This window comes from Ktedonobacteraceae bacterium, assembly GCA_035653615.1.
Classification (GTDB): Bacteria; Chloroflexota; Ktedonobacteria; order Ktedonobacterales; family Ktedonobacteraceae; genus DASRBN01.
Map to the genome: position 1 here is coordinate 1 of DASRBN010000015.1, position 57,671 is coordinate 57,671.

The 57,671-nt window shown below is 54.6% G+C and carries 43 protein-coding genes (1 of these 43 running past the window's edge); 22 read left to right on the forward strand and 21 right to left on the reverse strand.

The genetic code is table 11. The annotated features are described in order from the left end of the window. On the reverse strand, window positions 1-765 hold a 765-nt coding region (locus VFA09_07655), incomplete at its 3' end, for a hypothetical protein (GenBank protein ID HZU67137.1). Then, complete coding sequence (locus VFA09_07660) at window positions 699-3,461, reverse strand: hypothetical protein (protein ID HZU67138.1); 2,763 nt, start codon at window positions 3,459-3,461, stop codon at window positions 699-701. The genes VFA09_07655 and VFA09_07660, both read right to left, overlap by 67 nt. A 418-nt stretch (window positions 3,462-3,879) precedes the next feature. Here VFA09_07660 and VFA09_07665 point away from each other — a divergent pair, with 418 nt between their 5' ends. The 7 genes from VFA09_07665 to VFA09_07695 all read left to right on the forward strand — a co-directional run bounded on the left by VFA09_07665 (window position 3,880) and on the right by VFA09_07695 (window position 13,173). Then, complete coding sequence (locus VFA09_07665; GenBank protein ID HZU67139.1) at window positions 3,880-4,998, forward strand: thiamine pyrophosphate-dependent dehydrogenase E1 component subunit alpha; 1,119 nt, start codon at window positions 3,880-3,882, stop codon at window positions 4,996-4,998. Continuing rightward, window positions 4,995-5,978 carry an alpha-ketoacid dehydrogenase subunit beta gene (locus tag VFA09_07670; protein ID HZU67140.1) on the forward strand — a complete coding sequence of 328 codons (984 nt, stop codon included), beginning with the start codon at window positions 4,995-4,997 and terminating at the stop codon, window positions 5,976-5,978. The genes VFA09_07665 and VFA09_07670 overlap by 4 nt, the downstream gene beginning before the upstream one ends. Before the next feature lie 92 nt (window positions 5,979-6,070). After that, a complete protein-coding gene (locus tag VFA09_07675; GenBank protein ID HZU67141.1) occupies window positions 6,071-7,480 on the forward strand; it encodes a dihydrolipoamide acetyltransferase family protein in 1,410 nt (469 codons plus the stop codon). 119 nt (window positions 7,481-7,599) lie between these two features. Beyond that, window positions 7,600-8,493, forward strand: a complete 894-nt coding sequence (lipA, locus tag VFA09_07680) for a lipoyl synthase (GenBank protein ID HZU67142.1) — start codon at window positions 7,600-7,602, stop codon at window positions 8,491-8,493. Beyond that, window positions 8,477-9,274 (forward strand): alpha/beta fold hydrolase, encoded by a 798-nt coding sequence (locus VFA09_07685; GenBank protein ID HZU67143.1) that lies wholly within the window; start codon window positions 8,477-8,479, stop codon window positions 9,272-9,274. Before lipA ends, VFA09_07685 begins: the two co-directional genes overlap by 17 nt. An 86-nt stretch (window positions 9,275-9,360) precedes the next feature. Then, window positions 9,361-9,771, forward strand: coding sequence for a response regulator (locus tag VFA09_07690; GenBank protein HZU67144.1), 411 nt, complete (start codon window positions 9,361-9,363; stop codon window positions 9,769-9,771). 168 nt (window positions 9,772-9,939) lie between these two features. Further along, window positions 9,940-13,173, forward strand: a complete 3,234-nt coding sequence (locus VFA09_07695) for a S53 family peptidase (GenBank protein ID HZU67145.1) — start codon at window positions 9,940-9,942, stop codon at window positions 13,171-13,173. A gap of 80 nt (window positions 13,174-13,253) precedes the next feature. On the opposite strand, the gene VFA09_07700 is transcribed toward VFA09_07695, so the two are convergent. The 3 genes from VFA09_07700 to VFA09_07710 all read right to left on the reverse strand — a co-directional run bounded on the left by VFA09_07700 (window position 13,254) and on the right by VFA09_07710 (window position 21,909). Next, entirely contained in the window at window positions 13,254-16,229 is a 2,976-nt protein-coding gene (locus VFA09_07700; protein HZU67146.1) for a protein kinase, read from the reverse strand. A gap of 261 nt (window positions 16,230-16,490) precedes the next feature. Then, window positions 16,491-19,073, reverse strand: coding sequence for a protein kinase (locus VFA09_07705; GenBank protein ID HZU67147.1), 2,583 nt, complete (start codon window positions 19,071-19,073; stop codon window positions 16,491-16,493). A gap of 523 nt (window positions 19,074-19,596) precedes the next feature. After that, entirely contained in the window at window positions 19,597-21,909 is a 2,313-nt protein-coding gene (locus tag VFA09_07710; protein HZU67148.1) for a serine/threonine-protein kinase, read from the reverse strand. A gap of 164 nt (window positions 21,910-22,073) precedes the next feature. Here VFA09_07710 and VFA09_07715 point away from each other — a divergent pair, with 164 nt between their 5' ends. Next, entirely contained in the window at window positions 22,074-22,235 is a 162-nt protein-coding gene (locus tag VFA09_07715) for a hypothetical protein (protein ID HZU67149.1), read from the forward strand. A gap of 50 nt (window positions 22,236-22,285) precedes the next feature. Here the strand turns inward: VFA09_07715 and VFA09_07720 are convergent, their stop codons facing one another. Together VFA09_07720 and VFA09_07725 are read right to left on the reverse strand one after the other, a co-directional pair. Next, window positions 22,286-23,830: a hypothetical protein gene (locus tag VFA09_07720; GenBank protein HZU67150.1), complete on the reverse strand. Its 1,545-nt coding sequence runs from the start codon at window positions 23,828-23,830 to the stop codon at window positions 22,286-22,288. Between the two features lie 213 nt (window positions 23,831-24,043). Continuing rightward, the gene (locus tag VFA09_07725) at window positions 24,044-25,828 is read right to left on the reverse strand and encodes a hypothetical protein (protein ID HZU67151.1); all 1,785 of its coding nucleotides are present in this window, start codon (window positions 25,826-25,828) and stop codon (window positions 24,044-24,046) included. Between the two features lie 200 nt (window positions 25,829-26,028). On the opposite strand from VFA09_07725, the gene VFA09_07730 reads away from it, so the two are divergent. From VFA09_07730 to VFA09_07740, 3 genes are all read left to right on the forward strand, one after another. Continuing rightward, window positions 26,029-27,696, forward strand: a complete 1,668-nt coding sequence (locus VFA09_07730; protein ID HZU67152.1) for a DUF1800 domain-containing protein — start codon at window positions 26,029-26,031, stop codon at window positions 27,694-27,696. 15 nt (window positions 27,697-27,711) lie between these two features. After that, window positions 27,712-28,974, forward strand: coding sequence for a DUF1501 domain-containing protein (locus VFA09_07735; protein ID HZU67153.1), 1,263 nt, complete (start codon window positions 27,712-27,714; stop codon window positions 28,972-28,974). 545 nt (window positions 28,975-29,519) lie between these two features. After that, on the forward strand, window positions 29,520-30,065 hold the full coding sequence (locus tag VFA09_07740) for a hypothetical protein (protein HZU67154.1): 546 nt from the start codon (window positions 29,520-29,522) through the stop codon (window positions 30,063-30,065). A 25-nt stretch (window positions 30,066-30,090) separates the two neighbouring features. Here the strand turns inward: VFA09_07740 and VFA09_07745 are convergent, their stop codons facing one another. Next, window positions 30,091-30,636, reverse strand: coding sequence for a hypothetical protein (locus tag VFA09_07745; GenBank protein ID HZU67155.1), 546 nt, complete (start codon window positions 30,634-30,636; stop codon window positions 30,091-30,093). 93 nt (window positions 30,637-30,729) lie between these two features. Here VFA09_07745 and VFA09_07750 point away from each other — a divergent pair, with 93 nt between their 5' ends. Then, a complete protein-coding gene (locus VFA09_07750; protein ID HZU67156.1) occupies window positions 30,730-30,939 on the forward strand; it encodes a hypothetical protein in 210 nt (69 codons plus the stop codon). A 98-nt stretch (window positions 30,940-31,037) separates the two neighbouring features. Here the strand turns inward: VFA09_07750 and VFA09_07755 are convergent, their stop codons facing one another. From VFA09_07755 to VFA09_07765, 3 genes are all read right to left on the reverse strand, one after another. Continuing rightward, window positions 31,038-32,660, reverse strand: coding sequence for a sodium:solute symporter (locus VFA09_07755; GenBank protein HZU67157.1), 1,623 nt, complete (start codon window positions 32,658-32,660; stop codon window positions 31,038-31,040). A gap of 343 nt (window positions 32,661-33,003) precedes the next feature. Continuing rightward, window positions 33,004-34,701, reverse strand: coding sequence for a group II intron reverse transcriptase/maturase (gene ltrA, locus VFA09_07760; protein HZU67158.1), 1,698 nt, complete (start codon window positions 34,699-34,701; stop codon window positions 33,004-33,006). 602 nt (window positions 34,702-35,303) lie between these two features. Next, window positions 35,304-35,462 (reverse strand): DUF3311 domain-containing protein, encoded by a 159-nt coding sequence (locus tag VFA09_07765; GenBank protein HZU67159.1) that lies wholly within the window; start codon window positions 35,460-35,462, stop codon window positions 35,304-35,306. A gap of 464 nt (window positions 35,463-35,926) precedes the next feature. Here VFA09_07765 and VFA09_07770 point away from each other — a divergent pair, with 464 nt between their 5' ends. Further along, window positions 35,927-36,199 (forward strand): hypothetical protein, encoded by a 273-nt coding sequence (locus tag VFA09_07770; protein ID HZU67160.1) that lies wholly within the window; start codon window positions 35,927-35,929, stop codon window positions 36,197-36,199. A 10-nt stretch (window positions 36,200-36,209) separates the two neighbouring features. Here the strand turns inward: VFA09_07770 and VFA09_07775 are convergent, their stop codons facing one another. Both VFA09_07775 and VFA09_07780 read right to left on the reverse strand, forming a co-directional pair. Further along, entirely contained in the window at window positions 36,210-36,836 is a 627-nt protein-coding gene (locus VFA09_07775; GenBank protein ID HZU67161.1) for a YbjN domain-containing protein, read from the reverse strand. Between the two features lie 330 nt (window positions 36,837-37,166). After that, window positions 37,167-38,261, reverse strand: a complete 1,095-nt coding sequence (locus VFA09_07780) for an SIS domain-containing protein (protein HZU67162.1) — start codon at window positions 38,259-38,261, stop codon at window positions 37,167-37,169. 327 nt (window positions 38,262-38,588) lie between these two features. Between VFA09_07780 and VFA09_07785 the strand changes: the two genes are divergently transcribed. From VFA09_07785 to VFA09_07825, 9 genes are all read left to right on the forward strand, one after another. Beyond that, on the forward strand, window positions 38,589-39,647 hold the full coding sequence (locus VFA09_07785) for an aminopeptidase (protein ID HZU67163.1): 1,059 nt from the start codon (window positions 38,589-38,591) through the stop codon (window positions 39,645-39,647). A 116-nt stretch (window positions 39,648-39,763) separates the two neighbouring features. After that, window positions 39,764-41,431 carry a serine/threonine-protein kinase gene (locus tag VFA09_07790; protein ID HZU67164.1) on the forward strand — a complete coding sequence of 556 codons (1,668 nt, stop codon included), beginning with the start codon at window positions 39,764-39,766 and terminating at the stop codon, window positions 41,429-41,431. Window positions 41,432-41,680: 249 nt separating this feature from the next. Next, window positions 41,681-41,938, forward strand: a complete 258-nt coding sequence (locus VFA09_07795; protein ID HZU67165.1) for a ferredoxin family protein — start codon at window positions 41,681-41,683, stop codon at window positions 41,936-41,938. Between the two features lie 194 nt (window positions 41,939-42,132). After that, window positions 42,133-42,762: a hypothetical protein gene (locus VFA09_07800; GenBank protein HZU67166.1), complete on the forward strand. Its 630-nt coding sequence runs from the start codon at window positions 42,133-42,135 to the stop codon at window positions 42,760-42,762. A gap of 80 nt (window positions 42,763-42,842) precedes the next feature. Further along, the gene (locus VFA09_07805; GenBank protein HZU67167.1) at window positions 42,843-43,055 is read left to right on the forward strand and encodes a hypothetical protein; all 213 of its coding nucleotides are present in this window, start codon (window positions 42,843-42,845) and stop codon (window positions 43,053-43,055) included. 109 nt (window positions 43,056-43,164) lie between these two features. Then, window positions 43,165-43,923: a Bax inhibitor-1 family protein gene (locus VFA09_07810; protein ID HZU67168.1), complete on the forward strand. Its 759-nt coding sequence runs from the start codon at window positions 43,165-43,167 to the stop codon at window positions 43,921-43,923. Window positions 43,924-44,110: 187 nt separating this feature from the next. Continuing rightward, window positions 44,111-44,476 carry a thioredoxin gene (gene trxA, locus VFA09_07815; GenBank protein HZU67169.1) on the forward strand — a complete coding sequence of 122 codons (366 nt, stop codon included), beginning with the start codon at window positions 44,111-44,113 and terminating at the stop codon, window positions 44,474-44,476. Window positions 44,477-44,859: 383 nt separating this feature from the next. Further along, window positions 44,860-45,600 (forward strand): GntR family transcriptional regulator, encoded by a 741-nt coding sequence (locus VFA09_07820; protein HZU67170.1) that lies wholly within the window; start codon window positions 44,860-44,862, stop codon window positions 45,598-45,600. A 147-nt stretch (window positions 45,601-45,747) separates the two neighbouring features. Then, on the forward strand, window positions 45,748-47,172 hold the full coding sequence (locus VFA09_07825; GenBank protein HZU67171.1) for a tetratricopeptide repeat protein: 1,425 nt from the start codon (window positions 45,748-45,750) through the stop codon (window positions 47,170-47,172). Window positions 47,173-47,240: 68 nt separating this feature from the next. Here VFA09_07825 and VFA09_07830 read toward each other — a convergent pair whose 3' ends face one another. The 8 genes from VFA09_07830 to VFA09_07865 form a co-directional block, all read right to left on the reverse strand. Then, complete coding sequence (locus VFA09_07830; protein ID HZU67172.1) at window positions 47,241-48,083, reverse strand: HepT-like ribonuclease domain-containing protein; 843 nt, start codon at window positions 48,081-48,083, stop codon at window positions 47,241-47,243. A 177-nt stretch (window positions 48,084-48,260) separates the two neighbouring features. Beyond that, window positions 48,261-48,938 carry a MoaD family protein gene (locus tag VFA09_07835; GenBank protein ID HZU67173.1) on the reverse strand — a complete coding sequence of 226 codons (678 nt, stop codon included), beginning with the start codon at window positions 48,936-48,938 and terminating at the stop codon, window positions 48,261-48,263. A gap of 73 nt (window positions 48,939-49,011) precedes the next feature. Further along, the gene (locus VFA09_07840; GenBank protein ID HZU67174.1) at window positions 49,012-50,571 is read right to left on the reverse strand and encodes a carboxypeptidase M32; all 1,560 of its coding nucleotides are present in this window, start codon (window positions 50,569-50,571) and stop codon (window positions 49,012-49,014) included. A gap of 10 nt (window positions 50,572-50,581) precedes the next feature. Then, window positions 50,582-52,105 carry a leucyl aminopeptidase gene (locus VFA09_07845; protein HZU67175.1) on the reverse strand — a complete coding sequence of 508 codons (1,524 nt, stop codon included), beginning with the start codon at window positions 52,103-52,105 and terminating at the stop codon, window positions 50,582-50,584. 162 nt (window positions 52,106-52,267) lie between these two features. Beyond that, window positions 52,268-52,693 carry a response regulator gene (locus VFA09_07850; GenBank protein HZU67176.1) on the reverse strand — a complete coding sequence of 142 codons (426 nt, stop codon included), beginning with the start codon at window positions 52,691-52,693 and terminating at the stop codon, window positions 52,268-52,270. 113 nt (window positions 52,694-52,806) lie between these two features. After that, the gene (locus VFA09_07855) at window positions 52,807-55,326 is read right to left on the reverse strand and encodes an ATP-binding protein (protein ID HZU67177.1); all 2,520 of its coding nucleotides are present in this window, start codon (window positions 55,324-55,326) and stop codon (window positions 52,807-52,809) included. A gap of 296 nt (window positions 55,327-55,622) precedes the next feature. Continuing rightward, on the reverse strand, window positions 55,623-57,515 hold the full coding sequence (locus VFA09_07860) for a zf-HC2 domain-containing protein (GenBank protein ID HZU67178.1): 1,893 nt from the start codon (window positions 57,513-57,515) through the stop codon (window positions 55,623-55,625). After that, window positions 57,512-57,671, reverse strand: partial view of an RNA polymerase sigma factor gene (locus VFA09_07865; GenBank protein HZU67179.1) — the end only. 377 nt of this gene lie beyond the right edge of the window; 160 of the gene's 537 nt are visible here — the last part of the coding sequence; the start codon falls outside the window, past its right edge; it ends in the stop codon at window positions 57,512-57,514. The genes VFA09_07860 and VFA09_07865 overlap by 4 nt, the downstream gene beginning before the upstream one ends.

Here is a 57,671-nt window from a genome sequence, read left to right on the forward strand (position 1 = left end):
GACATCGGTGAGCGACGTCAGCCATTGACCGAAGCCGCCCGCGCTGCCAGGATCATAGACCGAACCGGCCTGCTGATTGAGGGCGTTGGCCGCGCCAACGATGTGCGTATCATAGGTCGAGGCGTCATAGGTGGCACAGGCACTGTAGGACGAGGAGCCAATCGTACAGCCCAGGTGCGTATCGCCATCGGTGCTGCTGACCAGGTTGCCCGATGTATCATAACTATGCAAGACGGTGATCAGATTACTGCTATCGGCACAGCCGCTCGTTCCCCCAACGGTATGCGTCTGTGCCTGGGTGATGCCAGGCACGTCGGGCGAGGTGTTGTATTGCGAGAGGTTGCCATAGACGAACTGGCTGCAACTGGACGGCGTGCCGCTGCCGTTGCGCACCTGGCTCACGGCAGGCAGGTCGGTCAGGAAGATGCCTCCATCGATATTATCATGCGGATAGGTGGTATCGTGTGCATCGACATAGACGCCGGTGCCCAGGTCCGCGCCGCTGGTGCTGGTATCGCTGATATTGCCATAGTCATAGGGAGTCACGCCCTGGTCATCGCCATCGTAGGTAGAGTTTACCTGGGTATGCACAACGCGCGGATCATGGATGTCCGTGACGCCATCCATCAGGTAGGTATCTTCCTGATCCACGCGCGGGTCGCAGGCCACCACCGGATTGTTCTGATCTAACTGGCTGATCAGGTAGTTATCGCCAGGATTATTGGGGGGCCACCACCACTTTTGGGGAAGCCGGTCGGTTGGCAATCAGGTTCCGACGTCCAGTACAGCTGGCGCAGCATAGAACCATCGCTGCCGTAATCCAGCTCGTGCAATTCATGACCGGCCAGGGCTGTTGCCGTGGAACCGTTGTAATTCATAAAATAGGGCGCGACCTGGCAGGATTGAATATAGCAGGTGATATTACTATAGGCTATTCCCCAACCAGTGGTAGTATTGTAGTAATGATCCTGGTAGGAGCCGTCGGGCTGGATCACCTGTGCAAAGGCATAGCTGGTAAACAGGCCATTGTAATAGTCGGCCTGGTCATTATCGTTTTGATTGCCCCAGGTAAAGCCTTGATTACATTCGTCACAGATGGCTCCCACATAATTGGAGGCCAGGCCTTTGACCAATCCGTAGTGATACGTCCAGGTGGAGGTCTCGCCATTGGAGACCGTCTGCCGCTGGGTCACCATGTAGTGACTCCAGTTTTTGTCGTCCGCCTTGCCACAGCGGTTGGTGGAATTGCGGCCTGCGTTACAGTTGGCCGGATCATCGATGGCCCCGCTATCGACCCCATGCGTGTTATTATGGCCCTCCGTCCAGCTGATCGTCTCGTTCCAGCCGCGTCCATTATCAATATTGGTCAGATACCACGAATAGACGGTGCGTGACCACAAGTAGCAAGCACTGTTGCCATCTCTCGGTGCCCAGCTATCGGGACTGCAATTGGTAGTTGGGGTGGCATAGTACCAGAGATCGAAGTAGTGCAGGTGGTTGACGGCGTAGGTCAGGTTGACGGTCGGCGCATTGAGCGGCGTATCATTGACGCCATTGATCTGAATGCGATTGAGATTCAGATAACCGGCCATGCTCTCTGCTTGCCCTGAGTACGGGTCGGTAATCGTCTGCGGACCCGTCTGCGTATAGTAGAAATGATACTCGCGCAACAGGTTGCCCTGCACCTGCACCTTTAGATCGTTGAGGACAAACGAGTTCATCACCTCCGGCACCGGAATACCACCCACGTCCACCGGGTTATCGCAGCGAAATTGCGTGCTATTCCAGCCGTTACAGTTGGAGTTGAGGAGATGCTGGACGACGGTACTGGCATCAAAGATGAGCTTGACTTGCGGGTGCCAACTACTGCAGGCCGTCTGCTGGTGACAATTGGGATCGTCGTATTCAATATCAGAGAGGACCGCATCCTGAATCCAGTTCGGGTTGGTGATGCGTTGATAGTTAAAGTGAATCTGGTTACCATAGCGATCCACGATCAAATCCAGGTCCCAACGATATTGTTCCCAGACGCCGTTGACTTTAAAGCTCTGGACGGAGCCATCTGCGTTGTTGCAGCCGAACTCCTCCATGATGCCATTGGGGAAATAGGCCCGCCAGCAGGGCCAGCCGCCGCCGTCTACCTCCTCCACTTTCGCGTGATTAGTAGGCGTCGTAAACCAGAGAGGATTGGTGCCCAGCGGGGGCGAGTAGGGCTGGATCGTCGAAGCGCTCAGGTTGGGCGGGATCAATTGCCCGCTGATGCCGCTGGGGTCATTGAATTGCCAGACATTCTCAAGATGATTCGTGCCACCGGGCGTGACATTCTCCTGGCTCCAGGTAATGGAGCCGAGCGAAAGGTTCCAGCCCTGCCCCACCCAGGGAGCAGTAGCCTGCAGGTTATGGCTTTCATCGACGGAGCCGCTGGCATAGTTGAGCGCCAGCGGTGGCACCAGCCCCCCGGGGCCGGGTGGCAGATCAAGCGGATAGTTGTAGGTTAGTCCGCCGGAGTTCAAATCGACCTGCGAGTCCTGCGGTGTGCCCCACAGCGCCTGGGGCGTTTGCGTGCCAAACGTAATCGTATTGGGAGCCACAGCAAAGGGCGAGGGAGAATCATCTTGCTGCGAGACCCTCCCATGCGAGGGTGCTGGCTGCTCTTGAGGCGTTTGTGCTGGAATGGTCAGATCGCTGTTGACGCTCCAGGTGAGTCCGCTATGATCGGAGGTAGCAACCAGGAGCCGGGTAGTCGTGGAAGGTTCCTGGTTGGCGGGAACCGTCGGCGGAGTGCCAGGCAGCAAGGTCGAGGCATCGCCGCCGCGCAGGAACGCATACACCTGTTGCCCTTGCCACACCAGGGCATCCTGACTGGAGAGCAGGTGATAGGAAAATGTGATGGGGTGCAACAGTACCAACTGCGTGAGGGCAGACCCATCGGCGGCCAGCAATTGCATTTGATAGGTGCTAAAAATAATATGATCACTATACGTCCCGCCTGAACCCGGCAGTAGTTGTGTAATCTTGAGGGTAATACTGCCTCCCGCTTGCTGCAACGCAGCCGCATCAATGGTACCGGCAAGCACATCCACCCCCAGGCGCCCATCATTGCTGAGAAAGTGCAGTGCGTTCGGAGTAAGGCTCAGTGAAGCGGGTGTCATCGTGACCGGCCAGGAATGCGGCGGTGAACTATAGCGATAGTGCGAATCAGGCTTGACATAGGTATAGGGAAGCGGAGGCGTGATATGCCGCTGTGGTTTGAGCCATCCCGGTGGTGTGATGGGAGGATTCGGATTACCTTTTCCTGCTGCATACACCGAAGAAGGCGCGAGTGCCGCCAGCGGCGCAAGCACGCCACTCAAGAGCACCAAGCAAAGCAAGAGACCGGTGAAAAACACGCGTTTTTGCGAGGAGAAAAGGAAAGAGCGATGCGAGCAGGAGAAGTCGCGAGGAGAAAAAAGAGGCGACATAGCATATCTCCATTTCCCTTGAGCACGAGGATCAAGATCAGCGGGAGCGAAAAAATAGTACTGAAAGGTATGAAACGTACCCCCTAAGCACAAGTATATAATAGGCAAGAGCTACATGTCAAGGGAAAAAGCAAGCGAAAAAACAGTTGCGCGTCAACGTAGCAACTTTCATCTTTAACATATGATGCAACTCCTGGCACATGAAAAGGTTGCTGGCGTTGCGTGGTCTACATCTCTCCATGTTCGACTTCCTTATAGCCCCCGCTTGCCACCGCCTCACTTGACACCCTTTCTCTCCGCGTGCTAGCATGAACGCAGAACAACTCACTAAGAATCAGTTGCGCGGCCCGTCGATGACACTGTTGTCAAACTATGATCGGGCAGCGTGCAGATAAACATCAGAAAAGGAAGGAACATTATGGGATTGGGGCGGGAAGATCTCCTGCAAGTCTACTATTTTATGCGCCTCACGCGGGCTATGGAAGACCGCACGAGAACATTATTTTTGCAGGGGCGGGTCGTGGGCGGCGTGTATACCGCGCAGGGGCACGAGGCCACGACCGTGGGTGCGGCGATGATGCTGGAGAAAGATGACTTTATTGTGCCCCAGCATCGCGACCTCGGCATGCACCTGGTGCGCGGAACATCTCCCCGCGCCGTAATGTGCCAGTGGCTGGCGCGTGGCAACTCTCCCACGTTAGGACGCGATGGGCAACTGCACATCGGCGATATCCAACATGGCATTGCTCCCAGCATCAGCATGCTGGGCGAATCGCTGCCAGTCGCATGCGGCATCGGCCTTACCATGAAAATGCGCAAGCGTTCGACGATTGTGCTGGCCGGATTCGGAGATGGAGCGGCCAATACTGGCCCATTCCACGAGGCCCTGAATTTTGCGTCGGTGCAGAAACTGCCCATCGTCTTCCTCATCGAAAATAACGGCTATGCCTACTCCACACCCAATAATAAGGAATTTGCCATTGAGAATCTTTCGGATCGCGCGGTGGCCTATGGCATACCGGGCGAGACGGTCGATGGCAACGATGTGCTGGCGGTAATGGAGGCGGTCGGGCGAGCCATAGAACATGTCAGAAGCGGCAAAGGCCCGGCGCTCCTGGAATGCAAAACGTTTCGCGTGCGCGGGCACTCCGAAGCAGATAAGGCCGACTACGTTCCCAAAGAACTCCTCGCCGAATGGCTGAAAAAAGATCCCATCCTGCGTTTCGAACACTATTTGAGCGAGCAGGGTATCTTGACCGCGGAAAACAAGGCCGAAATCGAGCAAACAGTCAAGGCAGTGGTCGGTGATGCTGTACATTTCGCGGAAGAGAGTCCGGCGCCGGATCCTGCGACGGTTGCCGATTATATCTTTGCTCCCGATGGACCAATTGCCATTATCGGCGAGCCTGGAGCCAATGATCCGCGTTATGTCAATGCAATAGATACACGCACAGGCGAACCTTTTACCGCCGTCTCGAATGCCCCGGCGCAGCTGCATGCGCCGGAAACTATACCCGAGGAGGTTGGACGGAGATGAGTGAAGTGACGTACCTGGAAGCTATCAGCCAGGCCATTCGCGAAGAGATGCGGCGCGACGAGGCCGTTTTCCTGCTTGGAGAGGATGTAGGCACCTATGGTGGCGCGTTCAAGGTCAGCGCAGGTTTCCTCGAAGAATTCGGGCCGGAGCGCGTTATTGATACCCCGATGTCGGAGGCCGCTATTATTGGTTCCGCGGTTGGGGCAGCCTTGATGGGTATGCGGCCCATCGCCGAGATGCAGTTCATCGACTTCATCGCCAGTGGCTTCGACCAGATCATCAACATGGCGAGTAAGATGTACTGGCGCTCCGGTATGCCCGTGCCGGTAGTCATTCGTGGTCCCTCCGGCGGTGGCACGAAAGGCGGCCCTTTCCATTCCGCGAGCCCGGAGGCCTGGTTTTTTCATACGCCAGGAATCAAGGTAGTCGTGCCCGCGACGGCCTATGATGCCAAGGGGCTGTTGAAAGCCGCCATTCGCGACAATAATCCCGTGCTGTACCTCGAACATAAATTGCTCTATCGCATGCCAGAATTGCGCGAGGAACTGCCCGCCGAGGACTACGTTGTGCCGATAGGCAAGGCCCTCGTGCGCCGCGAAGGGCAGGATATGACCATCCTGACCTACGGAGCAATGGTACACCAGTCTCTGAGGGCGGCGCAGACCCTGGAAGAAGAGGATGATCTGGAGGTCGAGGTGCTTGACCTGCGCAGCCTGGCGCCGCTCGACCGCGAGGCCATCCTGGAGTCGGTGAAGCGCACGAACAAGGTACTGATTGTGCATGAGGATACGCTAACCGGCGGTATCGGAGCCGAACTGGCCGCCATCCTGGCCGAGGATCTATTCGAGTACCTGGATGGCCCGATTACGCGCGTAGCCGCGCCCGACGCGCCGTTTCCCTACGCACCTCCCCTGGAGGACGCATACTTACCCGACGAGGAGAAAATTCTCGACGCGGCGCGGAAACTGGCAGCGTATTAGTAAGGGCGTACCCTTGAGGTCGGCTGGAGCTGGTAAGCGCGCTATTAACATGATTATTTTTATGCTCATAACTGACAAAGGAGTCATAAAAGATGGCAACACCGGTGAAAATGCCACGATTGGGTGAATCGGTGGCTGAAGGAACAGTAGCAAACTGGTTGAAAAAAGAGGGCGATTGGGTAGAGCGCGATGAGTCACTGGCGGAAATTATTACCGATAAGATCAACGCCGAATTGCCCTCGCCCGTTGCGGGCCGGTTGACGAAGATTCTCGTCAAGGCCGACGAGACGGTGCCTGTAGGGGCCGATATCGCACTCATCGAAGAAAATGCCGATGTCGCGGCTTCTCCACCGGCTGAAGCTGCTCCAGGACCTGACGCGGCTCCCGTGGAGACTCCCAATCAGGCGGCCACACCGGTGATGGAGCAACAGACTGCCGCTACCGCCAGTGGTAATGGAGCAAGCGCAACACCGCGGCAGGCACGTCCAGAACGTATAGGCGAGGAGGAGCGGCAACGTATCTCACCCCTGGCACGGCGATTGGCGCGCGAGCATGATATCGACCTGAATGCCATCCAGGGAACGGGCATTGGCGGGCGCGTGCGTAGAGATGATATTCTGGCATACATCGCGGCACGGCCCCAGCGCGAGCCTGTCACCGCCGCTGCTGCTGCAACCCAGACGGCTGCACCCACCCGGCCTGCGGCTCCTACACCTCCGCCACCTGCTGTACCGGCAGCGCCATCCATGAAGCCAGAGCCTGCCCCGGTCGCTCCTCCTGCTCCAACGGTAGCCGGTGAGGGTGAAGAGATTGTAACGCCGAGCCGCATGCGACTGGCAATCGCCGAACACATGGTACGTAGCAAGCGCACGGCACCACATGCCACTACGGTGGTCGAAGTCGATATGACCAACATCGCTAAATGGCTAGAGAAGCATAAGGATGAATTTAAGAAGCGCGAGGGCTATGGCATCAGTTTTGTCCCGTTCGTCATGAAGGCCGTATGCGAGGGTATTCGCCAGGTGCCACTGATGAACTCAAGCTGGACGGAAGACAACAAGATCGTCATCAAGAAGCGCATCAATCTCGGCATTGCCGTCGCAACCGACCTGGGGCTGGTCGTTCCAACCATTCATGACGCCGATCAATATACAATCGCGGGACTGGCAAAGCAGGTTGCGACGATTGCCCAGCGCGCGCGCGCCAACAAGTTGACCATACAGGACATGCAGGGCAGCACGTTTGTTGTGAATAATCCTGGCACATTTGGTACAATTATCTCAGTGCCGATTATCAATCAACCGCATGCAGGCATTCTGAGTATGGATGCAGTAGTCAAGCGACCGGTTGTGATCGAGGATGACGCCATTGCCGTGCGCTCAATGATGTACCTGTGCCTGTCTTTCGACCATCGCATTCTGGATGGTGCGGGTGCCGCGAGTTTCTTACAGGCAGTGCGCACCAAATTGCAAAGTTACGGGCGAGAAATCGACGTGTATTAATGCACATTTGCCGGTAACCTGGAAAATGTAGGAGCCGATTCATCTGCCGGTAACGTAGAAAATGTAGGGGCCGATTGATCGTACACACCGCCGATTCATCGGCCAAAGGGAAAACAACTATGGCGACCATGATTCCGGAACGGCGCCCTGAATGGCTCAGGGTACGCCCGCCAAAAGGAGAAAATTACGAAAACCTGCGGCAGTTGATGCGCAGCAAGGAGTTGCACACCGTCTGTGAGGAGGCGCGCTGCCCGAATATCGGTGAATGTTGGGGCCATAAAACGGCCACCTTCATGATCCTTGGGCGCATCTGCACGCGCAGTTGTGGCTTCTGCGCGGTGGAAACCGGTAGACCTATCGGGTTGGATTGGGAGGAGCCGAAGCGCGTCGCGGAAGCCGTGCAGAAGATGGGCCTGCGCCACGCGGTTGTGACCTCCGTCAATCGCGACGAGTTGAAGGATGGCGGCGCGGCCATTTTTGCCGCTACCATTCGCTGGATTCGCCGTCTGAATCCCGATTGCCGGGTCGAGGTGCTAACACCCGATTTCAAGGGCGTCTACGAGGCGCTGCAAGTCGTCATGGATGCCAGACCTGACGTGTATAACCACAACGTCGAGACGATTCCCCGCCTCTACAAACGCGTGCGCCCGCAAGCCATCTACAAGCGCTCGCTACAAGTATTGAAATGGGCCAGGGAGATGAATCCAACGGCTCCAACAAAATCAGGCTTTATGCTCGGCCTCGGCGAGACCTGGGATGAGATTATCGAAGTCATGCACGACCTGCGCGAACATGATGTGGATATCCTGACGATTGGGCAATACCTGCGCCCATCGTTCCAGCACCTTCCCATCCAGCGCTACGTGCCGCTCGAAGAGTTCGCGGCCCTTAAAGCCGAGGGCAAAAAGATGGGCTTCCGTCACGTCGAATCGGGGCCGTTTGTGCGCAGTTCATACCATGCTCACGAACAGGCGGATGGCGCGACAAAGGGGATAAATGAAGACAACCATTAACGACATCAATATAGCCTATGACGACCATGGCATAGGGTTGCCGGTGCTGTTCTTGCACGCATTTCCACTAAATCGAAGTATGTGGGAAGGCGAATTGACTGCATTGCTGCTAGAAGAACGCTACCGCCTCGTCGCCCTGGATTGGCCGGGCTTCGGTGAGAGCGAGATCGCCACCGATATCTCGACCATGGAGCTGTTCGCGGACTATCTTGCCGGGTTAATGGACACGCTAGGAATGCAATCCGCCGTCCTCTGCGGCCTTTCGATGGGTGGCTATGCCGCTTTCGCGTTTCTGCGTAAATATCCGCAGCGCGTGGCCGGACTGATCCTGGCCGATACAAGGCCCGGAGACGATACACCAGAGGCGCGGGCCAATCGCGAGAATGTGGCACGCATTGCCGAAACCCAGGGAACCGGCGCTATCGCCGATATGCAAATGCCACGCCTGATCTCGGACTATACACGCCAGCACCATCCCGAAGTTGAACTGCGCGTGCGGCAACTCATCAACGCGGCAACTCCCAGGGGCATCGCCGCCGCCTCGCGAGGCATGGCGCAGAGAGTCGATTCAACCGATCTACTGCCGGGTATTACCTGCCCCACGCTGGTAGTCGTTGGCGAACAGGATGCTTTGACGCCGCCTGGTGTAGCGCGGGACTACGCGGCAAAGATTCCCAACGCCCTATTTATCACTATACCGAACGCGGGTCATCTCTCGAATTTAGAGCAGCCAGAAGCATTTCTCCAGGCCATTGGCGGTTTTTTGCGCAGCGCATTTTAAACAACGTTTTTTATGCGGCGCAATAGAAATAAACATTTTTCTCTCGCTCATACATACTGCGAGCGAGGGAAATCGGGATGTGATGAATGAAACAGCCATTGCATTATCCAGGCAGGCATGCGCCGATTGTGCTGGTCGTGGACGATAATCCTGCTATTCGCGATATGGTCTCCTGGGCCCTCGAACTGGATGGCTATGAACCGGCGGAAGCTTCCGAGGGATTGGAAGCCCTGGCCTGGATCGATAATGCCGCTCGTGAAGGTCGCTATCCCTCCGTCATCCTGCTTGACCTCGCCATGCCCGGCATGAATGGCAACGCCTTCATTAAGCGCTTACGAGCGCAATGGGAGGCCAAACATCCCTTGCCAGCCATCATTGTTATTACCGCCGCCACTGAACAGCAAGATCAAGATATGTTCCAATCTCCTGTCAAGCATGTCATTGTCAAGCCCTTTCACGTCCGCGACCTCCTGGATGCTGTGCGCAAAGTGACATGAGAGAGCGAGAAGGGCACCACCAGGGTACGCCCTAATAGTACTATTCCCCTGCTTCTTCACTCCCAAATCCACGGAAAAGCCCATAGATGGCGTTCAAATCAGGTAGAACATTCTGACCATTTTTGGCAACATTTGTAAATCCGCCCTGGTAGGTGAAAGAGGCTTAGTATGAAAATACGTACAATCTATCCGGTAGTGTTAGTACCACTATTGTCCCTTATAATCGTGGCCGCCCTATTATTCCTCTATATCTCGCCATTTACGCATGCTACCACCGTGATACCGCGCGTAAGCATGGCAAATGCCACTTCGGCAAACGCTCTTTGTCAGGGGACTACACATTGCACGTTCGCGTCCTCAACACCCGCTAGCCAGCCAATCACCGTGGCGCTCGGCCTGAAATTGCGTAACACCGATAATCTTGCCGCATACCTGAAAGCGATCACCGACCCGCAGTCCATCTACTATCATCACTATCTCAACGCCGCCTCGTTTGACGCGTTGTATGCGCCACTACCCCAGAGCGAAGCCGCCGCTGCTGGCTTTCTGCGCTCCTATGGCTTCAAAATCACCGCCACCTACTCCAATCACCTGCTCGTCGACGCCGTTGGTACCGTAGCGCAGGCCGAAGCAGCATTTCAGGTGCAGATCAATAATTATCGCGCCGACAATGGACAACTATTTTATGCCAACGCCGCCGCTCCCACGCTTCCTGCCAACGTCGCGCCTTTCGTCGCCTCGATAAGTGGATTAGACGATTCCATCCAGTATTCGCGGCAGCCCATCACTGCCGGTAATGCTCTCTTGCATACCAATGCCCAGAAACAAACGTCCCGGCAATCCACCACTTGCCCGCAGCCCGGTTCGCCTACCTACCCAACCGCTTATGTACCCAAACAAATTGCCACCGCCTATGATTTTAACGGCTTTTATAACGCGGGCACGCACGGCGAAGGACAAACAGTTGGCCTGCTTGAACTCGATGGATTTTCAGCAAAAGACATCGCCACTTATACCGCCTGCTTCGGCGGAACACAGACCCTCATAAAGACCATCCCCATCGATGGATACAATGGAGCAGCGGGAGCGAATGCCGCCGAAGTCGAACTTGACATCGAAACTGTGCTGGGACTCGCCCCGCATCTTTCCAGCCTGCGCGTCTATGAGGCCTCGGCAAGCTCGCTGGCTGCCTATAACGACGCCTGGGCCCGTATCGTCAGCGATGTCACACCCGTAGTAAGCACCAGCTGGGTCTTCTGTGAAGAGGCGCCCGGTATGTCTGCCGAAATCGCCCAGGAAAATATTTTCTTCCAGGCAGCCGCGGCCCAGGGGCAAACCATCCTTGCCGCCAGTGGCGACTCCGGCGCATCGGGTTGCTACGACCCCAGGACCGGCCAGAACACGCAACTCGCGGTGGACGACCCTGCCTCGCAGCCCTATGTCACCGGCGTAGGTGGCACCACCCTGCGTATCAACTTCGATAACACCATTCAATCCGAGCAGGTATGGAATGACCGTGCCATAAAAAATGGCGCCAGCGGCGGCGGCATCAGCCAGGTCTGGCCGATGCCCTCCTGGCAGCAAGGGCCTGGCGTCGCCAATGCCTACACCAATGGGTATCGTGAAGTCCCCGACGTTGCTCTCGATGCCGACCCGCAGACTGGCTACGACATCTATTGCAGCGTTGGTGGATGCGCGGGAAGCCACGGTTGGCAGGTCATCGGTGGCACCTCGGCAGCTGCTCCCGCCTGGGCCGCCATGGTCGCGCTCGCCAATCAGGCCTCCATCAAAGCCGGCGGCTTCCTCCAGGGCTTTCTGAACCCCGCCCTCTATGATATTGCCCATGGCGCGCCCGGCACATCCTACGCGGACGCCTTCCACGATGTCGTACCCGTCCAGGGCGGCGTCAACAGCAACGACTACGTTGGCGATGGCGGCGCCTATCCCGACACCACCACCTATGACCTCACCACCGGTCTAGGCTCCTTCGATGCCTACAAATTATCCCAAAACCTCAATATCCTTGCCCAGGGCGCTCCACAGCAAAACGTTGCCACCAGCACCATCTGGTACTTTGCCGAAGGACGTGTCGGCGGCGATTTCCAGGAATTTCTCACCCTGGAAAATCCCGATCCCCTCCAGACTGCTCAGGTGCGCGTGCAATACCTCTTCGAGGGACGAACCGGCCCTGCTATCATGCATAGCGTCCCACCCCAGAGCCGTGCCACCGTCAACGTCAATCTGGATCTCCATATCCCTTATGCCGGCCAGGGCTATTCCATCTCTATGGTCGTCACCTCTGTCAACCAGGTCGGCATCGTAGCGGAGCGTCCCATGTACTTCTCATGGCACGGCATCAACAGTGGCACCGACGCTCTCGGCGCCACAAAATTAGCCCAGGATTTCTACTTCGCCGATATAGAAACCGAGCGCAACTACTCCAGCTTCGTCACCATCCTCAATCCCCCCGGTGGCAAGGTCGCTAACGTCACTGTCACCTACATCGCCTCTGGCGGGCAGATCGGCACCACCACCATCGTCGTTCCCCCCGGCCAGCGTGGCACTACTAACCCCATCAATCTCGGAATCTTCCGTACCTGTGCCATGTACGTGCATTCCGACCAGCCCGTCGTCGTAGAGCGCCCCATGTACTTCACCACTGCCCGTGGCAACATCAACGGCCCTGTCACAGGCGCTGCTACCGTCGTCGGTACCCCCTCGCCCGAAAATGACTGGCTCTTCGCCGAAGGCTATACCGGTCCTAACTTCCATGAATACCTCGTACTAGCCAACTTCGACCCCACCGTCACCGCAAACGCCACCGTGACTCTCGAATACAGCAATGGACAGGTCTATCCCACGACCATAGCCGTCCCGCCGCAGTCGCAATACTTCTTCGACGTCAATGCCGCTTCCGCCAGCTTCGCGCAAAGCACCACCGAGCTATCCGCAGAAGTCACTTCTGACTCCCCCATCGTCGTCCAGCGCCAGGAGTACTTCCGCTTCAACCAGAACATCCCCGGCGGCACCGATGTCATCGGCGAACCCGGCCCCGCCAAAACATCCTACAGCTTCGCCGAAGGGTTTACGGCCAGCGGCTTCAACGAATTTCTGACCTTGCAGAACCCCAGCACGAGCAGCGAGACTGTGGCCGTCACCCTCTACCTTGCCCACAGCATTACCGCGCAACAGATCGTCACCATCGGACCCCAGACGCGTGTTACCCTTAACATCAATAGCATCGTGGTCCCCATCGCGCAGTCCAATCCCAGCGCCGGCTACGAAGTCTCGCTCTCTGTCCAGGCGCAAAGCGGCACCATCGTCGCCGAACGCCCCATGTACTTCGACTTTAACCACAACGCCGCCTTCGGTGGCACCGATGTCGTCGGATTCACCGGCTAGCTTTGTCACAAAACGAAGCAGGGACTGAACTATGACAATCGTCGTAGTTCAGCCCCTGCTTCGTTTGAGAGCATAAAATGCTAATTCTGTGTAATGGTGATGGAATACCCTCCGCTGTTATCGCTCGGATCGGGATCGCCGACTCCGAAGTAGATTATTCCTCCTGGAGCCTGCATCGTGAATGTATAATAGTGGGAGCTACTATAGCCGGGTCTTCCGTCGATGAGATAACCATCGACGGGATTACCATTCACAGTGAGTGTCCACGTGGGAAGACTACTTCTGTACCAGGGTGATACAGGAGTCTGCATGCCATTCGTAAAGATGTAGAACGCATCCGAAAGGGCATGCACATTGTATGCCTCTCCATAACCGCTGATTTGCACTGTTACTGTTCCATGATACGCATTGACGGTAGGAACGCCAGCTTCACCCGAGGTAAAAGGCACATAAAGGCTCTCTGATACCGACGGCGGAGTGGGTGTCGGAGTCGGAGTCTCAGTGGGCGTCGGAGTAGGCGTCGGCGGCGGCGGAGCGTGCGTCGGCGTCGGTGTTGGCGATGGGCCGCGCGTCGGTGATGGATTCGGCGGTCTCGTTGGATAACTTGTTGGAGTCGGTGTTATTCCCGGCTGTGTCGGCCCCGTTACGGTCAAGGAAACGTTCAGGCTGGCAGTTCCACCATTGGAATGGATCGTGATTGCGCCGAGATAGTTCCCCGGTACCAGGTTAGTGCTATCGGCTACCGCGTAGGTAGACTGTGGCAGGTCGCCGGATTTCACTGTGCCCGTGCTGTTGGTCAGATGCAGCCAGATGGATTCTCCTGTGTCGGCGCTCCAATTCAGCGTCTGATTGCCCACATTGCCAATCGTGATGAGCTGCATACTCTGCCGGTTGGTCAATAGCGTGCCGAAACCAATACTGCCCGGGTTGACATCCAGCACTGCTCCATTGTGATGCGGCCCTACCTGTAATTTGACCTGCACCTGCGCATCCCCGCCGTTAGAACTGATATGCAGCATACTCGCGTATGTGCCCTCTTTCAATGCACGCGTATCGGCTATGACATTGATCGTTTGTTGCGGGGCTTTAGGCTCAATAATGCCCGTATTTTTTTGTAACTTTAGCCATGGGGCATTCTCTGCCCCGGCAGACCAGATCAGCCTTGCATCACCGCTATTGCCGATCACGATTGAGAGCGCCGGTTGCACTCCCATGGGCACCTTGCCAAAATCCAGCACCTTCTCACTAATCGTTATCTGTGGGGCCCTGGGTACAACCGTGAAAGAAGTCTGCGCGCTCCAGATGCCCGCCGAGGCATCTAACATATGCACTCCTACTGCCCACGTATCGCTCACCCAGATCGTAATTGCGAAGCTGCCTGAGCTACTGGCTACAAGCGAACTGTTAAGCGGATCGTCCAGGGCCGCCTGGTTGTTGTAGGCATAGCTTTGCGATCCTGTAGGGACAGCGCCTTGTGCCTGTTCTCCAGCACTGCCGCTGTACCAGGCTTCTCCTGTCGCGTCACTTCCCATAGAGGTAAGGTTTGTGCTACCGTCAAGGGTAAGCGAGATACCTGTTCCCGGCACAAAGCCGTTGCCCAGCACCTTGAGAGTCGAGCCTGGCGTCACCTTATTGCTCCCGCTAATCGCAAGCGCTGGATGAAAGAAGATCAGCAGTGAGCCGAAGACGCCGGACAGGATAAGTACCAGGATAGCGATGATCGCGGCCAGAATGATAAGCCACCTGCGGGGTTTGTTTTGCCGGTTATTGCTGTTTGGAATCCGATTCGCGGGCACCGGTGTCACATATGTTTCCTCGTAGGCCGAAGATGTCACCGGCCCTGCAAACTGTGGTACAGGTAGCGGCATCGAGTTGCCGGATACCGGTGAAGCCGCGGGAAAAACTCCGCTTGATTTACCCGGGTCTGAATCTAATCGCGTTGGTGCAGGTAGCAATGTGGGAGGAAAGGGGGTTACAGGGTTTGGATTCACGGGATAAGCCAGCTGTTCGCGAGGCCCCGTGCTGAGCTGTCTGGTATCTCCAGGAATCACTGGTGGCATCGCCGCGAGTTTTTGCGACGATGTATTAGCGTGAGGTAAAGAGACAGTAGGAGCCTGTGAAGACTGCATCGCGGCAGGGCTGCTGGGCATCTGAGGTGCCTGTACAGCGGGAAGTGGAGCTGAAACCGTGGGGTATGAGGCAGATATGGCGGGCAGGCGTCCCTGAGAATTGGTCGGTAAATGCAATTCGGTGATAAAAGCCTTGATATCAGGAAAACGGTCGGTGCGCTGCTTCGCCATTGCCCGCAGAATAGCATCCTCAACAAATTGAGGCAACTGCGGATTCAGCTTTGATGGTGGAATCGGCGCCTCCTGCATGTGTTTGAACCCCATAGCGAAGAAATCTTGTGCCGAAAATGGACGTTGCCCCGTGAACAACTCATAGGCGACGCATCCCAGCGCGTATTGATCGCTCTCCTTCGAAATCGAATTCTGGAACTGCTCGGGGGCCATGTAAGAAGGCGTACCGATCACCGTGGCGAATTTGATGCTCGCTGTCTCTATCATCGTCGCCACACCAAAATCCGCCAATAGCGCCTCTCCTCTGGCATTGAAAAGAATATTTTCCGGCTTGATATCTCTATGTATAATATGCTGCTGGTGCGCGTAATAGAGCGCTTGCCCGATCTGCGTCAGGATTGTCAGCGTCTCCTGTACCGGTAGAGGATGCGGAGCATAGCGTTTGATCCTGTCACGAAGTGAGCCGTTAGGAGCATATTCCGCCACCAGGTAAGGGAAACCCTCGTGAATGCCCACATCGAGTATGGGGAGAATATAGGGGTGTTTGAGGACTTCCAGAAATTGCGCCTCGCGTAAGAAATTTTCGCGTTCCTCCGGTGAACTTAAGCGCGTAGTGTGTAATAATTTGATGGCCACCGTGCGATTTTTGAGTAGCAGGTGCTGGGCCAGGTAGACGCGGCCAAAAGCGCCACTATCGATTTCGCGTACAATACGGTAATTACCGATCTCCACCTGAAGTTGATGATCATCACTCATAAAATCCCCCTTTATTCGTGATGCAGAATCTTTACAGAGCATGCAAGTAACAGTGCATGAAAATTGAGTTTATTGTAACAAAACTACAACGATTTAGCAATAGCCAATTTTCTGGTGTCACCAACTCATTTTGTATCCTAACAGGACTCGATAAAAGTCAAGCACTAGCAGGCCATGTCTTGTATGAGATCAGGACAAAATCAGGATTTGCATGCTCGACTTTTACCGAGTTCCGGCATCACGTTTCCAAAAGAGTCAGGATCAGGGTGTTGCTGTGACGGTGGCAGGCTGATTCGCCGGGCTGGCCCCAGGGGTAGGTGAAACCTGGGGCTCCGGCACGCTTACCTGCTTGATGCTGATCGTGATATGATCGATATTGGTTGGCACGCTATTCCAGAACAGGAAGGTACCGGCAAGGTTTACCAGCGCGGACTTCACGCCATTCTGCTGCGCCAGCACTGCTTGCGCATCTTGTACCGATTTCCCCGCGATCAACTTTGCCAGCGCCAGCTTCTGGGTGGTGCTGAAGTTGAAATTCCAGATGCCCTCGGTTGCGATAACGAGTGAGAGTGTGCCTGTTTTCACATTGGTGACGCTGACGCTTAAGATGGTGGTGAGTATATTGCCGGCAAGCACATAGCTGGGGTCAAGATCGGAGCTGGCCTGCGCTTTGAGCATTTCGGATGCCGCCGCTTCAGGTGCTGTGGGATCGTATACCTCGCCGCTGCACGAGAACGAAACGGTGACGTTGAACGTGCTGGCGGCATCCCCCACGTTTTTATCTGCCGTCACTTTGGAGCCACATTTCGGCGCACCGACCTCCTGCTCTCCTGCTTTTAGCTCTGCCCCATACGCTTGCTGCGCTTCGGCTAATACTGACGGCATGAGTGGATTGGCGGCTCCATTGATATCGCCCTGTTGTACGACTGTATAGGTACCGGCATCTTTACCTCCAACGAACGATTGTGTGTTGTATACTTTCAGACCGCCGTAACCATCGTTATATGAGTAATAAAAAACATGCGGGCCAATGTTGCCACTGGCTCCTGCTTTGACCATATGGGCGCGGAAGGTGCCCGTCTTCTGCGGATATACCTGCACATACGAGTCGATAATCACTGATATACCATTATTGCTGGTAAGGGTTTGTCCGACATTTGTGGAATAGATGTAGCCGTTGGAACTGTCGTCGTTTTCCAGCACCAGCGTCCCATAAGCCACGGTGGCTGAGGTATGGGCTATTCCTGTCGCTGTAGCGGAGGTTGTCTTTGACTTTGTGGCAGTGATCAGACGCGCCCCGGTAACCTGATTGAGAGAAGTATTTGGATTTTTTGTCACCTGGGTAATCGTAAAGGTATTCTTCAGGTCTCTGTTAAGCGGGGTGATCGTCACCGTAGCGGTCGCCGGATAGGCAAAGGTGTAGAAGGCCGCGACCCCGCCGGGGCCTAAAATCAACAACAGCACCAGTATTGCTGCCAGCACGAGCGGCCAGCGCCTTCTTTTCCGTGGCGCCTGTTGTGTTGTTGTTTGCGCAGGGCCAGCGCCTGGGCCGAGCATCTGACCCGCGCTTGCCGGGGCTGGAAAAGATGAAGGTGGCGCGGCGGCCTGTCGATAAGCCGGCTGTATCCCAGGAGGCGGTGGTGGAGTCTGCCCGTAGGCCGGTTGTGTGAAAGGTGGAGGGGTTGGCGGCGAGGCTACAGGATAGGGAGCCGGCGGGTTCATGTTTGCATATTGTTGCGCGGGCAGGGTCGGCATATCCCTTTGTGTAGGCACTGGAGTGGGCATCGCTGGGCCGGTTGCCTGAACAGTGAGGCCTGACTGCATCCACATCACCTCTTCGCTGCGGGAAATGGGTCCTGACGGCAAAGGTGGGAACTGTGAAGCCGGCGCAGGCGTGGGAATTCCTCCTGGAACCAGGCCAGGGGCATTATTGGGGAGAGTAGGCATGAATTGAGAGGCCACGACGGTAGAACCGCCGGTAATGGGACGCGCTTCCATGGCTGGTGGGCGTTGATAGAGCTGCAAGGGGCGTAAAGCGGCGATGAATGCAGCTACATTCGGGAAACGCTCCATGCGCTCTTTGGCCATTGCCTTGAGAATGGCCTGTTCAATGTAAGCAGGAATGGCGGGGTTATATTGTTTCGGGGGTACAGGTGTCTCTGTCAGATGCTTGTAACCCAGGGTGAAAGGATCGGGCGCCGAGAAAGGACGGTGGCCGGTCAGTAATTCGTAGGCGATACATGCCAGCGCATACTGATCGCTCTCTTTGCTGATCGTACCTTGAAATTGTTCTGGCGCCATATAAGGCGGTGAGCCGCTGGCCTCGACGAACTTAATCGAGGCCGTGGCCAGCGTTGTAGCGATACCGAAATCGGCAAGCAGGGCATCTCCTTGCGCATTGAAAAGAATGTTGGCGGGCTTCAGGTCGCGGTGAATGATGTTCTGCGCGTGCGCGTGATCTAATGCCAACCCTATCTGTGAGAGAATCTTCAGCGACTCTTCCATTGGCAGCAGGCGCGGATCAATACGCTGCAAGCGATCCCGCAGCGAGCCAGGCGGCGCGTATTCGGTCACCAGGTAAGGGAATCCCTCGTGAATGCCAACATCGAGAATCGGCAGGATATGAGGATGTTTCAGCATTTCGAGCAGCCGCGCCTCTCGCAGAAAGTTATCTCGTTCCTCCTGCGCATCCAGGTGAGAGGCGTGCATCAGTTTAATCGCCCCGACGCGATTTTGTAAAAACACATGTTCGCAGCGATAGACCACTCCAAAGGAGCCGCTGCCAAGCTCGGCGAGTATGCGATAGTTGCCAATCGTTTTGCCAATGTAGCTGTTTGTTCCCATCTGTGCGTTTCCCCCTGGGAAAACTCCCCGTTTTAAGTGACGATATTCAGCCCTGACTTTGACGAAATCCGCTTGAAAAGCGCTTACTGCATCAGTAGCGCGCTTGTTTGCAGTGCCCTCATTGCACAGCAAAGAATGGCAGAACCCTGGCATGTCATTCTGAGCGCAACAAAGAATGACAGAACCCTGGCGTGTCATTCTGAGCGCAGCGAAGAATCTCTACACGCCTTCTGGGAATCACTGGATTCCTGTGCCGGTTAGACTCTCTGCATGTTTCATACAGTAATAGAGGTGAACAGTCAATGAACCTTTACGCAAGAATTCTGTGAAAAACAACCATTTAATTAGCATGCCTGCCCGGGAAAGAGATAAAATACACGCTGGCTATCTGGCCCGCTGCCTCTTAAAAGGTAGAAAGCAACCATGCGAAGTATAACACGTCTTTAGTTGTGAAGCAATATTCGTTTTCGTTTCAAATTGTATCAAGAAATAAATGGAAGAGGATAACGTAAAGTGTGGGCAATTAGCGAGATGTGCTTACCTGCCAGACCCTCATTGTGGTGTCTACTCCAACGGATGCAACACGTGTGCTATCCGGCGACCATGCGACTCCGTGAATGAGAGGAGGCTGGTTGTAATTGAGAATCCTCTTTCCCGTGGTAGCGTCCCATACCTGCGCATTACTGCTGCACGTAGCGATAGACCTACCATCCGTCGCCCAATCTACTCCCTGTACAGAGTCGGGGTGACCGCGATAAATCAGCTTCGTCGCCCCCGAACCGGCATCCCATACCTGCGCCGTCTTATCTGAGCTGGCAGAGACCACGCGGCTACTATCCGGTGACCATGCCAGCGCCTGCACGCCTCTTGTATGCTTGCTATAAATCAGTATCCTGGCCCCCGTGCCCGCGTCAATCACATGCGCAGTCCTATCCTTGCTGGCCGAAGCAATGCGCGTGCCATCCGGCGACCAGCGTAAAAACCAGATCAGGTCCGTATGCCCATCGTAAGTAAATATCGTCTTGCCGCTGGCAGCATCCCACACCCTCACAACCTTATCGTCTCCGGCTGAGGCAATATATTTACCGTCAGGGGACCACGTCACGCTTCGCACAAAAGCATTATGACCCTTATAAATCAGCACATGTTCGCCGCTCAGAGCATCCCATACCTGGACCGTCATATCAGAGCTGGCCGAAGCGATGCGTGTTCCTGCTTCCGGCAGCCAGGCCAGCCCGTTCGTCGAACCCTTATGTCCTGTGTAGCTGAAACGCCTTGCCCCCGTCCTGGCATCGCACACCTGCACAGTCATATCCTGACCAACGGAAGCGATCAGCAAACCGGACGGAGACCACGCCACACCATAAACGTCCAGCGTATGACCCGTGTAGGTGAATAATGTTTCTGCCACGGCAATAGTCGTTGTGGGGGTCGGGGGCGACCCGCCAGTTTGCCGCGGCTGGTGCGAGAGTAGCTGCCATGCCGTTATGCCTCCTACGGCAGCAACTCCAGCCATCCCCAGGGTAATCAGCGCCGCGCGCCGGGAAACCTTGCGTTTGCCTTCGCCTGCAACCTCATGCCCAGATTTCCGTAGGGGCCGATTGATCGCGCCCAGCGCCGATTGATCGGCACTGCCGGGTGCAAGATTGATCGCGCCCAGCGCCGATTCATCGGCCCCCAGAGATCTCCCCTGTTGTAGCGCCTCCACGCTCATTCCCTGCTTGAAGGATGCGGAAACTCTGCCCGCCATGTCCGCTTGTGTGGTAGAGGAAAACGTAGTCGCATCCCTCACGTGTCCGATGCCCGCAATAGGGGCCGGTCCGCTAAATGGCGGTGTCACCGGCATCGTCAGCGGCGGCGTATTGGACGTGCCGCTTCCTGTCTCCCCGGAGATGCCGGGCGTCAAGGGCGGTAATAGCGGTCGCGATAGCGGCGTTGTTGCCCGTGTTGAGATGCCGGGCAGCGAGCCTGTAGCAGGGGAAACATAGGGGCTACAGACCTGCTCTAAAGCCCCGGCAAAGAGTGAAATCGTCGCGAAGCGTTCCTGCCAATTTTTGGCCAGCGCTTTCATCACTACGGCCTCAACTTCGGGTGGAATACCCGGCAGTTTCAAGTGCAAGGGCGGTGGCGGCGTTTGCAAATGTTGTGCAAAGAGATCGATGAAAGAACCTGAGAAAGGGCGCTCCCCGCACAACCACTCGTACACGATAACCCCCAGCGCATATTGATCGCTCGCCGGGCGTGGCTTGCCTTGCAATTGTTCTGGCGACATATAGCCTATCGTCCCTACCACTTCCTGCGTGCGCTCCAACTGCGAATTCTGGCTCACTACAGCGATTCCGAAATCGCTGATCAGCACTTCGTTGTTTCGCCCCAGCAGCAAGTTCTCCGGTTTGATATCGCGATGAATGAGCCGTCTATCGTGCGCGTACTGCAAAGCACCGGCCACCTGCCTCACATAGCTCAAAAGAACTGCCAGCGGCACCCGCGTCCCTCGCGGAAATTGCCCGCGCAGCGTACCGTTCGGCGCGTATTCCATCACCAGGTAAGGCGTACCACCTGTTCTATTCAACTCGCCGGTGTCTGAAATCGCATCGCCGCCCTCGATGCCAAATTCCAGGATGCGTATAATGTTTGGGTGATCCAGGCCAGCAATAATACGAGCCTCGTGCAGGAATTGCTCCAGCTCTCTGCTCGATAGTTGTACGCTGAGAACCTTAATCGCCGTCATTGTCTTGAGGAAAATATGTTCTGCCAGGTAAACTTCAGCTGTGCCACCCTGACCTAAAAAATGCACCAGGCGGTAGTTTCCGAGGCGTTCTCCTACACGATTCATCTTGCACCCGTAGGGGCAACCACGCGACGAGTGCGATAAATCGACTATGTACTGGATAAATGCGCACTCTACCAACCCGCGCTCTACATGGTCACCCTTCCCCTTATGGTCGCCTGTCCCCTCTATGCAACCAGTTGCTGATCTCTTGTGAGTTCTTCCCCTCTATGCAACTCGTCCGTAAGACCGGCTTTGTGCTGGATGAATCCGCACTCTGCACCCGTCGCCCTGGCACGCGCAACCATAGAGGGGAGGCAGTGCGGGATATGGGGGAATCCAGCACTGCTGGTGCTGAGATTGTAGAGGAACGCATTATGCCTGTCAAGTAGGGGTGTACCTTGTGGTCGCCCGTCGATTTATCGCGCCCGTTACATTGCTATCACGTCCAGCTTACCGCGTCGATATAGACACTCGTCGTCGCGTTTGTCGGGCTATTGAACTGAATGCCCAGCACCTGTGGCTGTCCATTAATCGTGACGGGGAGAGTGTAGTTCAGGTGATTCCATATCCCCGGTTGCAGCTGTGTGAATGCCGCGGAATACCAGTGATACGTCTTGTCCATCACAAATATCTTTGCGGACAGCGCAATGTTCTTGTCCGGCAGGTAGAGATACGCGGAAACCGCCTGGCCTCCTCCGGGAGGGTTGGCCATGTTAACGTTATCTACCGCGACATAGGGGAAATCGTTGCTGCCACTATTGCTGAGCGTCACCTGCAAGGAGTGCTTGCCGTCCCGGGCGAAAGCGCTACTGTTTTGCACAGTGCTGATTTTGCTACTGTTTGCTGCCCAGCCATCAGTGCTTCCATCCTCGAAGGAGAACGAGACGTACTGGCCATGACCGGCGCTCGGCGCCAACGCGGGTGCCTGACCACCGGCAATTATGCGCTGGTACTCGTCCTGCACCACCTGCCCTTGCGTTGTCAGCGTATTGCGGTCATCGATCAAAGAGATCACCGTATTCGTACAGGAGTATTGCATCGCCGCAAAGACGCGATTGGCGGCCAGCGTTTGCAGCGCCCTGGTGGTCCAGGTCGTCATAAACGCCGCGTCGTTGACCTTACCATCATCCGGCACAGCATCGGGAGCGTAATTCCACTCAGTAATCATAATGGGGAGCGTAGTGCCAATTGTGTTCTCTATTACACGGCGCGCATCGGTAATATGCGTTGTCCAGTCATCGATGTGCGAGATACAGGTATTTTGTGTCGAAGAATCCAGGCAGGGATATTCATGCCAGCTGATCTCATCTGGACGCGGATTGGCATGCTGCAAAAAAGTGGTCAGGTAATCGCGCTCATACTGGTAATTGACCGGTCCCACAAACTGCCCATTGAGGGCCAGGCCTTTCAATTGGGGCACGACAGTGTTCCAGGCATGTGTATACGTCGTCGCATCGACCCCGTGCCAGTCGTCCTCATTGCCAAATTCATAGTAGACGGTTTGCCTGCCAAAAATGCTATTCATATCGGAAACCATGCGCCTATCGATCTTCAAAGCACCCGGGTCGGTGGCTCCATGCAGCGCGACTAGCGGGACCGCGCCCAGATTTTTGATCGTCCTCGCCGCCGCTATCTCGGTAGCTTCAGATAAACTCGAACGCAGGGGCATGCGAATAATCTGGATGTGCATCTGCACCAGCAAGTTGCGCGCCGTGGGAGAGGTTAAAACCTGGTCATTACCGGTAAAGAGGCCAAGATTCGTGCCAAAAAGGAGCGGAGAGACGGGTATATTCGTGCTTGTGGAATGGGCTGTAGGAGTCAGATTCATCGCGCCCCCGGTAGCATGCCTGTTGACAGGCCCACTGGACACCGTGTTGATAACAACCCACAGAATTGACCCCAGCAGGATAACGAGCAGGGCCAGACTTGCAATCATGAGGAAAGGCAGAAATATATTACGCTTTGTATCCGGTGAGTTTTTCATGATCTTTATCCTGTTGAGTGGGGTGCCCGCTTCTCAATTCAAAATATAGCATCTCTATTTCTATCGACAGGTTTGCAAAGAAAGCAAGGAGTACTTTTGCGCTAGCAACATGGAGTGGCGCCCCTTGCCATCGCCAGGCTCAGGCATAACCTGCCATCGGAAATAAACGTACAAAAAGGGAAACAATTTCGTAACGGCAGTTCAGGGCAGAAGTTAAGTAGCCTTCTGTGGCGTCTTACCCCTTGTCGCCTCAAGCAAAGTTGCATCCTGAATAGGTGCGCGGCCATGTCTTCGCTTATGTATCAATGCGAGGCCCACCAGCGGCAATCCCCAGACCCACAGCGCGTCGAAATATGCCCATGTGAAGCCGGGCAGACCTGGAACGATAGTATACCGAGGTCCCCACGCAATGAAGCAATAGATGCTTAGCGTGCTGAAAGCGAGCAGGCGCACATAATATGTCCAGATTTGCTCATCGCTCACTGCCTCAAGAACCGCATACAGGCCGAAGAACGTCACCACATACCAGGGCCAGTACCAGGGCGAGCCGATCATGCAAAATAGCAGCCACACCAGCGCCATCCAGCCTACCAGGCCAGGAACAGTAGCGATGCCTTGTAAGGGCGACCTCAAGGGTCGCCCTCCCAATTGTGTGCCGCGTATCGTCCGCCAGCACACAATACAATAGGTCAGCACGAAAAGCGCCAGGCTCAAGGTATGCATGACATGCTCAGCCGGCGAACCAATTGGCTCTCCGAGAGGAAATCCCAACAGGGCAGCGATAGCATTATAAAGATGCGCCAGTAGATCAGGCAACGAGTTGATGGTGCGGGATGCCGCGGGATTGACCGTAAGCACATCGAAGATAGCTCCTCGCTGCCAGAATGGTGCATAGAGGGCTACAATTACACCGGCATACGACACAATGGCCACCAGGGCTATTTTGAGCGTCCGGCGCGACGGCTGCAACCACAAAAAGAGCAGGAATCCTGGCGCGAAAAGCACAACATAGAGCTTCAGGCAGGTCGCGAGCGCCAGCATGCCCATGGCGAAAACAGCGGCACGGATGCTCGAACTACCTGTTCCAGTATTCCTCTCGCGCACCAGAAACCAGATTGCCATCAGCACGAAGAACAACACCGCCGCATCATTATGCGCGTTTGTGCAGGCCTCGAACAGTAGCAGCGGATTCCAGGCGAATGCCAGCGTTGCCAGCATACGCTTTTTCTCGCTTATGCGTGCATTCCTGCGCCCTAGATGCCCGCAGATTGACCAGATCAACCATGTAGAAAGCACATGCATCAGCAGCCCGAAGAGGCGCAACATGATGAGCATTGGCAAAAGATAGTTGAGGCCAAAGAGCGAAAAGATACCCTGCATAGCGCCGGTAATAATAACCCATGTGGGGCCATACGCCGAAGGCTGGTCCGGCCAGGCGACATAGCCATAGACCGGGTCTTGAGAAATAGAGGATGGAAGCGTCGTTAAAGGATTCAGGTGATACAGTATGCCTGTACGGGCATAAGCTATATAGGAAAAGAGATCAGGCGAGGTGACAACAGGAATAAGACAGAATAAGAATCCCAGTAATAGAGTGGAGCAGAGCAGGTAACGGCGTGTGATATGCCCAGGAAGACGACGCAAAGCAACGATATAAACCACAAATACGGCAATGAACGCGCTCAGCAAGAAGGCTACTTCCAACCAGCTAAGGGTCAAATCTGGCGTCCCTGTGATATGAACATGCGGAATGGGCGGAATGATTGCGAACCCTGGAAATAAGATCTCAGAAGGCAGCACCGGCCACGTTCCCAGCTGGGTCAGCAGCGCCTCATGAAACCATAACGCCCTTAGGGGCAGCGTTGCATCGATCAGCAAAATAGTGCCAATCATTGCTAACAGCACAATAAATGGCGCTCCTATGCGGTGCCCATCGCTCTTTGAGACGGAATCATTTGACTGTGGAGCGAGCCTCATCTCCTGCACAAGTATTTTCATAAAATATTCTGTATTTCTTCTTGAGACTTTCTTGATGTTTGTCTGCTACAATACGAGCAAACAGACAGGTCAAGGCGCATGACCTGCACCGGCCCTCACGGGTATCAAACGATGTTGCGAGGTCCTGCGTCACGATTAAGCCAGATGTCTTTGATGTGTATGAGGGTGGGGCGTAGTACTCTGTTAGGAGTTTAAAGCATATGCACGATCAACCAACGCTACCTCAATGGGATGATTCATCGCAAGCGGCCGGGCAAAGCGATGGAGGGGAAATACACGCGCAGGCTCCTCAACCTGGGCAGGCCAATCCACCTGTGCCGCAGGCGACACGTGGTCGTTCCTATAGACAGTCACAAGGGCCGCAACTCTCACGCCGCACGTTCATGGGCAAATCGTTAGCGACGATGGCTGCCATTGGTGGCGCGGGTATCGTCGCGGCTGCCGGTGGCGCCACGCTAGAACAATGGTTACAGCACGGCGGTTGGAGCAATCTCTTCCACGGTCCTATGGCGAGCAATACCCAGACCGGCCATCTGTTGCGACGCGCGGGTTTCGGGGCCTCATCCAGCGACATGCAACTATATAGCAGTCTTGGCTTCAACGGCGCTGTAGACCGCCTGCTGAACTACTCGCAGGTATCAGATGACGAGTTGGAGAACCGGCTCAAAGCCTTGAATCTGAACCTCAATAATCCTACCGACCAGCAGCGCTGGTGGTTGCTGCGTATGGCCTGGACGCAGCGCCCGTTATTGGAGAAAATGACCCTGTTCTGGCACGGCGTGCTCACCAGCAGTTTTCGCAAGGTTGGCGGCAAGAACAATTATATGCGCATGATCATCCAGAACCAGTTTTTACGCGATCATGCTTTTGATACCTTCGACAACATCATGCTTGGCATCACATCTGACCCGGCTATGCTCTTCTACCTCGACCTTACAAAGAGCAGGAAAAACGCGCCCAATGAAAATTATGCCCGCGAGATGATGGAACTATTTACCATCGGGCTTGGTAACTATACGCAGCGCGATGTCTCCGAGGGAGCTGCAGCGCTCACCGGTTGGCATGTCAAGGGGCTTTCCTCATACTACAATCCCAACGATCACAATAACTTAACCAAGTACTACCTGGGTCACGTGGGCAACCTGGACTATAAAGATGTGATACATATCCTCACCAATCATCCTGCGACGCCCTGGTTTATCGGTCGCAAATTGTTTACTTTCTTCGCCTATGAGAATCCCAGCAGCGACGACCTGAAACCTCTGGTTGATACTTATGTTGAAAGCGGGCATAACATGGGGGCAGTCGTGCGCACGCTCTTGCTTTCGCCCCAATTCTCTTCACCAAAGGCCTATCGTAGCCGCGTGAAGTCGCCTGTTGAATTCACCGTCGGAGCGTATCGTGCCCTGGCTATTAACGGAGATGGCACCGGCCTGCCCGCTATAACAACATTGATGGGCCAGACACTGTTTGATCCGCCCAACGTCGCTGGCTGGCCTGGTGACAAAACCAGCGCGTTCTGGCTCAATAGCGGTACGTGGATGACGCGCCTCAACTACATCGACTTGCTGCTCGCGCGTGGCACGCTTGCTCGCACTGGCTCTACCCCGCTGGTCAATTTGCAAAGCGTCGTCAATTCGAACCAGATCGATTCGCCGGAGAAGTTTGTCGATTACTTCTCGTCGTTCTTGCTCGATGGCAATATCGAAAGCGACCGGCGCACCCAGCTGCTCGACTACTTTACGAGTCCCGACAGCAGCGGTAGAGGAGGGCAGATTACGCTGACCAATGGCAAGAGCTATCCGCTCAATCGTGTGCGCGGGACGCTGTACCTGATGATGGCATCGCCGGAATACCAGCTGAATTGATAAAGGAGCAAATAGATGAAACTCAGTCGCAGGGCAATGATTAAAGACGGCTTGCTGGTCGTATCGGCAGGCATGATCATGCCTTCCATCTTCAGTCGTGGTGTCGCCTCGGCCAGGGCGCAGGCATTGGATGGTTCGCGTGTGGCACAGACCGCCAGCGACCGTGTATTGATCGTTGTGCAAATGGCGGGTGGCAATGATGGCCTCAATACCGTCGTCCCCTACACCGATCCCATGTACATCAAGTTGCGGCCTACCCTGGCCATACCAGAATCGAAAGTATTGCAACTCGATTCTCGCCTGGGCTTGCATCCCAACCTGCAACCCTTGAAAAAGCTGTGGGATCAGGGGCACCTGGCTATAGTCGAGGGCGTTGGCTACCCCAATCAGAGCCTTTCGCACTTTCAAGCTATGGATATCTGGCAAACGCTCGACCTCACCGGCAACGGCAGCGAGGGCTGGCTCGGCAAACTCGTCTCCGGTCTCGTCGATCAACAAGGCCATCCTTTCAAATCGCTCGATATTGGTACGCAAACGGCGCAGGCGTTGATGTCCATCACCACGCAGGTGCCTACACTTTCGAGCGTCAAAACCTATACCGTCTATCCCGACCCGGCAGACACCGATGGGGGCAATGCGCGCATGCAGGCCCTGTTGAAGCTTTATAACTCCTATCCCAAAACATCGCCCTATGCCGCGCTGCTGGATACAACCGCGCTCAATGCACAAGATGGATCAAGTCGCCTGCGGCAGACCGACGCGCAGTATCACCCTGCCGTCACCTATCCCACCGGGCCTTTTGCCAGCGGGTTGAAGGTGCTGGCGGAAGCAATTGTAGGTGACCTGGGACTGCGTGTTGGCTACGTAACGCTTGGCGGCTTTGACACTCATGCCAACGAGCAGGGCACCCACGATACCCTCATGCAGACGCTTGCCAACGGTCTTTCCGCCTTTTACAATGACCTGGCCGCGCATGGCAAGGCCGATAATGTCGTCGTCATGACATGGTCCGAATTCGGCAGGCGCGTGGAAGAAAACGGCTCCCTGGGTACCGATCATGGCACCGCGGCTCCCATGTTTGTGCTGGGCAACCCCATCAACAAGGGCATCTACGGCGAGCCACCAGGCCTGAGCAATCTCGATCAGAACGGCAACCTGAAATATACTATCGATTTCCGCTCGGTATACGCGACGGTGCTGGATCGCTGGATGGGCGCGTCTTCTCAAGATGTCCTGGGCGGCTCTTTCGGCAACCAGAATTTCCTACCGCAACCCTGATTATGAATTTTTGCCATCAAGATCGGTAAGAGCGCCTGTCCGTGTCATTGACTGTCCATGCCATTGGCGGTTCATGCCATTGGCTGTCCATGTCATTCTGAGTGAAACGAAGAATCTGTACCATTGGCTGTCCATATCATTGGCGGTTCATGCCATTGGCGGTTCATGTCATTCTGAGTGAAACGAAGAATGACATGAACCGCCAATGACATGGACAAGGCCACTCGGATGACCGGTGATGTTCGTGAAAGTTCATCATCAGGATATGAGGGTTGGCACTATCATGACCGCTTCTGGTTGTCAAAGTTGAGAAACTCTAGTACTTTGTAGTCTTGCACCAGGAAATTTCAGAGCATGTCTTCTTGTTTGCTCTATACCTGTGTTATAATATTCTGCACGTAGGGGCATCCCTTGTGTTCCCCCAATTTCGGCAGGTACTAGCACCCCCATGCTTACTTGCCACGCAATGTGTGCCCCTATAATTGTCTGCCCAAACTTTGCTATAATATATCCTGGTTACATTTGAACCAGGAGCACAGTAGATCATGTCACAAACAAAGAAAAAGGGCCTCTTCGCATCCATTCCACCACGGATACGGATAGCGATAGCCCTTGCCATTATAGTTATCCTTGCCGTTCTCAGCTTTTTCGCCCCGCCTGAAAAAGATGATGCAAATGTCACAGGCGATTCACTGCCGGCAACTGTCACGGTAACGCACCCGGTCGGTACATTGACCGTCAATCGGGCCATAGACTACAACAATGTGCATATTACCATTACCCAGGTGACAGAGGCAGCAGCATTTTCCGATGATAGCAAGCATGGAGGCATTTTTACGGTCCGCGTGGCAATGCAAGAGCAGAACATGGGCAAAACGCAGGCGCCCATCGGCATCGATTATGCCTCGCTTGCGCGCCTGGTACTCGACAATGGGCAGGTAATCGCGCCCAAGCTGGTAGATATCGCCCCGGTCGTCCTACCCAACACGCCCCAAAGCGGCTACATCGACTTTCCCGTTTCCAGCCAGGTCGATTTGTCTACGCTGGCTTTTCGCATGGGCAATGGGGAAATGGTGGCTTTTAGCGGGTGAGAGATACCTCAAATCTGACCTGTTGTCATTCTTCCTCAGAAGGAATCCCCACACGTTCAATGCGATTCTGCACATCGGCAATCGCCTTGAGCCAGGCAGGTGAGTGGGCCGGCTGTTCTACAAGCGCGGCTTCTTCGTTTTGATTGCGCGAGGGGAGTTCTCCATTTACCTGCTCTTCCAGTAAAAGGTAATATTCTACCAGCACGCGCTCGCCGTTGTTGTGGGTGAGACATTCTTCCAATAGCGCCTGGGCCTCTTCATAGGCGCGCAATCGCTCCTGCGCATCTGTAAGCGCCTGCTGAGCTTGCTCTCGCCTCTCGGTCAACAGTTGCTGGGCGCGGCGACGCATACGTGGCTCTCGCGGTTCCTCCATGGCTAACTGCTGAAGTTGTAAAGCAGCTTCTCCTACCTGAATGGCCGCTTCCTCGCGTCGCCGGGCGAGCCAGGCCCGCACGGCATGCACGCGCACAAGGATATTCGCGCTCTCAGGCAGGCGCAGGTTATCCTCAGAAAGTAATTCGTCGCTGCCTACCTCATTGGATTCGCCGGATGTTTCGTCGTCTATGTCCATCGTTGCCTGTGTTTTACCTGCTATCTGTGTTTGTAGTATACGGGAACGACATCATCTTTGCGCAATCCTACGCTATTGGATGGGGGAAAGTCAATGAGGGACTTTGACAAAATTAATGGGAAATTCGGGCCGATCAATCGGCGCTGGGTACGGTATGCCTGTCCCCCAGACAGGACTGCCCGGCCCCTACGGGCGTTCGACCGCCGGGCCGATCAATCGGCGGTGGGCACGGTAAACCGGCCCCTACGCGGCTTCGCCGCGGGGTCCCGTAGGGGCCGATTGATCGCGCCCACCGCCGATTGATCGGCTTAGCGGTCGTTGCCGGAGTAGTTTGTCAAAAACCATACCGGCTCGTGCATGAAGGTAAGCGTTCGTCTCTATTCTATGAAAGAGAATCCTTTCTATCCGAGCGCCTCTTTACCCGCCTCCACCGGCTCGACAGGAGCAAGTTCCTCTTCGTAGTCCGCGGGTGAGGTTGCGTCCACGCCGCGTTTAGCCCCGATGGCCTCGAAGATGGGAGTGAGGACAATCGCGAGTACCAGGTTGACCACCAGCGCGATCGCGGCTGCGTAGGCAATGATGGTCAGCGAGCCGAGTTGCAGCGTGTAGACCGCTTTGAGGTTGGCCGCAATGAACATCAACGTCCCAAGCACCTCAGCTACCAGCCAGCCGATGAGTAAGGCCCAGCGGTTGAACCAGTTGGTGAAAAGGCCGAGGAATACCGCGGGCAGCGTTTGCAGTATCCAGATGCCGCCAAGCAGCTGGAAGTTGATGACCTGCTGTGTGGGAATGTAGACGATGAACAGCACCGCCCCAAATTTCAAGATGAACGAAGCGAGTTTGGCCACCTGCGTCTCCTCGCGAGCAGAGGCGTCGCGGTGTATATACTCCTTCCACACATTGCGCGTAAACAGGTTCGCCGCCGCAATCGACATGACAGCGGCGGGCACTAACGCGCCAATGGAGATAGCGGCAAAAGCAAAGCCTGCGAACCAGTTCGGGAATTCCGTCAAGATCAGGGCCGGGATTGAGCCATTGGAGCCGAAGGTTGCCAGCGGGTTGATCTTGGCGGCGATGGCCATGTAGCCGACCAGCGCCAGCAGGCCCAGCATTAACGAGTAGATGGGGAGCAGGGCTGTGTTGCGCTTGACCACATCACGGCTGCTGCTGCTCAACGTGCCTGTAATCGAATGTGGGTAAAGGAACAGCGCCAGGGCGGAGCCAAGCGCCAGCGTCGTATAGGCCAGGTACTGCTTGCTTGAAAGGAACTCGAAAAAGGCGGTGGGGTTAGCCTTGCCATTTACAACCGCGGGATGAGCGACGGCCTTGGCATGTACTGCCGCGAAAATGTTGCCGAATCCACCCAGTTTGATAGGAATATAGATGACCGCTACGAATACCACCGTCAGTACCATGATATCTTTGACCAGCGCGATCATCGCCGGGGCACGTAGGCCGCTCGTGTAGGTGTAGGCGGCCAGGATGATGAACGCGATGAGCAGGGGGATATCGACCGGCACGCCGCCAACGCTTATGCTAAGCGGAATGCCGAGCGCGGCCAGGCAGACCTGAATGCCGAACATCTGTAAGGCAATATAGGGCAGCGTTGCCACAATGCCCGTAATTGCCATGGCCAGTGCCAGCGTGCCGCTACCGAACCGGTCTTTGACAAAATCGGCGGCGGTTACATATCCGCGCTGTTTGCACACCGTCCAGAATCTTGGCATTAGCACGTAGACGATGGGGTATACCAGAACGGTATAGGGTACGGCGAACCAACCATTCAATGCGCCCAGCCCGAACATTGCCGCCGGTACAGCAATGAAGGTATAGGCTGTGTAGAGGTCGCCGCCCAGCAGAAACCATGTTACTACAGTTCCGAAGCGCCGTCCTGCCAGACCCCATTCATGAATCTGATTCAGGTCTCCCCGGCGCCAGCGCGATGCTACGAAACCTATGGCCGTGACAATCAGAAAAAAGACAATAAAGACGGTTAATGAGACTGGGTCAAGCGGTGGTTTCAACGACTTCTTCCTTTCTCACGAGGACTCCCGGCGGCCTTAAGAAATCGGCTCGCAATCGCGTCCCCGTACATCCTTGTTTACCAGAAACGAATGAAATCGAACGGGCCACAATCGTCTTGATGTAGAGCAGAACGACTACTTACGAATGAATTACTGCCTCAGACACGCTCGACTGAGAGACCTCACTGATACGGGCCTTTCAGATCTTCACGCTCTCAGGAAGTAGACAATTGCCATCAAAATGGCAGTAATAATGATCCAGAGCAACTGGTCGGGTAGCCGATCGATGTTGCCATCAATCAGCCCCCTAAGAACCGTACATGAGAGTTTCCCCTCATACGGCTCAAGCCTTTCGCTCGCCCTTTACAGGACGCGGCTTCGCAACGGTTTTTTTCTGGCTGTGAACTTGTCTGTGGCAATTTGGGTGCAGCAGGACGAGATTGTCCATCCGGTCGCTTCCTCCATAGACCCGTGGAACAACATGGTGGACATGCCACCCCGTGATTTCTGTGATCTTGTGGCTGCATACCGGGCAGATACCTTCTTGCTCCATCCACAGAGAGAGTTGTTTCCTTCGACCTCGTAGGTTGCGTGCCATTTTGACGCCGAGGCGTTCCTCAAAGTAGCCTTCCCAGGCGGGGTCGTATGGATTAGCCTCCCCCTTAATCTTTCTGTGCCGTCTGATTGGCACATCGGTTGCATACAACAGCGTTGCCGTTACCTGTTCATCTGTTTCCCCACAGAACGTCCAACTCCGGTTTCCAATGGTACGGAAGTATTTTTGCCGTATCCACCTTGCCCCTTTATTAGGATGTCTGCGTTTGGCCCACCGCCAGAGCGCCTCGTAAATGGCACGGTCCACTTTGCGGAACGTCGCGCTGCTTGCTCCGTGTTGGTGGTATTGCGCCCACCCTCGAATGATGGGGTTGAGCTTTTTGATCAGTGCTCCGGCGGGGATGGCTGGATTTTCTTTAATGATGGTGCGGATTTTGCTCAGGAACGCTTTCACACTCTTTTGCGACGGTTTGGTCAGGAACTTGCCCTTGTATTTACGGATGTTTTGGCCGAGGAAGTCGAACCCTTCTTCAATGTGGGTGATGCGGGTTTTCTCTTGGGAGAGGGTGAGTCCACGTTCACGCATAAACTCTTCCACCAGCGGTTTGACTTCGTTTTCTAGAAGCTCTTTCGAGCGTCCAGTAATGATGAAGTCGTCCGCATAGCGGATGAGGTTAATTTTGAATTGGGGCCCCTGTCCTGCCCGGATGTGAGGGAAAGCCTTCTTTAACCGTTGCTCCAGACCATCAAGGACGAGGTTGGCAAGGACGGGTGAGATGATATCGCCCTGCGGCGTGCCTTCTTCCGTCTCATACCACCGACGTTTTTGCATATATCCAGCTTTGAGCCATTTGCGAAGAATGGGTGTTTCTAAACAGACGTTTGCCAAGAGCCATTCATGGCTGATCTTATCGAAGCACGACTTGATATCTCCTTCCAGTATCCATTCTGCCGACGTGGTGTTTGCCAATGCCTGATAGCATTGGACAATGGCATCAGCAGCCGATCTTCCCGGTCGGAAACCGAACGAGTTGCGGTCTCCGGTGGTTTCGGCGATGGGGTCGAGTGCGAGCAGGTACAGAGCTTGCATCGCTCGGTCTTTCATCGTCGGGATACCAAGAGGCTGTTTCTTGCCGTTACTTTTGGGGATATAGACGCGCCTTAATGGCTGTGGCCGGTAACCATGTTGCCGTAGTGTTTGAATTGCCGCAGTTTTCTTTTCCGGGGAGTCCCAGGTTTCCCCATCAACCCCCGGTGTTTGTTTGCCAGCATTTTCCGTCACTCGTTTGACCGCGAGTGCTTTCCCGCTGAACGAGTGAGTGAGCAGGCGTTGCAAGGCTTTGACCTTGCCCCATCTGCCTTCTTGCGTTGCCTTCACGATACGCGCTTGGAGCCGACGCACATTGGATTGGGTGGCGTGCCAGTCAATGTCATGCCATCCTTCCACAGTGTGGGAAGTCGCACCAGCAGAAATTTCTGCCGCCATCTGCTTTACCTCCTTAGTCGGTTAGTCAAACTTTCTCGTGAGGAAAGACCGCTGATGGAAGTCTGCCCGCTTTCGCGCGAGGTGATGTTGTCTCTTTTGAGACGCAACCTCTATCCACCCCATTACAGGATGGCCTTCGCTTTTTCCATCTTCCTCTACCCGCAGTTCATCTCGCATCCCTTGCGGTTTGCTTACCCTTGTCGGGAGAGCTACGGGCTTACCATGTTCCGCCTGAATACCTGGAAGGGTTAGGTTCGCTTCACTCCGCCGGTGGCGTTGTTTGCCCATGAAAGGGGATGGTTCAGCCCCTTTACCCGCCACAGTGCCTTTTGGCTCAAGCCTCTCAGCATATTTGGCTTGTTCTTCTTTACGACGTTTATTAAGCGTTCGCATCTGCTAACCATACCTTCCAACTCTAGCCCCTTCTCCGTTCTTATGCTAACAGAGACATCGCGCTCTCACGAGATCGATGTTCGCGCTTTGCGCGAAGGGTACATTGTCGGTGTGCTTTGTACAGCGCGTTACCTTGCTGCACTTCCACCTAGAGTACTGCTGATGGGACAGCAGGTTCCGTACGGGTTTTCTTCCCGTGGAACAGCTATTCAGGCGACTTCATGTCGCACGAACCAGTAGAAAAACGGGATGCCAATGAATGTTGGCTGATCGGTGTTGTAGAACGGGGGCCACAAGAGGACGATGAAAGGGATGAGTAACAGCAACAGGAGCCAGGATCGGCCTTTCCGTTCAGGACGGGTAACCATGACTTTTCTCCTTCCGTTCGTGGAATCTTATGATAATAAAAGAAACCAGTTGACGACCAGGGAATGGAAACCAGAGAAAATGACGACAGTCAGTTAAGCCCTACAAGACTGTTCCCTAGAGTATAGTATGCTGAAGCAAACAGCGATTGTCAAGCTCAGCGATAGGGCAGTGCCAGCAACCCGCTGAAATTTGAAAATTTGTTCTAAAAACCTCTTGACAAGAGCGCCTTCTCATGCTAAAATGTCTCTCGTTAGAACAAATGTTTAAAACTGAATGTGCTCTCTCAACCCCTTTCTCTCTCCTGAAACAACCTCTTGTGAGCGGTCGGGTGCATTCCCCTCTCTCCCCCTCCCGACCGCTGTGGGCGGGAAAAGATAATACTTGACGCTTTCTTATTTGATAGCTAGAATAAGGGAACTGATGGCGGGAATGCTTGCCTCGTATCTGAAAGGGATAAAGTTGCATGGATCCGACAGTTACCCTGGTCGAGTATATTGGATTTGTAATTGCCGCGCTCATTATTATCTGGGCGGTTATTGAGCTGGGCAGGAGGATGTACGGGAAGACGCACTTTGATCTTCGCCCTCCCCATACCTGGGATCGTTTTCATTCCACCCGCCCTGGTGCCACGCAAGAATTGTTGCCGGATGCTGATGACGAAGAAGATTCTGAGTTGGATCTTCATACGCGGGCAAAGCAAAACGGCCATTATTCAGAGAGTAAAAAGCCTCACTAGTATTTAAAAACTAGTCCTTCTTTCCCTCTAATATACGCGCAACCTCTGCCAGGACATCGTTCACATCCAGTTCGGGAGGTGTGCTGGATGTTTCTGTAGCGCCTGCTGTGAGTAACTTCGGCTCCTGTTGTGGCTCAGGCTTGTATGCCGGGCCTGCTTGCGCGAAATATTCTTGCTCGCAAGCCTGCAACGCCTGTTGTGGCGTCATATTGCCGTAAACGATGCGTGGGATCAGGTTGTGATACATTGCTACCGTTTGCATTAATGCGCCAAAAGCCAGCCGGAATTGCTCTTTAGTGATGCTGTCCCTGGCCAGGGGAACCGTTTCTTCCAGGCGGACTTCTCCATCTTCAAGATCGAGACCAAATTTGCCCATCGCGATGCGAAAATTCACCGCGAGCAGGGCTTCGAGGCATTCAAGACGTTTATTTGTAGTGACTGTGTTGATATGAGGAACAACAAGCATTAACTTTCGCACTTCATCGTGTTGTTGGAAACCCAAAATCATGCGCCATTGTCCATGTTTGCTGTGAAAGATGAGTTCGATTGTCTCCGCATTCGCATCCAGGTTCGCTATACGTACACCCATTTGATAGAGGTAATCAACAAGCTGGGATATACCAAAACCGTCGGCCATGCAATGCTCCTTACTAGATTGGTACACTTGACGTTTTCGGGTTTAGCAGCTATATGGCTCCCGCAGAAAGCGCCAGAGATCAAATCCTCTCCTGAACCCGTTAGGGATTGAAACACCAGACTATAAACCGCTGACCGGAGAGGAAGAAAGTGGCATATGAATATAAACTCCACCATCTCGTTCAAGTATAACATATTTTGTTGAGTTATGGAGCATCTGACGGCATTTTTTCGGGGCCGGTAGAAATATTGGTTCGACAGCAGATAAGAAGTGGGACGGCAGGTCTGATCGAGCCTGCCGTCCCACTTCTTATCTGCTGTCAGACCATCATCAAAGCCGGAATCTCCCATTCGCGCGTTTGTATATTTCGTTATCTGCGCGGAACAGATCGGCATTGGTGCCGCGCGCCGTTGCTAGAAAATCGGCCAGCAATTGTACGGGCAGTGCGGCCAAAAATGGAGTCAATTCTTCGAGCAGTTCAATAGTGTCGTTAATGGGGAAGCGCGTCCAGTTGTCGCGACTGAAAAGATGCGCCGTCTCTTCGCTGGGCGCCTCGCCGATTAGCCAGACATACGAGCCGATCTCGCCCAGGGCCAGCAGAAGGTCAGCCATGCGTGGCTGCGCCGGGCCTTTCACGGTGATGGGGATCAACAAATCCTCGGCCTCAAAAGAGACCTGGGGGCCGTGAATGGCCTGTTCCAGCTCAAATCCCTCGGCGGTTACATAGGCCGCTTCTTTCGCCTTCAATGCCCCCTCCGGCGCGGTTGGAGCATTGGGGCCGGCGCCAATGAAAAAGAGACGCCTGGAGCGAGCAACGGCTTCCTGGGCGATCTGCCGCACCTGATCTTCGCGTGCCAGGATATCCTCCATCAATGAGGGGATCTGCATCAGTCCCTGCTCCAGGCGTTCTGCCTGCTGCTTGTAGCCGTTGAGCGCAGCCAATCGTGTCGCGATCTGGCCCAGGCGAGTCAGCGCCCCGGTATAGCTGATGGAATGTGCCGAGGATGGGTCTTGCTCCACCGTCTCCAGTTGCAAATCGGCTCCCTGCATTTTGGAGTTCATGCCGGTGATGCCGATTGTCAGGACGCCGGCCTCTTTTGCGCGCTGAACCGCCCTGTTGCCGTGTACTTTACTGCCGCGATGACTGATGACGATCACTCCATCATCAGCTCGCAGTGGCCGCGGATAATTCACAAATTCAAACGAGCGCACAGCCCAGGCATCTGCCCCTGCGAAGCGCAACAGGTATTCTCCCACCCAGGCGGCGTGATAGCTCGTGCCAATGCCTGATAGGAAAATGCGGCCGGTTCGCGCGAGTCGTTCCGCCGCCTGTGAGGGTCCTTCCCAATCACCGAGCAGCCTGCGTAGCTCTGCCGGCTGCGCGTGAATCGAGCGGTATAAAGCACTAGTACTCTTGTCTACCATGTGTATCTTCTCCCGGTTTACAAACGTAATATCTGTGTGAAAAAGTATAACCCTCATTCGGCATTTTGCATAGGGCCAGAAACTGTTTGCCTGCCCATCCAAGTGACTTTTGGCATTTCACATACTTAGTATGCTATTAAAGAGGGGTCGCCTGCGTCTTATAAATGTAGAAGAACTCATTCATCATTCGAACTGGCGTGAAGACGGCCCTTTTAGCAAGGATAAGCAGCCGAGCAAGTTGCTCAATGAAGGTAGGGGGACTTTGCGATCGGCGACTATGCAAATGAACGAATGAATATCTCTCAAAAAAATCTAGAGGAGAAACGGATGTCAATCGACACACGTAATGTACAGTCGGCTACCAGCAGGCCTGATCTGGCGAGTATGAGTTTTGAGGAGCGCCTGCAGTTTGGAGCTGAGAATGCTGTACGCTGCATGGGTGTGAGCGCGCAGGACCGCGTTTTTATCATCACCGATTACGAGCGTGAAAGTATCGCCCGCCTGGTCGCGCTGGCTGCTCTCGACCGGCACGCTGATGTCACTGTGCGTTTCCTGGAACATTATGGGGAACGGCCACTGACTGTTTTTTCCGAAGACCTGCGCAATGATCTGTTGCAGGCGCATCCCACCGTCACGTTTTATATCGCCACCGCCAAACCGGGGGAAATCACCTTCCGCTTGCCGCTGCTGCCTTTCCTGGTCAACGAACTCAAGGTGCGTCATGGGCATATGATCGGTATCGATGAAGAAGTCATGGCCAATGGCATGTGTGCCGATTACGATGAAGTATTTAGTCTAACCAACCAGGTCTACGATGTTGTGCGCAACGCGCAGCGCATCCATGTCACTTCGGCAAAGGGCAGCGATGTGACAGCCACATTCAACAAAGACTGGAAGTGGATTCCTTGCCATGGACGCTATAACACGCAAGGTGAGTGGGGCAATCTGCCGGAAGGCGAAGTTTTCACGGCTCCTGCCACCGTTGACGGCGTGATTGTCTGCGATGTGCTGGGAGATTTCTTTTCGGCCAGGTATGGCGTCTTGCAACACCCGGTGGTTGTCACTATAAAGGATGGCTACGTGACGGAAGTCACCAGCGAGGACGCGGAACTGGCAAACGAGGTGCGAGACTACCTGTTCTCGGTTCCCAACGGTAATCGCGTGGGTGAATTTGCTATCGGCACGCTCACCAGCCTGAAGCGGCTGGTCGGCAACCTGCTACAGGATGAGAAGATGCCAGGTCTGCACGTGGCGTTCGGCAATCCTTATCCAGAGTTCACGGGCGCCGATTGGCATGCCAAAATCCATGTTGATGTCATTCCCAGCACCTGCACCATCGAGGTTGATGATCGCATCATCATGCGTGATGGGGAATTCGTCATCTAAATTTGTGTTGACATCGAAACTCCATTATTGATACAATCAAGATGAGCCAGGTTGATTGCTCTGTTTTACAGAAGCCTGGATAATGAAATTGCTACTCTTGAGGGGACGAGCGTATCGTGACTACGACCAGGGGGCAACACTTACTTGGCAAGAAGGTGGCCTCTTACGTCCTTGAGCAGTTGCTGGGCTACGGTGGCTCCAGTGCGGTCTACCTGGCCCAGAGCCCTGCTTCGGGCGAGAAGGTCGCTGTAAAAGTATTTCTGCCGCGCTCCACGATGGATGTGCAGATGCAGAAAAACTTTTACCGTCGTTTTCTGCTTGAGGCCGAGGCCGCCAGCAAATTGGAGCACCCCTACATCCTCTCCATCTATTCCTATGGTCAGGATCATGGATTGCCCTATATCGTCATGCCCTACATGCCTGGCGGAACGCTCTCCGAATATGTGCGCAAGCATGGTCCCCTGTCCTTGAGGGAAGCGCAGCGCTACCTTGAACAGATTGCGTCCGCCCTGGATTATGCTCACGAACAGGGATGCGTGCATTGTGATGTCAAGCCGGCCAATATCTTACTGGATGGGGCCGGTAATGCCATGCTTTCGGATTTTGGCATTGCGCGCCTGATGCAGCCCGATGCTCCCGCCGTCGAGAAATCCGCGAAACCCACCGAAGGATTGATGGGCACGCCTGATTATATCTCGCCTGAGCAGGCGCTGGGGCAGCAGCTGGATGGACGGTCCGATATCTATTCGCTGGGCGTGACTCTTTTCTATCTCCTTGCGGGCCGGCCACCTTTCAAAGCCGAATCTTCCATTGCTATGGCGCTCTTACATGTCCATGAAGCTCCACCACCGTTGGGTTTATTTCGTGCCGATATCACACCCGAAATCGATAACGTGATTGGAAAAGCCCTCGCGAAATGGCCGGAGGAGCGCTATCAGACCGCCGGAGAGTTCAGGGAGGCGTTTGATAAGGCTATTGCTTCTATTGATACTGTGGAATATTCCGCATACCTGGCAGGCGATTCCGGCAAGTCCCGGCCGCCTTCAGTGATTCTGAGGCCGGTTGCGCAGATCAGGCAGTCCTCCAGCCTCGCTTCCAGATTTTCACGTACTATGCTCGTAGCAATAGTATTGATACCGTTGCTGCTTCTCTCCGGGGCCACATTTGGTATCGTCAAATTGCTGACCCATGCTCAGACATACCCACAAGTAGTGCCCACAGGTGGCACTGTGACTCCATCTTCAATCGATATCCTGGCCGGTAATCAAGACGATTGGCAGAAAAGCAAAACCTATTTCTTTAATGAGAGCGGGCAGTATACGATCTTAAACACTTCGAAAAAAGATGTTGCCCTGGCATTGTACGCCAATCACCAGTATAGCGATTTCCGCCTCTCGGTTACCGTGTCGGAAATTCGTAGCCAGCAGAATGGCTTTGACTTCTATGGCCTTGTGTTTCGCGCTTCCGTTGATCAATCGCACTATTATCTTTTCGATGTGGGGACTGCCGGAGATGGGCAATACACGTTCTATCGCTATGATGGTCAATGGCATGTGCTGGCCTCGGGTCCCGCGCCTTCCTTGCATACCGGTCTGGGGCAGCATAATGTCCTGGTGGTAGTGGCGAAAGGCGATACATTCAGCTTCTTTATCAACGGTAAGCCTGTAGGTAAACCCGTCGTTGACCACTCGCAGGCGGCATTGAGCGAGGGCGAGGTCGGCCTCTGCGTGGAGAACGATAATTCCGAGGTCGTATTCTCGCATATGTATGTGACGCAGCTATGACTGGATGCCAGTTGGGGGTAACGCCATTCTTTACATATGCTGTCTGGCTAACTCCTGATGATCGCTCTGGCGCACCTATCCTTCCGATAGGTAGAACTTGCAAGCCAAAATAATTGACATCAAACTCATAACACACTATACTGAACGTGGCTAAAACATAGCTTTTGCCAGAAACATCAAAACTTCGCTGCTATGCCCCATAATCTTTACGTGCATGGCATAGCGGGCTAAGAGGAGGATATCTTAATCATGACCTACGTTATTACTCAGCCGTGTATCGGTGTAAAGGATGCATCCTGCGTGGATGTCTGCCCTGTCGATTGCATCCATCCCACGCAGAACGAGGAGGAGTTCGAGACGGTTGAGCAACTGTATATCAATCCTGATGAGTGCATCGACTGTGGTGCTTGCGAGCCCGCCTGTCCTGTCACCGCCATTTTTGAGGAATCCGCGACCCCCGAAGAATGGAGGCAGTATATCAAGATCAACGCGGATTTCTTCAAATAATTGATAGTACATTACCCGGCAGGGGCGATCACGTGCTGGATAAATCCCCAAACACGACAGTGGTCGCCCACAGCTCGCCCGGTTTTCTCTGGTGTAGTCGTCGATGGGTGATCAAGATAATTCGTACTGGTTCCCGGAGGGGATTGAAATACTCTCATGAATGGACACACCAATTTCTAAGGAGATGAACTCCAATGCCTATTACACGTCGTAAACGCGCAAATCCACCCGATCAGCCGGAGAATAACAATCATCTTGCCGATCAAACCGAAAATGCGGCAGAAGCATTAGCTGCTGAGTCTGCATCCGCTGCCTCTAACAATGGAGATGATACGGGGGCGCCGCTCGAACAGGCGGAAGAAGCGCCTTTTGCTCCCATGAATCCGGCACTCCCGCCGGTCTCCAATGGAGATCGTCTAGAGCGTGGGGAGCGGCAAGACTACACGCCTCCTATTGAGAGCGGGCGACGGACTGCTCGCGGCGAACTGTTCCGCCGGCCACCGGTCACACCGCCGCCACAACAACAACCAGCCCCGACCAGTTTCGCTTCGTCGACCCCACCTCCGGCGCCGACACACGAGATTTCGCTGCCTCTCGGCAATCTGCTGCACCTGGCCTATAATCCCGGCTATACCGGGGCAGAAGAAGCTCGCGGTCTGCTGTTGTATCGCCTGTCTGAAGAAAGCAAAGCCGGCGGTCGCGCTCGCTGCTGGAGCTGTGGTTCCATTGCCATCGCCTACGACCGTTGGAACACACGCAGCCGGACTTTTGGCGAGGTCGGCATCGCTTACTGTGAGATATGCGGCGTCTGGAGTGTCATGTAGCTGGTTGTTCTCCGGTAGAACTGTCTTGAACTGCTAAATCGGATATTGCTCCACCGGTTTCTTCTTTCTAAGGAGTACCCATGACTCAAGCTCGTGAGGAACCTGTAACCCGGCGCTGCCCGCGCTGCGGTGGACTGATGCGCAAACCGCCCGGAAGTACGCTCTTCTGGCATGCCGATAATAATCATCCACGCTGCGATATTACTAATCTTGCCGATACTCCAGACGTGGCCTTGCCTGTTGACGTTGAGCAGGAAGATGAGCCTTCCAGGAAACGTAACCGCAAGAAGTGAGCCTGGAATACAACCAGAACATAGCGTGTTTCGTATATTGGATGAAAGTTACCATACAGCTCTTCATGGGAGTTGAAGCATAAAATTCTAAAGCTGAGGTTTGCTAGCTATGTTCAATCCACGAAGTAATAGCCCTTTCGGCAGAGGCGGGCCGTTCGGGGGCTCTCGCTATCAATATCAGACAGCCTCGCCTTATGGCTACGCGGTGGGTACTCCGGCCCAGACCAGTAGTTTGATCAGCAAAGTGATGGGCTTGCTGGCCTTTTCGTTCCTCTGCGCTTTACTCGGCACATTTGCCGGTTTAGCCATTGGCCTGTCTATCTCAAGCTACTTTGTCGTCGCTATCGCCGGACTTGTCGTACTCCTTATCCTGAGATTTGCTATCAATAAACCGGGATGGAACCTGTTCCTGCTGTACCTGTTCACATTCCTGGAGGGATTGGCGCTCTCGCCGATCATTAATATATACCTGGGAGCCGGCTACGGGTACATCCTGAGTGAAGCCTTTTTGATCACGGCGGTTATGTCGCTGGGTCTCTCTGTTTACGCCTGGACAACCAAACGTGACTTTTCGCGGCTGGCTGATTACCTGTTTTTCGGTCTCCTCTTGCTCATTGTCGCGGGTATTGTGGGCATCTTCTTCGGCGGAATCTTCTCGATCCCGCTGGTAGGGTTGTTCATCTCGATCTTTGGCGTTGCGATTTTCTCCGGCTATGTACTCTACTACGTGCAGCGCGCACGTTACATGGCCGATACATTGCCAAACGCAATCGGTATCACCGTCTCGCTCTTTATCACTGTGATGAACCTGTTCCTCTATATCCTGGAACTGCTCACAATTCTGCAAGGCGGCGGTCGCAGACGCTAGGGGAAATCTCCTGGAGAAGGCTAAGGCTGAACTTTACGGCATGAAACTGGTAAAGTTCAGCCTTTTCTTTGTGCCGAAGAAGAAACAGGGTGGAATAAGATTGACTACGGCCTTGTTCACTTGATTAGATGTTCCTTGAGAAAATATAATAATCTCAATGTCGCTGATTGCATCAAGGTGAAAGTGAGTGAATAAAATAATGGATACACATCCGAATCTGTTCCACGTGACCGACCAGGATTTCGAGTCGAAGGTACTGAAGTCCGATATGCCGGTGATCGTTGATTTCTGGGCGGCATGGTGTGGTCCGTGTCGAGCTATTGCGCCTGTCTATGAGAAGTTGAGCGACGAGTACCTGGGCAAATTGGGTTTTGCCAAGATGGATATCGACCAGTATGAACAAGTCCCCGGACGACTTGGCATCCAGGCTATTCCCACGCTGCTAATTTTCAAGGGCGGCAGGGAAATTGGTCGTCTCGTTGGTCCCCACCCCCTACGATTGAAGAGTATGATTGACAAGGTGCTCGCCGATAACGGAGTTCAGGTCGCCTGACCTGCTATGTGGTTTTCAGGAATGAATGGGTAGGAGCGAGGGCCGATAATGATTTTAAACAATCAAAATCGGCAACCCGAGTGGCTCCGGCCCTGTCATTCTGAGCGCAGTGAAGAATCCGCGCCCTGTCGTGCTGAATGGCTCCGGCCCTGTCATTCTGAGCGCAGCGAAGAATCCACATCCAGACCCGCGGAGATTCTTCGCTGCGCTCAGAATGACACGACCGGGGCTAACCATTTGTCAGAATTTCCTGTCATTCGCGAATTTTATGACAATGCCATAAAATCGTGTCCTAACCCCTCGACGCCTGTCCGCTTTTGTGCTATATTCATCGGTATCTTGTTGTTCTATTCATGGTTGTATGGACATAGGGGAGACTGCATATGCCGACGTTAGAACGTTCAAATCCGTTGCCACTCTACTACCAGCTCAAAGAGGTGCTGCGACAGCAAATACGAGCTGGGCACCTTGCGCCCCATACTGCTATTCCATCAGAACCCGAACTGGTAGCCCGCTACCATGTCAGTCGCGCAACTGTTCGCCAGGCACTGACGGAGCTGGTACACGAAGGGTTACTCTACCGGCAGCATGGAAAGGGAACCTTCGTTTGCGAACCACGTGTGCAGCAAACGGTAAGCGAACTGACCAGCTTAAGTGAGGAATTGCGCAAACGGGGGAAAAAGCCAGGAGGCCTCTTGCTTGTCAGTGAGCTGGTACGAGGCGATGAAACTATTCGCAAAAGTTTGCAGTTGACAGATGAAGAACAGGCCATTCGCCTGGAACGCCTGCGCGCTGCCGATGATATTCCTATCGCCTATGAAATTGACTATTTGCCCTATCCTCGCGCCAGCAGCATTTACCAGCGTGCGAAAGAAATTGCCGATGGCTCTCTCTATAGCTTGATGGCCAGTGAAGGCCTGAGTCCTTATATCGCGGAACAGATCATCATGGCGGATCGTCCTTCCGCGCGTGCCGCCGAACTTTTGAAAGTCCAGCCGGATGAACCGGGATTGCGCATCTTTTGTACCACCTTCGATCAAACGGGCATGCCAATCGAGTATTCCGAAACGTTCTTCCCCGGTTCACGTTACGAAACACAGGTGACTTTGCGTATAGCCAGGTAGGGAGGGTATTCCGTCCGGCCCTTGCGGTAGTCCGCTCAATCCGCTATACTACGCAAGGACTTACTCACAATACGATTCATCTTGGCAACGCCTATATTTTTAAGAGTAGGACAATACAAAGAAAATAGAGGAGCATGAGCGCTTACTATGGATGAAATGCAGACCTTCGACAATAGCGATAGTACCGGCCCGGATGGGGCAGCACCACAGGCACAGCATCTTGGCGAGCAGGAATGGACGGACAGGGGCAACGCCGCCGCTGAGCAGGGAGACTACGAAACCGCAGCAGAGGCTTTTGAACATGCCGTCGAAGCAAATCCAACCGATGCGCGGGCGCGCTATAACCTGGCGCTGGCCCAGCAATACCTGGGCGATGCTGAAAGCGCCATTGCGGGCTACCGGCGAGCGATAGACCTTGATCCGCAGTTGATCGATGCATATACCAACCTGGGAAACCTGTATGGTGAGTTGGGAATGCAAGAAGAGTCGCTGGAGATCTTCCGCGTGGCTCTGGAGTTCGATCCCGAAAATGATGAGCTTTATATTAATGTTGGTGACGCGTACCGGTCGCAGAACCTCTACCAGGATGCCGTTCAGGCCTATCGACAGGCGCTCATCCTTAATCCCGATAACACGCTGGCCGCCGATAATTTGCGCGATGTACGCGAGCGCATCAATAACCAGCTGCGTCGCATTATGGAGCAGGAGCGGCGTGTGGACGAAGACCCCGCCGATCTCGCGCGTTATGCCGAGCTGGTCAGCCTCTACCTGGATATGCGGCGCTACGATGAGGCGCTTTCGATAGCAAACCAGATGGTGAGCCTGGACCCCGAAGACCGTACCGGCTACGATTCACTGGCCTCTGTTTATGAGGCAATGCAGGACCGTGACCAGGCGGCAGAAACATATGCGCGTATCGTGGCAATGGACCCCGATGACGCCGAGGCCTGGGAACATCTTGGCACCTGGCGTTCGATTCAGGGCAATTCAGATGAGGCTATTTCCGCCTACCAGCGGGCGATTCAGATTGACCCTGATCGTTTTACCGCCCGTTTCAGCCTGGCGGAAGCCTATCTTGAAGCAGAACGCTATGAAGAGGCGCGAGCCACCTACCAGGGCCTCATTGACGATGCGGACCAATTGGAGCCTGACGACGTGGCCGCGGCCTATGCCGGACTTGCTGATACATACAACAGCATGGAACGCTACGATGATGCTATCCAGACCAGCCAGGCTCTTCTGGAGCAGTTTGAGGATGACCCGGAAGGCTATTACCAGCTGGCTACCGCCTATGATGCGCTTGGCCGTTATGAGGAAGCCATTGAGAACTACGAGAACGCCATCGATAGCGATCCTCTCAATGCCGATTACTATAACGACCTTGCCGATACGTATCGCGAGGTGAAACGCTACGACGAGGCGCTGGAGACGGTAGAGCAGGCTATTGCTCTAGACCCTGGCATGGTTCTTGCCTATGAGACGCTGGCGCAGATTTACCAGGAGATGGGCCGCAACGATAAGGCTGCTGAGGCTATGGAGCAAGCCAATGCCCTGCGTGTGGTAACAGAATAAAAAGGAGAAACCGATCATCACAAATTTCCCCTCACATGCGAGGGGAAATTTGTGATGATCGGTTTCTCTTACTTATTTGCGATTCTTTCCTCGACCGCGGTCGCGAAGGCTTCCAGGTCGCCGAGACGATGCTGGAGGTGGTCGTAGAGCAGGTCGCGATTGAGCGTGCTGGGGTCATAGACCAGCGCATCCCGCAGGTTGGTAAGGATTTCCAGGCGGAAGGCCAGCGTTTGCGGAATAATCTGCTGCGAACCGACAATACTAAGCAGTTCGTGATAGCCTTCGGGACGCCTTAAGCCAAGCGATGCAACCAGGGTTCCACAGATTTGCAGGCAGGCCTCTATCGCCAGCTGCAGGTAGCGCTCGGCAAGACCATAGACGCGAAAGTCGGAGGTAAATTCTTCGCGCTTCGTCTTTGCCAGGTCTTGTAGAATAGTCACGGCTTCGCGCAACTGGTTAAGGTGACGCTGTACCAGTTCTTTATCAACCGGCAGCACCTGCCCATAGAGACGGCGGCTCAGAGCCTGGTTCTGAATTTCATCGAATTTCTTGAAATCGAGGTAATCCATTACCGCTTTCGTCTCGAATGCCACACGTGATTTTTCATCGCGGCTGAAGAGAATCTGGCCGTACTTAATGACCTGCAATTTGAGCAGGAGCGAGGCCTGGTTTAAAATCACGACGTCGATATTATCGGATTCCAGCCGTTTGGCCAGTTCGCTAAAAAAGTAGAGCTGGTAGTCAAGGAATTGGTCTGATTTGATCTGTTCCATCAGGAGGATGGCGATATCTACATCGGTGAGGTGTCCGAACGAGGTGCGAGTTGAGAGCGAACCGGCAAGATAAGCCGTGTTGACGGGACTTTGGGTGAAGAGTTGATTGAGACGAGACTGCTTTTCGAATAAGTTCATGCGCAACCCTCCGGGAGAAAGCCTATAACTGTTACCTGGGACTGAATGGAACGCTTTTCTCCAGGAAAACACTATTCCTACTGCTAACTGTACCATAAAAACGCCAGGAACGTAACCCCAGGCGCTATTATTTTCTACACGAAAAGAAGTTCAGAAAAGTTCTGTTTGCTTGTCTTCCTATCCTTCAACCCACTCCTCTCCATTGGTGGCGACCTCTTTCTTCCAGATGGGCACGGTCGTTTTGAGCGTATCAATGATATACCTGCAGGCCTCGAACGCTTCGCCGCGATGTGGAGTTGCCACGACGACGATGACGCTAGCCTCGCCGATTTCAAGCCTGCCGACGCGATGGGCGACCGCGACGCGCTCTATGCCCCAGCGCTGCTGAGCTTCTGTCACGATTGCTCGTATCTGCTGAATTGCCATTTCGGGATAAACATCGTATTCGAGGTAGCGCACCTGTTTTCCACGCGCGTTGTCGCGCACCACTCCCTCAAACACGACGATGCCGCCTACGCTGGGATGGCTCACAGCCTCAATCAAGGCGCTGCGATCTAACGGCTCGCGCGTAATCGAAATCAAAGGCTCCATATGATTCTCCTGAAGTGGCGTTCCCCCGCCGACGGGAGGAATGAAAACGACCTCGTCGCCATCATGCAGCGCTGTATCCGGGGATACATAGCCATGATTGACGGCGCAGGCGGAGCGTTCCATGATGGCTTGCAGGCGTGGATAGCGTGTGATGAGAAACGTGCGCGCATCGGCAACGCTTGCGCCTGCGGGCAAGGTCAATATTTCCTCGTTCTGTCCTGTTATTTCGCGGAACGAGGCAAAGTAACGCATGCGAATGTTCATACAGAAAGTATAGCATATTCAGGTTCAGCGCTGCATTCAGCCGTGGCTGAATGCAGCGCTGAACCTGAATATGCTAGTGTACCGTCTTTGGCAAATCATACACAGCCTCGAACTTGGTCGTCAGGTAGCGGACGAAGTAGTCGGGGTTGGGTGGCTCGCCCGTGACGCGCGCGATGAGTTCATCGGGCTGGTAGATGGCGCCGAAGATGTACATCTTCTCGCGCAGCCAGTTCAGGATGAAAGATGTATCGCCGCTTGCCAGTCGCTCGTCGAAGTTCGGGAATGCTCTGTGCAGCGCGTAGAAAATCTGCGCAGCATAGAGGTTGCCAAGCGTGTAGGTCGGGAAGTAGCCGAAGCCGGACGACCAGTGAATATCCTGTAAAACGCCCTCGGCATCATTGGCAGGCTCGATGCCCAGATACTCGCGATATTTCGCGTTCCATAGGCCCGGCAGCGATTCAACAGCGACGTCGCCGTTGATAAGCGCCTTCTCCAGTTCAAAGCGAATAAGGATATGTAAGTTATAGGTCACTTCGTCAGCCTCAATGCGAATCAGGCTTGGTTGCACTTTGTTGAGGGCGCGCACATATGTTGAGATGTCCACGCTGGCAAAATGCTGCGGGAATGACGCGAGTACGGCGCTATATTGGCCCTGCCAGAACGGTAGGGAGCGACCGATGGGATTTTCCCAGAGCCGGGACTGTGACTCGTGCGCTCCCATGGATGCGCCACCTGCCACAGGAGTGCGTGCCAGCGTCTGAGCCGAACCTTGCTCATATAAAGCGTGTCCGCCTTCGTGAATCGCGGCCATCACTGCCGGCTGGATGAAGTGCCTGTCAGGATGAATTGTGAGGCGCACATCGAAGGGACTGCCGAAGCTGGTGGTGAAAGGATGAGGAGATTCGGCAATACCGCCAAACGAGAAGTCATAGCCCATGTTGCGCAGCAGCGTTTTGCTCAAAACCACCTGCTCCTCTAGCGCAAAATCGCCTGTGAGGCAGGAATCGTCTATCGTGTGACCGCTCTGCTGGATGCGGCGCAGCATCATCAGGCTGACCTCGCGGATGGGCGCGAAGAGACGATCTAGCTTGCTGGCGGTCATGCCGGGTTCGAATTGATCCAGCAGTGCATCATAGCGTGTTTCGTCGTAGCCAAGGTGGTCCGCGATTTCACGTTGTAAGAGGACGATACGTTTCAGCCAGGGGGCGAAGCTGGCAAAATCGTTGTTCTCGCGCGCTCGCCGCCAGGCTTCAAAGCTCGCGGCCTGCACGCGCGCCATCTCTTCGACCAGCTTGCGTGGAAGCTTCGTGGCATGCTCGTAAGAGCGGCGTGTCTGCCGTACCAACCCTCTATCGGCATCGGTAAAAGAATCCTGTGCAACGACTTCAGTGAGTTCTTGCAATAATTGTCCCAGCCTGGGCGCCGTCCAACGCTCGTGCAGCACTCCTTGCAGCGTGGCCATCTGGTCGCCGCGCATCTCTCCGGCGCCGCCCGGCATGGAAGTGTTCTGGTCCCATTCCGCCAGCGCACTGAGGGCGTTGAGATCGGAAATTTCATGCACGCAATCAAGTAGTTCCCGGATGCGCGCATCCTGATGCGTAAAGTCGGGCACCATCGTGTCTTGTTTCAACATACGCAGTTTATCATCCTTTCACTTGTTCTTCTGCTCTCCGAAGTACGAGTTCTGCCAGTGTGCGCGTGGCGAATCCGGTGGCGCCTCTCTCCTGGTAGGGCTTTTTCGTGTCGATAAAATCGGTTCCGGCGATATCCAGGTGCGCCCATTGCGCGTCGTCTACGAACTGCTCCAGGATTTTGGCGGCCTTGCACGCGGACGCAGGCCTGCCGCCCGTCTGCCTGACATCGGCGATATCGCTGAGAATCTCTTCTTCATAGTCGTCGTCCAGGGGCATTGGCCAGAATTTTTCGCCGACGGCCTTTCCCGCGTCAATAATCTCGTTGCAGAGTTCCGGGTCGTTGCAGAACACGCCGGACATTGTTGTGCCGAGGGCAACGACAATCGCTCCGGTCAGCGTTGCTACGTCGATGATGGGAGATAATCCCTCTTTCACGGCATAGGAAATGGCATCGGCCAGCACCAGCCTGCCTTCTGCATCGGTATTCAGAATCTCGACCGTTTTTCCGTTCATGATACGAATGATATCTCCAGGCCGGTAGGCGGAGCCGCCGGGCATGTTCTCAGTTGTAGATACGAACCCGGTTACGTTGATGGGCGGCTTCAGGGTGGCGATGATTTGCATGGCGGCGATGACTGCTGCTGCTCCCGCCATGTCGCCTTTCATTTCGTGCATGCGTTCGGCAGGCTTGATAGAGATGCCACCCGAATCGAAAGTGATGCCCTTGCCGGCCAGGGCCATACCTTTCGTGTTGCCAGGATCGCCCTTGTAGCGTAGGATGACGAATTTGGGCGGTTCCGCGCTGCCCTGCGATACGGCCAGCAGCCCCCCCATGCCCAGCTCTTGCATCCTGGGCCGGTCGAATACCTGGTACTCGAGCCCGAATTGTTTCGCCATCGCAGTGGCGCGATTTGCCAGTTCGGTAGGAGTAAGCACGTTGGGTGGCTCGTTGACGAGATCGCGCGCAAAATTTGTGGCCTCGGCGAAGACCGTGCCGCGATGCAGCGCCGTTTGCAGCTTGCTGTCGTTCGCGTCCGCCGTCAGAATCTGGATCTGGCTTATTCCGCGCCCGTTGTTGTTCTCTTTGGCGCGCAAATATTTCCTGAACGTATACAGTCCGGTCAATGCCCCCTCGATTTCGGCCTGGACGAGTTGCTCGCTCTCATCCCAATCCAGCGCCAGCGCTATCGAATGGGCGCCGGTGTTTTGCAAATGGCGGGCGGCGGTCGCGCTGGCCCGGCGCAGTCTTTGTGGGCTTATCTTGCTCTTTGCGCCCAGCCCTACAATCACGACGCGCTTCGCGGCCAGTTTGCCCATGCTGTGAATGGTCGTCAATTCTCCCAGCGTACACTTGAATTCTCCGGCGGCGTACATCTCGGAGATCAGGCCACCCAGTGTCTGATCGACTCTAGCGGCTGTTTTTGATAAGGCGATAGGGCTTTCTTGTCGCTCTTCTTTCTGCGTGGCGACACCGATGACGAGCGCATCACACGCGATATCCTGCACATTTGAAGCTGTTAAACGAATATCCATAGGGTATCATACTGCTTTCTAGAGAATCGGTACTCCAAAAGAGATAGACCGGCCACCAGGGAACCGGTCAGAGGAGATCGGTAAATTGTAACTTAATCGTAGCAAATTCTGAAGAAAACTGCTACTTTTAGTACGATTCTGTATATTTGTTCGTTTTTATTCCTACCCCTGCGACAATAAGCGATCTACTACTTCTAGCAGTTGGCGCGGCTTGAAGGGTTTGGTCAGGTATTCGTTGCAGCCCATGCGTATCGCGGCCTCGTTTTCGTCGCTGAGGGCGTAAGCGGTGACGGCGACGATGGGCACATGGGCTAATGCCGGGCGCTCGCGGATCAACTGCGCGGTACGGTAGCCGTCCAGCACGGGCATCGAGAGGTCGGTGAGAATCAGGTCGACGCGCTCGTGATCGAGGATATCCAGCGCTTCCTTGCCGTTCGAGGCGGAAATGCAGCGGTAGCCGCGCGTGGATAAGACCCGCTCGATGAGGATGCGATTAGACACTTCGTTTTCGACGATCAGAATTGCCGGCTGCCGTCCGTTGGGCGTTGGCCCGGATGAATTTGTGCCTGAAGGTGTTGGTCTGTTCATATGTTCTGGCCCTTTTGTTTTATAGTGACATAATGGTTTTTCACAAAGTATTCCGGCAATGGACGCGGGGCCGATCAATCGGCGCTGGGCGCGATGAATCGGCCCCTACGGGTTCAAGGAGAGGGGGCAATGGGCAGTGAGAACGAGAATGTGGAACCCTGTCCAACAATGCTCTCGACGGCGACTTCCCCGCCCTGTAACTCAATTAACTTACGCGCGATTGTCAGGCCCAATCCGGTACCCCCAAAGCGGCGTGTGGTGCTGCCATCGGCCTGGCGAAATGCTTCAAAAATATAGTCCAGCGCGGCAGGTGAGATACCGATACCGGTATCATGCACCGAGACACGTAGCATATCATAGCGCTCAAGCCGTGTACAGCGAATGGTTACGCCGCCTTTTTCGGTGAACTTCAGCGCGTTTGAAACCATGTTGATGACTACCTGGCGCAAGCGATAGCTATCCGCCAGCGCCATCGGCAAGCCATCATCGATCTCCAGCGTGAGGTATAATCCCTTATTGTTTGCCATCGGCTTCAGTTGATTCACCACCTCTACCAGATTTGACTCGAGGGATAATGGCTCGACCTTGACCTCTAGCCGGTCAGCCTCGATCTTAGAAAGATCAAGCATGTCGTCTACCAGGTGATGCAGGTCCTCGGCACGCCGCACCATGAACTGGATGTGTTCTTCCTGCTCTGCCGTCAGCTCACCGTCGACAAATCCCTCTAATATTAACGCGCCGTAGCTGATAATACTATGCAATGGGGTACGTAATTCGTGCGTGACGGTGGCAAGGAATTGGGATTTGAGATTGTTCACACGCTCGAGAGCGGCGTTCTTGTCCTTGACCTCGACGAAAAGGAGCGTATTCTGGATAGCCATGGCTACCTGGATCGCGGCTGTGCTGAGAAGAAACGTGTCGCTGCCGGTGACTTCGCGCGGTTTGTTACCGTACAGGATAATACTACCTATGGGCTGCTCCTGCAGCACAAGGGGCACGGCGATAACCGAACGATAGCCTGCCTCTAACGCCATACGCGCCCATGCCTCGCCCTGCTCTTGATAAATGCGTACAATGTCCTCGGCGTAGGTGATCTTCTGCTTCTGCATCGCCATGCGCGCCAGTATCATATCGAGGTCGCGCAGGGCCGGGCGCGGAATGCGCGGGCGGCGCAGCCCGTATGGTTCTGGCTGCGAGGTGAGCTTGTGGGGCCGTATCGCGCGGCGTTTATCACTGGAAGAAGGAACAGGTCGGGGCGATGCCGCGGGCATGGCAATCATCTTCGTGGTCGCGGCCATGGTGATATCTCCATCCGGGTCGGTATGTACCGTCACAGCACCGTACTGCTGTGTGATGCTGGTAGCGGGCATATACCCATTTGAATGGCTATCCGACCAGTGCGCCACGGCCCAGGGAGAAAGCATCTCGCGCCCATATAAGAGCAGGGAGACGTTATTGGCCCGCATGATGGTTCCCAGGCGCGAGACGACCTCGCCCAGCAGGTGATCCAGGTTCAGCGTGGAGATCAACACATCGCTCATCTTGAGCAAATCGCTCATCTGCTTCGTAATCACGTTGCTTTCGGTTTCGCGCGTCTGCAGCGACTCAGAAAGCAAATTGAATGAACGCGCCAGCATGCCTAGTTCGTCGATGGTAGAGGCGGGAACTGCTGTCCTGCCATGATCCTCGACCAGAGCCGATATACGAGCCTGAAGTCGACGAATGGGGCGAATGAAGAAGGTGCGCGCCACGTACATGTACACCACTACGCCCAGCGAGATGTAAAATACTCCTGTTCCCAGCAGGATTTCGAGGGCCTTTTCCGGGTTCGCGCTGATGTTGTAGAGTGGCTCAACATCGACGACAGCTATTGATGGCGAGCCTGGAATCTGATCCGCTGTATGCGCTTCACCCGAAAAAGTAAGATAGTGCTGCGTTGTTGCGATGATAGCAACCGTATCTGGTTGGCAGAGCCTGCCTTTCGCTGCATCGTTGTTCAGAAGGATACCGTGTATATTCGTGCCTACTACCTGCTGTGATTCGCAGAGTACTACATTCCAGGATGTATCAGGTACGAGGTCATTCGCAAATTCGTCACTGATGAACTGTATTCCAACCAGTACCCCGTTTTGTTCTTCACCTTTACTATGGACGGGTACGGCATATTCAATGAACCAGCAACTTCTCGCAGCGGCTCCACAATCATTGGCGGGAATTGATTGTAGGGCAGTTGCGGGTTTTCCTTGCAACGCCTGGCGGACGGCGCCGGTGCCAGGAAGAGCGCTTTTGAGAAGATGATCCTGCTGAACGTCAACGACGGCGCTTTTATTGGAGACAAAGGCAAGATCTGAAAGGGAATTGCCGAATTTCAAAAATATAGACTGGAGATTGTTGGCTGAATAATCAGAAGCATTGGCATACGCGGAAAGGTTTTCAATGATCTGTGAGCTGCGCGTATGGTAGGATGTTTCGATGGAAGCCAGGTGGGCGCGGGCATCGCTATTGGCCTGGTGCTCGTAGAAGGTTTTCAGCAAATACCAGGATGTGACGGCAAAAAGCGCCATACACAATAACAGTGTGAGCGCGGCGCTTATGATTAATTTTCCGCCCAGGGATCGGACTGTGAATCGCATTGGAACCTTCCCATGATGCAAAAGTAAGGGGAAGACGGGGTGCCAGCTCGTCTTCCCCTTACCACGCGTATACTAGAAGCATACGCGAGACTCTGAGAGGTGCGCGTGCAAACCCCATGGGGAAAAGGTTGCACGAATGTTCAGGTAAACGCTACAAGCTTGCTCGTCGAGGTGGAAATGCTTGCTCACGTATACCCCGCCTTCCGTCTCAGGCCTATGTATTATAACGTATAATCACGCAAATTGTTATCACTTTGGACATGAATTTTTTCCAACTCAGGAAAATTCGTCAATTCTTAAGGAATTTCCGTCCAGATAATAGGGCCACCAGCACCTTCCTTATCCAGTTGCTGTAAAGTATTGTGCTGGGTGTCTACCAGGTAGATGCCAGGCTGCTCATCGCTCAGCGCTACGACGAGCTGGTGCGCTGAGGTGGCAGACCAGATGAAAGCCGAGGCAGACCCGCGTAGTTTCAGGTACCGGGTCTGGTTGCCGGCCTGGAGATTGACGATGCCTATGCTGGTTCCAGTGTTGTAGACCAGCTGCTGGCTATCGGCTGACCAGGCGGGGATAGGATTATTCGCGACCCCCTGGGCGATGAGCGAATCGACGCCTGTCGCGACGTTGACGACATGCAGCACGCCAACGCCCGCGTTCAGGGCGTCCAGGTAGTCGATATGCATGCCATCGGGTGACCATTGAGGGTCGCTGACCTGTTTTCCGGCGGTCAACTGTATCATTCCAGCGCCGGGCGTGATGTCGATGCGCGATAGATCGCCGGGGCTGCCGGCGGCAGAGGTGACGACGAGCCAGCTTCCAACACCGCCGTGACCATCGCGGCTATAGATGGCCTGCGCGAAGTCGCCCGATAACAACAGGGCAGGCTGTGGCGATTCGCCCTCTCCTACTCGTCGCTCCCAGAGGCTGTGTACGTGACCTATGCTGCCTATGCTCCAGGTGATGGTAGGCGCATTGATGTCGGGTGACCAATCCAGCGTGAGTACTGAATCGCCAGCATTGTCCCTGGCGATGGCATTGCCGGTGATGATGAGCAGGCCATGATTCTGTGTGTTGTAGTCAAAGATACTGGTGGCCGCGGAGTTGATTACTTCAAATGCCAGGCGCACACCATCAGGCGACCAGGTGGGATGTACAGCGCTTCCTTTTACAGGAAGTGATACCATCTGGACGGTTCCGGTTTGCGTGGAATAGATATAGAGATTTGTCTGACCGCTACCGCTGGGATCGGCGACAAATGCCAGCATGCTGTTGTCCGCGGACCATGCCAGGCTGTTCAGGATGTTCATGCCGGTAGTGGTATCCCACATCGATGCAGGCGATACACCGGCTTTGAATAATGGTAGCGGAATGACCGTGTCCTGTTGCCCATCGCTGCGTATGATATGGACGCGGGCCTGTTGCAGATCAATATAGGCGAGCATATCCCCGGCAGAGCGACCGGGCAAGGGGGGACTGACGGCCCATCCTGTTGCGACGGCCACGTTAGCGGGTGTCAGGCGGTCAATCTGTGTGCTGCTGCTATCGGCAAGCGCGCTCCACAACGTTCCATTGCGCAGGAAAACGAAACGCATGCCGGCCGAGAGCGGTACTCCTGGCTGCTGGAACGCAGCCGGCGGAGTAATGGCGCCATTACCGGCTGTAGATGGATGCTGGGACCAGAGATTGTAGCCGAGGAAGCCACCAATGCCGATGACGATGAACAGGATTGCGGCGACAGCAACGGCCAGCAAGCGCCATGTTACTGGCTTGCGAGGGCGGCGTCCGGTCAGGTTACCTCTTGTGGGGGAGCGCCTGACTGCCGCATTGGGCGTGGTACTGCGCCCGCCGGGAAGAGCTACTAGATGCGGGCGACCGGCGGCATTACGGCGGGAACGGCTTGCCGGAAGGTTGGGAACGGTCCAATCTTCTTCAGGTGAGCTGCTCCGAGCATCGAAAGTACCGGTAAGTTCGAGATATTCCGGGGAGGAGAAGATGCGCTGGCGCAAGGCCGGATCAGGGCTGACACGTGGTAGATGTCTGAGCAAGGTGTCATTGCGACGAAAGTCGGCAAGGATAGCGTTACAGTGCGCGCAATGCCGCAAATGTGCAGCGACCTCGTGGCGTTCTTCCGTGGCGAGCTGGTTGTCAAGGTAAGCACTCAGCAGTTCCTCGACTTGCTCGCAGTTCATTTTGTGCCTCCTCCATGTTCCAACGCTTTGTAGTGTTCCCTAAAAGACTGTCTTGCTCTAGAAAGATACATTTTGACACCGCTCTCGGCAATATTCAAGGCCCTGGCGATCTCGCTATAGGAAAAGCCTTCCTGGGTGTACAGCAGAAGTGCGGCC

Coding starts and splice junctions, on each gene's coding strand:
- VFA09_07745 (HZU67155.1), bottom strand. CDS start 30,636: ATGGACATAGACGACGAAACATCCGGCGAATCCAATGAGGTAGGCAGC.
- VFA09_07850 (HZU67176.1), bottom strand. CDS start 52,693: ATGAACAGACCAACACCTTCAGGCACAAATTCATCCGGGCCAACGCCC.
- VFA09_07715 (HZU67149.1), top strand. CDS start 22,074: ATGCAACTCGTCCGTAAGACCGGCTTTGTGCTGGATGAATCCGCACTC.
- VFA09_07775 (HZU67161.1), bottom strand. CDS start 36,836: ATGGCCGACGGTTTTGGTATATCCCAGCTTGTTGATTACCTCTATCAA.
- VFA09_07835 (HZU67173.1), bottom strand. CDS start 48,938: ATGAACATTCGCATGCGTTACTTTGCCTCGTTCCGCGAAATAACAGGA.
- VFA09_07685 (HZU67143.1), top strand. CDS start 8,477: ATGAAGACAACCATTAACGACATCAATATAGCCTATGACGACCATGGC.
- VFA09_07820 (HZU67170.1), top strand. CDS start 44,860: ATGCCGACGTTAGAACGTTCAAATCCGTTGCCACTCTACTACCAGCTC.
- VFA09_07740 (HZU67154.1), top strand. CDS start 29,520: ATGTCACAAACAAAGAAAAAGGGCCTCTTCGCATCCATTCCACCACGG.
- ltrA (HZU67158.1), bottom strand. CDS start 34,701: ATGGCGGCAGAAATTTCTGCTGGTGCGACTTCCCACACTGTGGAAGGA.
- VFA09_07705 (HZU67147.1), bottom strand. CDS start 19,073: ATGGGAACAAACAGCTACATTGGCAAAACGATTGGCAACTATCGCATA.
- VFA09_07785 (HZU67163.1), top strand. CDS start 38,589: ATGTCAATCGACACACGTAATGTACAGTCGGCTACCAGCAGGCCTGAT.
- VFA09_07690 (HZU67144.1), top strand. CDS start 9,361: ATGAAACAGCCATTGCATTATCCAGGCAGGCATGCGCCGATTGTGCTG.
- VFA09_07840 (HZU67174.1), bottom strand. CDS start 50,571: ATGTTGAAACAAGACACGATGGTGCCCGACTTTACGCATCAGGATGCG.
- VFA09_07780 (HZU67162.1), bottom strand. CDS start 38,261: ATGGTAGACAAGAGTACTAGTGCTTTATACCGCTCGATTCACGCGCAG.
- VFA09_07700 (HZU67146.1), bottom strand. CDS start 16,229: ATGAGTGATGATCATCAACTTCAGGTGGAGATCGGTAATTACCGTATT.
- VFA09_07845 (HZU67175.1), bottom strand. CDS start 52,105: ATGGATATTCGTTTAACAGCTTCAAATGTGCAGGATATCGCGTGTGAT.
- VFA09_07665 (HZU67139.1), top strand. CDS start 3,880: ATGGGATTGGGGCGGGAAGATCTCCTGCAAGTCTACTATTTTATGCGC.
- VFA09_07710 (HZU67148.1), bottom strand. CDS start 21,909: ATGAATCGTGTAGGAGAACGCCTCGGAAACTACCGCCTGGTGCATTTT.
- lipA (HZU67142.1), top strand. CDS start 7,600: ATGGCGACCATGATTCCGGAACGGCGCCCTGAATGGCTCAGGGTACGC.
- VFA09_07810 (HZU67168.1), top strand. CDS start 43,165: ATGTTCAATCCACGAAGTAATAGCCCTTTCGGCAGAGGCGGGCCGTTC.
- VFA09_07770 (HZU67160.1), top strand. CDS start 35,927: ATGGATCCGACAGTTACCCTGGTCGAGTATATTGGATTTGTAATTGCC.
- VFA09_07695 (HZU67145.1), top strand. CDS start 9,940: ATGAAAATACGTACAATCTATCCGGTAGTGTTAGTACCACTATTGTCC.
- VFA09_07805 (HZU67167.1), top strand. CDS start 42,843: ATGACTCAAGCTCGTGAGGAACCTGTAACCCGGCGCTGCCCGCGCTGC.
- VFA09_07660 (HZU67138.1), bottom strand. CDS start 3,461: ATGTCGCCTCTTTTTTCTCCTCGCGACTTCTCCTGCTCGCATCGCTCT.
- VFA09_07725 (HZU67151.1), bottom strand. CDS start 25,828: ATGAAAATACTTGTGCAGGAGATGAGGCTCGCTCCACAGTCAAATGAT.
- VFA09_07720 (HZU67150.1), bottom strand. CDS start 23,830: ATGAAAAACTCACCGGATACAAAGCGTAATATATTTCTGCCTTTCCTC.
- VFA09_07675 (HZU67141.1), top strand. CDS start 6,071: ATGGCAACACCGGTGAAAATGCCACGATTGGGTGAATCGGTGGCTGAA.
- VFA09_07735 (HZU67153.1), top strand. CDS start 27,712: ATGAAACTCAGTCGCAGGGCAATGATTAAAGACGGCTTGCTGGTCGTA.
- VFA09_07800 (HZU67166.1), top strand. CDS start 42,133: ATGCCTATTACACGTCGTAAACGCGCAAATCCACCCGATCAGCCGGAG.
- VFA09_07795 (HZU67165.1), top strand. CDS start 41,681: ATGACCTACGTTATTACTCAGCCGTGTATCGGTGTAAAGGATGCATCC.
- VFA09_07765 (HZU67159.1), bottom strand. CDS start 35,462: ATGGTTACCCGTCCTGAACGGAAAGGCCGATCCTGGCTCCTGTTGCTG.
- VFA09_07670 (HZU67140.1), top strand. CDS start 4,995: ATGAGTGAAGTGACGTACCTGGAAGCTATCAGCCAGGCCATTCGCGAA.
- VFA09_07855 (HZU67177.1), bottom strand. CDS start 55,326: ATGCGATTCACAGTCCGATCCCTGGGCGGAAAATTAATCATAAGCGCC.
- VFA09_07750 (HZU67156.1), top strand. CDS start 30,730: ATGAGGGACTTTGACAAAATTAATGGGAAATTCGGGCCGATCAATCGG.
- VFA09_07830 (HZU67172.1), bottom strand. CDS start 48,083: ATGAACTTATTCGAAAAGCAGTCTCGTCTCAATCAACTCTTCACCCAA.
- VFA09_07860 (HZU67178.1), bottom strand. CDS start 57,515: ATGAACTGCGAGCAAGTCGAGGAACTGCTGAGTGCTTACCTTGACAAC.
- VFA09_07730 (HZU67152.1), top strand. CDS start 26,029: ATGCACGATCAACCAACGCTACCTCAATGGGATGATTCATCGCAAGCG.
- VFA09_07825 (HZU67171.1), top strand. CDS start 45,748: ATGGATGAAATGCAGACCTTCGACAATAGCGATAGTACCGGCCCGGAT.